Here is a 57,671-nt window from a genome sequence, read left to right as displayed (position 1 = left end):
CCGTGTCATTGACCCGAATCGTCCCGTTTTCTTTCAAGTCACTAAAAACCCGGTGACTGACGCCCTGCTGGTTCAAGAACCGCTTGAGACTCGTCACCGGTGCTGTTACCTGCCACGTTAATTCCATGCCATAAGTTCCCTTCTATTCAATCGCAAGGTCGACCATCCAATCGAGATCGTCATTGCGATTGTTCAGCCATTCCGGGTGAGCCGCTAAGTCTTCATTGATTTGCGCGATCCTCCCGGCAAACGGGAAGTGCAGCGTTAATTCTTCATTAACCCCACTAACAATGAGAAATGGTGTCCCCAAGTGGACCCGGCCCTGTTCGACCTGCCACGTGATCTTCTGAACGGGCCCTAAAAGTTCCCGCCCGTCATCGGCGAATCCAATGCGGATAATCCCCTGCTCCAACGGCGTTAGCCACAGAGCACTGGCACTTACTTCTGGCTTATCGATCATTCTCGTCACCCCTTATGTGCTGTTAGTTCTACTTACAAATTGACACCACTTGATTACTTGCGATGATCCTACCGCAGTAGGCGTGGGTAAAATTCTTCTAATCACGATATATTTTAACATAGGCGTAGAATCCACGGGAATTATTTCACCCTTTTCTGGCATAAGTCTAGCCGAGCCGTTATAATGAAACCAGTTGAAGGGGGAGAATATCATGATGATGTCGCACAATATCTTAACGGGGGCACTAATTCTATTAGCGGGCATTGCGCTGTTGGTCCTAATCATCTTTAAGTTATTTCCACAAACAAACCACAAGGCTGATGCTGACACCAAAACCTTACTGATCATTTTTACGATCGTTGGCATTGGGTTGTTAGGCATGGGTAGCTGGGTCTGCTTCATTTAATCTCAGTAAATAGTAATTAAAAAGTCACAAGGACTTGCGAGCAAAATCCGCAGGTCCTTGTGACTTTTTTGCTTAATAGTTAACTTATTCCGTGTAATCCTCAGAGGTCGCCAAAGTTTCGGTTTCTTTGGCACGCGTCCCCTGTTGTTCGATTTCTTCCAGCGTCCGTCCCTTAGTTTCTGGCACGCAGAACCGGACGAAGGCAACACCCAGAAGACAGATTACCCCAAAGATGGCAAAGACCGCCTCCTGAGACATTGCCGCCGTCATGACTGGGAATAACAGTCCCACTGCGAACGACCCAATCCAGTTAAAGGACGAGGCCAAACCGGAAGCCCGACCACGCACTGCCAACGGGAAGACTTCACCGATAAGGACCCAAGTCAATGGAGCCCACGTGAAGGAGTAAAACGCCACGTAGATGGACAGGAACACCACAATTAACATGGGGTTACTGTTGAGGTGAGTCACGTTCAGAAAGGCTGGCAGTAAGAAGGATAGACCCATCACTGCGCCACCTAAGATCAACAGTGCGCGCCGATTAAATTTATCGGCGATCCACAGAAAGACTAACGACCCGGTAACCAAAATGATCCCTTGAATAATTGGCCACATCAGCGCGTTGCTAGCGGCACTCCCGGTAGCTTGTTGCACGATCAATGGAATGTAGTAGAAGATGGCATTGGCACCCTGGAACTGTTGAAAGGCAGCGACACCAACCCCAGCAATGACTAAGTACCGGTACTTTCCGGAGAACAACGTTGCCCAAGAAGTGTTCTTGGCCGCAACGCTTTCCGTCTTGGCCGTGCTTTGAATCGTCTCAATTTCGTTGTCAATTTCATCGGCTGGGCGAATGTAGCTCAAGACCGTCCGCGCGGCGTCTAATTGGCCGTTCTTAATCAAGAAACGTGGTGATTCTGGTAACCGGAGAACCCCAGCAAAGAGAATAATTGCGGGAATTGCGGCGGAGCCCAGCATCAGCCGCCAAGCAAAAGCTTCTGGCAGCCCTTTCAAAAGAAAGTCAACAACGTAGGAGATCAACATCCCTGATACGATCATGGTCTGGTTGATTCCAGTCAGTCGGCCTCGTAGCCGAGCTGGAGACATTTCGGACATGTATGCTGGCACCAGAGCTGAAGCAGCCCCCACAGCCAAGCCGAGGAAGATCCGAACCCCAATCAGGTAGTACTCACCCAAGTTAGGAACCATGGCGGACATCAGTGACCCCAGCGCAAAGATCAGGGCTGAGAGCAGAATCATCTTCCGCCGACCAAGTTTGTCTGACAGCTGACCAGACAGCGCGCCACCAAAGATCGCCCCAAACATGACAGCCGAGGTAATCCAGCCAATTAACGTTGCGTTTGATAGACTCCAGTCCGTCTCGAGGAAGGGTAACGCCCCCGTCATAACCCCGATATCATAACCGAATAAGATGCCCCCAAAGGAGCCGAAAAAGTAGATGTAACCGCTTGAAATTTTCTTGTTGCCTTTCACTTTAAAAATACCTCCCAATGTCTCTGCGTGTTCTCTCTGTGCCAAATCGGGCTAAAGGTATATTGGTCCGATAAATCATAGTTATCGTTTCAACGTCAGGAAAACCAGTGTTTACCAGAAGCTAGGTAAAACGTTTTCACAAACGCAATACAAATATTTTAAAACAGTTATACGGATAAATCAATAGTATTTTCTCTTATGCGGATGATTTTTCAAAGCGCTTTCTTTAACAAATCCCGGTATGAAAGCAACCGCTTGCTTAAAAACTTTTTTCGAAAATTGATTTTTTCCACAAAAAAAGTGACTCATCGGAAACCCCCACCCATAAGGATGGAAGCGCTCTGATGAGTCACTTAATACCGGATTAGCGTTCAAAGGTATCTTTCACCCCATGAACCTGGTATAGTCGGTCTAATCCAAGTGCTTGACGACCCGGGCTGGATTGCCTGCAACGACCACGTTGTCCCCAAAGGACTTCGTGACCACGCTACCAGCACCGACGATGACGTTATTCCCTAACGTCACGCCAGGACAGATGATGGCACCACCACCGACCCAGACATCGTCTCCCATTGTCACTGGCTTACCAATGCCCATGGCACCATTACGCCGCAACTTAGGATCTGCCGGATGGTTTACGGAATAGATCTGCACCTTGGGTCCTAACAGGCAGTGCTTACCGATTCGAATGGGGGCAACATCAAGCATTACACAATCATAGTTGGCAAAGAAATCCTCATCCACGTAGATGTTATAACCGTAATCACACTTGAAACTCGCATGAACACTAACGTCCTTACCCGTGGAACCGAAGAGCTTCTTAATCAGTTTCTGGCTCTGTTCGGGATCACTTTCACCCAGGGCGTTGATTGCCTCGACCTGTTTACGAGCAGCACCCCGTTCTGCGACCAATTCGTCATTATACACGTCGAACAACTCGCCGGTGATCATTTTCTCTTTTTCTGATTTTCCCATATCCTCTTCCTCCTTGCACGTCCTGTTGAAACCACGACCCGATCTGATAATGCATAATAGCTAACAACACAGCTGAAACCAGCCGCCACAGCCCCGCAACGAATCAATCGTCCCTCTCAGTGCGCAATCAACGCCTCAAGACGTTGCTGAGAACGACGACTCACCATCTAGAGCCTGCCTGACCACATTTTCACTGTCTCACTTACCCATCTCACATCACAATCGTCGGCCGCTTGACTGGTTAAATAAAAATGGCCGGAGCTGCTCTCGGCAACCCCAACCATTTTTTCAGCCATTAATGACTATTTGATGAATGCCTTGTTCATGTTAACCATAGTAGCAAAGTCTTCCATTTGTTCTTCAGTCAGAGCGAATGAGAGCATGGTGTGGTGACCACCACCGGCTTGCATCCAAGCTAAGGCACCCTTTTCAAGGCCAACCTTTGGTGTCCAGAGTTGCTTAGCAACTGGCAACTTAGGAGTCTCAGCTTCTGGCTTGTGGGCAGCTACGGCGTAACTGATCATCTTGAAGCCGTCACGGAAGTCAGAGACAGTAACGTCAATGGCGTCACCTTCTGAACCAGTGAAGACAAGACGTGCAGGGTCAGCCTTACCACCAATGTCCAATGGGTGAACTTCAACACGAGGCTTGTCGGAAGCGATAGTTGGGTCAACTTCCAGCATGTGAGAGCCAAGAATAGCCTTGTGACCTTCACGTAAGTCAAGCGTGTAGTCTTCCATAAAGGCCGTCTTCTTACCGTGGGACATGATCTTCATGACACGGCCAAGAGCAGCGGTCTTCCAGTCACCTTCGGCACCGAATCCATAACCGTCACGAATTAACAATTGTGCGGCTAAACCAGGTAATTGTTCCATACCCCAGAGGTCTTCGAAGTTCGTGGTGAAGGCAGTGTAGCCACCCTTTTCCAAGAAGCTCTTGATTCCAAGGTATTGCTTCAATTGAACACGTACTGAGTGCTTGTACTTGTCAGCATCGTTGTCGCCTTGAACCATGGTGTACTTGCTTTCCAAGTCAGCGTATTCCTTGTCGATGTCAGCATCCTTAACCTTGTTGATTTCTTCAACTAAGTCACCGATACCGTAGTAGTCAACAGTCCAGCCCATTTGGATTTGTGCTTGTACTTTGTCACCTTCAGTAACGGCAACGTTACGCATGGTGTCTCCGAAACGAGCAACCTTAACCTTGAAGCTTTCGTTGTAAGCTACAGCAACATCTTCCCAAGAAGCAATCTTGTCTTGGACTTCATCGTCACCCCAGTAGCCGTAAACGATCTTGTTGTGTTTTTGTAAACGAGCATTGATGTAAGCATATTCACGGTCACCATGCGCACTTTGGTTCAAGTTCATGTAATCAAAGTCAATGTCAGCGTATGGAATCTTGTTTAAGTATTGCGTAGCCAAGTGAAGTAATGGCTTTTGCAACAATTCAGTCCCACGGATCCAGTTCTTGGCTGGAGAGAACGTGTGCATCCAGGTAATAACCCCGGCAACTTTATCGTTGTAGTTAACTTCCTTCATGAAGTTAGTGATGCTTTCGGCAGTCGTCATAACATCCTTGAAGACAACCTTGTAAGGTAATTTGCCGCTTGCGTTTAACTTGTCGGCAATGTCTTGGGCATCCTTGGCAACAGACTTCAATTGTTCTTCACCATAGAGATGTTGACTACCGGTAACAAACCAAAATTCATAATCAGGAACTGATAACATAATTTAAGCACTCCTTCTATATAATTGATTGTTATTCATGAAGCAATTGATACCAGATTATTCACGCGCCGCATGACTCTGCGACTTGGCATTGTTTTGCCCATAATAAGCGTTCTTACCGTGCTTACGGTAATAGTGCTTATCCAACAGATATTGTGGCAATTCCAGGTTCTTATGGGTTAATTGCATGGAGTGATAATCTTCTTCAGCAACCACTTCCAAAACTTTGGCGTTGTACACGGCCTTGGCTGGAGTAGGACCCCAAGCGAACGGACCATGTTGACTAACCAGAGCGGCTGGAATAGCTTCGTAATCCAAACCACGTTCCTTGAAGGTCTTGACAATGGTTTTACCCGTATTGCCTTCATAATCTTCTTCGATTTCTTCCTTGGTCAATGCATCGGCCGCTGGAACATCACCGTAGAACGTGTCGGCGTGTGTCGTGTTCATTGCTGGAACGTCTAAGTTGGCGCCAGCAAAGGATACGGCCCATGGAGAGTGCGTGTGCACAATCCCACCAATGTTTGGAAATGCGTTGTAAAGTACCGTATGCGTTGGTGTGTCGCTGGATGGGTTCATATCCCCTTCAACAACTTCACCTTGCAAGTTTACGACGACCAAGTCGCTAGGCTTTAACTTGTCGTAGTCAACCCCAGAAGGCTTGATGACGAACAGACCCTTTTCCCGGTCGATCCCGGAAACGTTACCCCAAGTGAAGGTAACCAGGCCAAGTTTTGGCAATTGCATGTTGGCTTCGTAAACCTCTTGCTTTAATTCCTCTAACATTCAATTAACTTCCTCTCTTAGTCGCTAATTGCATCGCCAGCGGCAGCTTCCACCGGCAAGCCACCTTGATACTTTTCGATGAACTTCTGGTATCCAGCAACCCCATCAGGTTCTGGACTCAAAGTCATGGATTCTGGGTTCGTGAACACTTCTTTATCCAAGAAGTCTTCCAATGATTCATCGGTATCGCGCTTAGCATATACAGCTAAGACCGCCATCCCCCATGGACCACCTTCGCCGGCAGTACTCATAACAGTGATTGGCACGTTCAACGCATTGGCCAATACTTGTTGACCAATAACAGGTGTCCGGAACAAACCACCTTGGGCAATCATAACATCGGTATGAACGTGTTCTTGATTGATCAAGATGTCCATCCCAATCTTCAATGGTGCAAAGGCAGCGTACAACTGAGTTTGCATGAAGTTTGGTAAGCTAAACTTGCTGTTTGGTGTCCGGACGAATAATGGACGACCAGCCTTGATCTTGGTGATGTTTTCACCTGATTGATAGCTGTAGTTGACCAATCCACCAGCATCTGGGTCTGCCTTAGCTGCTTCTAAGAAGAGCGTTTCGTACAGACGGTCTGGCTTCAATTCAACACCCAAACGGGCAGCAAATTCGTTGAAGACACTAGCCCAAGCATTAATATCTGAAGAACAGTTGTTAATGTGGACCATGGCAACTGGTGAGCCATCTGGGGTCATCACGATATCAATATCGCGGTAAACCTTAGTCAATGGCTTGTCCAAGACGTTCATGGAGAAGGATGAAGTCCCAACGGAGATATTCCCAGTCCGCTTCCGCACACTGTTCGTACCAACCATCCCGGTACCAGCATCCCCTTCAGGTGGTGCCATCACACTACCGGCTTCCAGGTTGCCATTAGCATCCAGGAGACTAGCCCCTTCAGCGGTCAAGTGACCGGCAACCTTACCAGCTGGTAAGATATCAGGCAAGATGTCTTCGATGTCCCAAGGGTATTGCTTAACGTTGTCGAGGTTGCTGAACTTGTCCAGCATCTTCTTGTCGTAAGAACCCGTCTTGTCATCGATTGGGAAGACACCAGAAGCATCCCCAACACCTAAGACCTTTTCGCCAGATAATTTCCAAGTTACGTAGCCGGCTAAACTGGTAATGAAGTTCACGTTGCGAACGTGGTCTTCACCATTCAGGATAGCTTGGTACAGATGAGCAATACTCCAACGTTGTGGAATGTTGAAATCGAACAACTTGGTCAATTCATCAGCGGATTGTTCCGTGATGTTGTTCCGCCAAGTCCGGAATGGTACCAACAATTTGCCACTCTTATCGAAGGCCAAGTAACCATGCATCATGGCACTAACCCCAACGGCACTGATCTTAGTCAAAGCACTGTGGTACTTGCTTTGTACATCGGCTGCCATTTGCGTGTAGCTTTGTTGAATCCCAGTCCAAACTTCGTCGATAGGATATGTCCAGACACCGTCTTCAAAGCGGTTTTCCCAAACATAACTGCCTGAGGCGATAGTATTGAAGTCATCAGTGACCAATACCGCTTTAATCCGGGTTGAACCTAACTCAATCCCTAAGGAAACCTCACCGGCCTCGATAGCGCGAGTCGTTTCAACTAAGTTCATTTAACTTACCTCCCAATAATTTTAAATCGAGAATTACTAGTCGTTGTTTGCAGCTTCTTTGTTCTTACCATGGTTAGTCCCACGAGCTTCGATTTCTTCAAGTGAGTGACCACGAGTTTCTGGAACACAGAAACGAATGAACAGAACACCGAATACACAGATGATACCGAAGATAGCGAACACAGCTTCTTGTGACATTGCAGCAGTCAAGATAGGGAAGATCAAACCAACAGCCCATGAACCGATCCAGTTAAATGATGAAGCTAAACCAGATGCACGGCCCCGAACAGCTAATGGGAAGATTTCACCAACGAGGACCCAGGTAAGTGGTGCCCAAGTGAATGAGTAGAATGCAACGTAGATTGACAGGAAGACAACGATCATCATTGGACTTGCATTAGGAACTAACTTGTTGATGATAGCTGGTAACAGGAATGACAGAGCCATAACCGTACCACCCATAGTCAACAACGTCCGACGATTGAACTTTTCAGCGATCACGATGTAGAGTAATGAACCAAGAACTAACAGAACACCTTGAATGATTGGCCACATCAGAGCAGAACTTGCGGCGTTACCAGTAGCCTTTTCAACGATCAATGGAATGTAGTAGAAGATCGCGTTGGCACCTTGGAATTGTTGGAAAGTCGCAACCCCAACACCGGCAATAACTAAGTAACGATACTTGCTGTTGAATAAAGTAGCCCATGAAGTCTTTTGTAAGTTACTCTTTTCAGTTTCAGCAGTCTTTTGAATGGATTCAACTTCTGGGTCAATTTCTTCTGGCTTACGTACGTATGAAAGAACAGTACGTGCTTCGTCGAGTTTACCAGTCTTGATTAAGAAACGTGGTGATTCTGGTAATTTCAGAACCCCGAAGAAGAGGATGAAGGCTGGCACTGAAGCCAAGCCTAACATTAAACGCCATGATAAGTTACCAGGCATGTCTTTTAAGAGAAAGTCGACAACGTAGGAAATTAACATCCCAGAAACAATCATGGTCTGGTTCATCCCAGAAAGGTTACCACGCAAACGCGCTGGTGCCATTTCTGACATGTAGGCTGGGACCAAGGCTGAGGCAGCACCAACGGCTAACCCCAAGAAGATCCGCATCCCGATTAAGTAGTAAGTCCCACCGTTAGGAGCAAACCCACAAAGGATTGATCCAACAGCGAAGATTAAGGATGACAACAAGATCATCCGCCGACGACCTAACTTATCGGCAAGTTGACCAGCAATTGCGGCACCGAAGATGGCACCGAACATAACTGATGAAGTAACCCAACCGATTAATGAAGCGTTAGTCAATGCCCAGTCGGTCTTCAAGAATGGTAAGGCACCGGTCATAACACCGATATCGTAACCGAACAGAATTCCACCGAACGATCCAAAGAAGAATATGAATTTACTTGAAACTTTCTTTTCCGCTTTCGCTTCCAAATTTCGTTCCTCCTAAGTTTAAAGGGGTCAAAGATAAAAACTAAATAATGGCTTTTCCCGCTTAACTATTGATAGAAATGAAGCAGTTCCACCTGGTGTTAATCACCCTTCTGGACTGGCCGGCCAGCCCTAAAATTCCGGTTAACTTTGTGAAGCGTTTTCATTTCTGAACAAACTTAGTGTATTATATTTATACGCATAAATCAACACCTATTTTTTATATGCGGATTAATATCTCGTGAAAACCCTTGCTATAACACGGGTTTGCGTCGTTTTATTTTTTTGAAAGCGTTTCCGAATACCGCTAAGTTAAGCCTTTTACTTCAACCGAACCCTTTCAATCAATTCGCGGTACAGGCCAGTTTATTGGGAAATGTTTTTTTAATCGGACAAGTTCCGTCTCCACATTTCCGATCCATTCAGTTGGTTGGTTAGTTATCGGGCGATTGCCACAATCCCCACAATTGGGTGCCCACTCCCCCTCAGTTGGTCGATTAACCCCACGTGCAAGTTCATTGATTGACAGCGGCACAACCAAAAAGGCTCACGGAAGTTTTCCGTAAGCCTTCAAAGTTATCTGTTTTGAGTTGTCATAGCGCCAATCACCGAGGTTGGTCCAAAATTCATCCTAACCTATCTAGTCCACGTGCTTCGGTGCCGCCGTGGATTGTCGAACAATTAAGTCGGGTTCATAGGTGATCGATTGCACCGGCTGCTTATTCAACAACTGGAGCATCATCCGCCCAGCATCTTCCCCCATGACATCCTTCACGTGATTGAGCGTGGTCAGACCGGGACTCATATACTGCGACATCTGATAGTTATCGAAGCCCACGATTGAAATGTCCTGTGGTACCCGCAGTCCCCGCGATTTAACGTAGGACATGACCGGGATAGCCAGTTGATCATTGTAACAGGCAATCGCAGTTGGTCGATCAGTACTATCTATATAAGAGGCCACCCGGCTAGTGATCCGTTCAAAGTCATCGCCGGACTGGTACATAATCAGATTGCTCTTATAGGAAATATCCGGATGCTCTTGGTAGGCCTGAACGAACCCATTCATCCGGTTAACCCCCTGGATATCATCAACTTGAAAGATGCCCAGAATGCTCTCGTGACCCATGCCTAACAAGTATTCCACGAGCTTCTTCTCAGTCTTAGCGTCCGCCGTATTGACGTACGGAAAGTCCAGCTGTGGATAAGCCGCGTTAATGAAGAGCACGGGAATCTGGTCATCCTTAATTTCCTGGTATAAATCCATATTGGGATTGGGCAAGGCACTCTGGGTCGGTTCGATGATTAGCCCGGCAACCTTGCTATTAAGCATGTTGATCAAGTGTTTACGCTCACGGTCATGGTTATTCCGCGTATTTCCCAGCAACATTGAATAGCCACTATCGGAAATAACCTCATCTAGTCCGTAAATGATCCGTGGGAAGATGTAGTCGGCAATATGGGTGGTGATGACCCCGATCATCTTACTATCGTTCTCAGTCGTCCAGTCCTTGTGCCAGTCCTGAACGAACATGCCGCCACCTTGAATCCGGTAGATGAAATGTTCGGTCTCTAAATCCCCCACGGCACGACGAATCGTGTACCGAGAAACCTTAAACTGTTCCATCAGTTCTGTTTCAGTTGGTAATTTTTCATCGATCGGATACTTCCCGGAAAGAATTGCTTCCTTCAGAGAGTCCTTGACTCTTTGGTATTTGTTTTCCATAGTTACTCTCCCATAGTTCGTATCCATGCCGGACGGTAGTGGCTCATGGTAACGTTTTTTACATTTTGCGCAAACACCACCAGCCGCCATGCAACGGCCCCAAATTTGTTCGCAATTTGTTTGATTAACACTAGCATAGCAAATTTCCCACTAAACCGCCAACTTTAGGTAGTTTTTATGCGGATAAATCTACTTTTTCTCTGGAATCACGTTGCCTTCAGCGTCCAGATGCTTCACGATTCGTGCAGGATTACCGGCAATGACGACGTTGTCTCCAAATGATTTGGTGACGACCGCGCCCCCACCAACGATAACATTATTGCCAATCGTCACGCCCGGCACAATCACGGCATTCCCACCGATCCAGCAGTTATTGCCGATGGTGACAGGCTTCCCGTAACCCAGCCAGGACGTCCGCGCCTCCAAGTTGTATGGATGGCCGGCCGTATAAATTTGAACTTTTGGTGCCAATAACACGTTATTGCCAATATTGATCTCACAAGTATCCAGCAAAATACAGTCAAAGTTGGCAAAGAAGTTATCCCCAACGTGAATATTGTAGCCGTAGTCGCAAGCAAATCTAGGTCGAATCTCAACATTCTTCCCAACCGATCCAAATAACTTCGTCACCAACGCCGTGACGCGATCCTTCTCACGGAAGGGAATCGTATCTAATTCTTCATATAAATCGCGGGCAGCAAAACGATCCGTAACCAGCTTTTCATCGTTGACATCATAGAGTTCCTCGTCCATCATTTTTTGAAATTCAGTTTTTGCCATCAGTGGTCAGTCCTTCACAGTAATTTATGAGAATAATAGTAGCACACCGTGTAAGCGATTACAATGCATTCATTCGCCAATTTGGAGCAATTTTATATTCATCCGGATAAATAATTAACTTAAAAAAGCGGCAATCCGGGAAAGATTGGCCGCCTAAATTTATTCGATTTATTTTTAAAGGTACTGTCCCGTTACCGAACGTGGGATCGTCCGCACGCCAGCCACTGATCCGGCATACAAGACCTCACCCCCATTAGTCCCACCATCCGGACCAATATCGATCAGCCAATCGGCACTGCGCATAACATCTAGGTTATGTTCAATCACAATCACTGTGTTTCCTTTGTCCACTAAATCATTGATGATTTGGACAATTGTCACGATGTCCGAAGGATGCAACCCCGTTGTGGGTTCGTCGAGGATGTAAATGTTTCCTCGCTTATTTAATTCCTTCGCAATTTTAAGTCGTTGTCCCTCGCCTCCGGACAACGTACTCAATGGTTGTCCCAATGCCAAGTATGCCAGTCCCACGGTCAAAACGTTTTTGAGCTTAGCAACGACCTTAGTCCCCGCAAAGAAAGCCGTGGCCTCCTCCACCGTCATCGCCATAATCTCTTCAATATTCTTTCCCTTGAACTGGTATGTCAGTACTTGCGGGTCAAATCGTCCACCGTGACACAGTGAACACGTGACCGTGGCGTTTTCCATAAAGGATAAATTCAGCTCCACGACCCCTTTGCCCCCACATTGCGGGCACGCACCCTTCGAATTGGCACTGAACAAGCTTTCGCTGACGCCGTTCTCCGCTGCCAACAATTTACGAATGTCATTAAGAACACCCATGTAAGTAGCCGGATTGGACCGACTGTTTGCGTGTAGCGCCCGTTGGTCAATCCGAATGGCCTCGGGATGTTCCTTGGCAAAGACCTGTTCAACCAAGGTACTCTTGCCAGAACCCGCCACCCCCGTCACCACCGTGAATAGCCCAACTGGGATTTTCAAAATAGCATCCTTAAGGTTGTGCCGACGACTCGGTTCACTCGTGATAAACTTTTCCGGCAACCTTGGCGCATCCTTGATGGCTAAGTGCCGATTCAGGTATTTTGCCGTTAACGTTTCGGACTTTAACAGCTCTGGATACGTGCCAGTAAAGGTGATCTGTCCGCCATGAATACCGGCCCGCGGGCCAACATCGACCACGTAGTCCGCCACCTGAATCACATCCGGATCATGCTCAACCACTAGGACCGTGTTACCCTTCTGGCGCAGCTTGATCAGGAGGTCGTTGAGGCGATGAACGTCTCTAGGATGCAAGCCCGTGCTGGGTTCATCCAAAATATACAGCAGGTTCGTCAGGCTATTAGCCAGATACTTGACCGTCTTGACCCGCTGTGACTCACCACCAGAAAGTGTCGTCGTCTCCCGCGTCAGACTGAGATAGTCGAGACCCACGTCGATCAATCCCTCGACCCGTTCCTGAATGCTGTCAATTAAGTTCGACATCCGGGCATCACTAAATTCGGCCAGGGTCGTCCGCAAATCCGTTAGCTGCATGGCGGTCAAGTCATAGAGATTATAGCCATTGATCTTTACGGCTAAAACTTCAGGATTGAATCGCGTTCCGTGACAATCTGGGCAAGGACTCATGGTCGCAAATTTCTCAATTTTCTTCCGGGCGCCCTCACTGATCCCTTTGCCGACCTTCAAGTTCTGCCGGTAAAACAGTCGTTCCAAACCTTCAAATTTCACATTAAAGACTGAATCCTTATAATTGACCCGCACTGACTGTTCCCCATTTAAGAGTTGCGCTAGCTTTTCAGGTGAAAATTCCTTAACCGGTTGATCCAAATCAAACCAACCGGTCGCCACCAACGTTTGAAACAAAAAGGTCTGCGGCCCATAACCGGGCAATAAGATGGCACCATCGTTGAGTGATTTCTCTGGATCTAAAATCGCATCGCGTTTGACCACGTAGGTCTTCCCAATCCCCTCACAGGTTGGACACATACCGGCCGGATCATTGAAGGAAAAGGCATTACTGGCCGTCCCATAATGTGGCGTGCCGAATCGTGAGAATAAGATTCGCAACAAGGGACTAATATCGCTGACCGTTCCTAGGGTTGAACGCGCATTTCCGCCCAGCGGCTTTTGATCGATCACGATGGCAGTCGAGAGGTTCCGTACCTCATCAACATCTGGTCGCCGATAATTCGGCAGAAAGGTTCGGGTAAAACTATCATATGTACTATTCAACTGACGTCCAGCCTCTTGCGCAATTGTATCGAAGACGATGGAAGACTTACCGGAACCAGAGACCCCAGTGAAGACGGTCAGGCGATTCTTAGGAATCTTGAGGCTAATATTTTTCAGGTTATTCTCACGGTCATTCACAATCTCAATGAAATCTGGATCAGACATGGCAGAACCCTCCTCTGCTAGACTTGAGCAACACAGCGCCTTTAAGAGTACCATACCCCCCTGAACGACCCAAGCATATAGACTCGCAAGTTCTGGGCTAGAATCGTCGTCTGCGGCTGCCGGTAGCGCCGCCGCTGTGGGGAACGGTAAAAGCCAAAAGCGGTCTTTTACCTCGACTTGAAACCTCGCCCCAACCGCGAGTTTCCAAGGTCGTCCCATGGCCGTAAACACGGGGAGAAACAATCGCCCGTGCTAAGCTAGTTCTAGCCCAAACATTATTTCAATCGACACGCTTTCCTCGTCTTCACACGACACCTATCATCCAACATCAGTACCTAAGACGCCAGTGAACCTGCAGGTATTAAAAAAGTGGCGTTCATCGCGTCACTTCGAGATCATTTATTTACCATCATGGGGCAGGCGCCACATTGACTAAAGTCATCAAACGTATTTAGCTGCAGGAGGTCAGGGATGGAGCCAGCCGTGAGAGTGATGTAGTCTGGCGTTTTTTGACAGACTACATCACTGGACGCTTTTGAGACACATGCTTCTCGTGGCTCAAAAGCGAGGTGAAAGACCGCTTCACAGGCTTTCGCCGGTCCTCACAGCAGCGGAATCGCTGACAGCCGTAAGCGTGCACATGAGCGACACGCTATGCCTTAGCCGCCTGGTCCTCACGAATAATCGTCATGAAGGCTTCGCCATACTTCTCCAGCTTGCTCTGTCCCACACCCTTGACCGACAAGAAAGCCTCGTCGTCTTGCGGAAGTACCTCGCACATACCATGTAACGACCGGTCCGAGAAGATGACGAACGGCGGCACGTGCTGATCTTCCGCCAGCTGATGCCGTAACTCCCGCAGTTTACCAAAGAGTTCATCATCCACCGGTGCCAGCCGCTTGGCCTTGCGTGCCATCTTCCGGAAAACCTGTGTCTCCCCTTTCAGCACGCTCGCACCCTCCTGGGTAATCGCTAGCGTGGGATACTGTCCGCCGACACTTTGCAAATAGCCCGCCGCCGTCAGAAAGTCAATCAGTTCACCGACGCTCTTCTGGCGTTGACCACTCATAATGCCATAGGTCGATAGCTCTTCCAAATGGTTGTCTCGCACGCGTTGATTGTGCGCTCCCGTTAAAACTTGCGCCACGATTCCCTTGCCAAACCGTGACCGCAGCCGAACGACACACGACAAGACCTTTTGCGCCGACACCGTAATATCTTGGGCTTCACGATCATCACGACAGTTACTACAACGGCCACACGGTTCTGAATCCTCCCCAAAGTAGGCGAGGATGAACTGTTGTAGGCAGCCCTGTGTATTAGCGTACTGACTCATCACCTGCAGCTTCTGGTATTCGCGTTGCTTATTGCTTTCGTCACGCTCAGATTGGTCAATGAAAAAGTGTTGAATCTGGAGGTCCTGAGCTCGATACAGTAGGATAGCCTCACTCGGCAACCCATCCCGACCGGCCCGGCCAGCCTCCTGATAGTAGGCTTCCAACGTTCCGGGTACCTGCGCGTGAATCACGAAACGCACATTACTCTTGTCGATACCCATTCCAAAGGCGTTAGTCGCAACCATCACCTGAATCCGATCGTAGAGGAAGTCCTCCTGATTTGCGCGTCGTTCGTCGTCGCTCAGACCCGCATGATAGGCGGCCGCCTTAACGTGGTGCCGGGTCAACAGCGTCGTCAACCGGGTAACTTCCTTGCGCGTGCTGGCATAGATGATCCCCGTCTCGCCCTGATTGACCTTCAAGTAGTCCAAAATAAACCGGTCGGTATCCTGATCCTTGACCACCGTTAAGTCCAGGTTGTCGCGGGCAAATCCGGTATTGACCTCATTCTGCGGGTCAATCTGTAACTGCTGACAAATATCGGCCGCCACTTGTTCGGTAGCCGTCGCCGTTAACGCCAATACCTGCGGTTGCGTTGGCAGTTGCTCAATGGCCGTACTCAATGCCAAGTAACTCGGCCGGAAGTCGTGTCCCCACTGTGAAATACAGTGCGCTTCGTCAACCGCCAACAAGTCCACTGGCAGTTGGCCCAGTGCCTGCAGAAATGCCGCCGAATCTAGCCGTTCGGGTGCCACATACAGCAATTTATAAGCGCCATTGTGTAGTCCGGCCAGGCGTTCTTGAATATCCGGCCAGTCCACCGAACTGTTGATAAATGTCGCGGGGATGCCACTATCATTTAACGCATCGACCTGATCCTTCATTAAGGAGATCAGTGGCGACACCACAACCGTAATCCCGTCGAACATCAGCGCAGGAATCTGGTAACACAGAGACTTCCCACCACCCGTGGGCATAATGGCCAGGCTGTTCTCCCCCGCCATGACGTGCTCGATGACCGCCTGTTGCCCGGGCCGAAAGTCATCGTACCCAAACGTGGTCTTTAAAATATGTTGCGCTGCCGCTAAGTCCATCAATGCTTACTCCTTCTTCTCAATGCTTCTATTCTACTGGCAAACGTCAACCGATACAACCGAACGGATACCCGAACAGCTTTTTTTCACAAAATACCCTGAAATAGTTGACAGCCAGCACATATTCGCTTATAGTAAATTAAATCGCACGCAACCGAATTGGAGGAACTACTCGTGGAAGACTCAGATATGACCCTGGCCAACCAACTCTGCTTTTCGGTGTACCACGCAAGCCGCCTTTTTATCAAGTTCTATCAGCAAGCACTCCAACCGTTTGCACTGACTTATCCCCAATACTTGGTACTTTTGGCGCTGTGGGAAGAGGATCGCCAACCCCTCCACGCATTGGGTGAACAATTAGACTTTGGCAGTAACACCCTGACCCCGCTCCTGAAAAGGATGGAGAATAAAGGGTGGTTGACTCGCCAACTTGGTTCTTCGGACCATCGTCAATTAATTATCCAACTCACGGAAAAAGGGAGAACTAGCAAGACCGCTATTTTTCAAGCGATCCGTCTGTGCGTCACCCAGCAGAATATTGATCCAGAACGCTACCAAAGCACCCTGAAACAGAATCATGAATTAATTGCGACTCTTGAAAAAATGCTAGATTAGCAGTTATTTATTTTCAGCAATCAGTCGTGCACGACTATTTATTGACACTTAGGAAAAGAGAAAGAGGTAACTTATTTTTATGATGCATTACGATGTCGCATTTATCGGCAGTGGCCACGCCAACTGGCACGCCGCCGTTGCTTTACGAAAAGCTGGCAAGTCAGTGGTCCTGATTGAAAAGGACCGCGTTGGTGGAACCAGTACCTTGGACGAAGCCACCGCGTTGACGGCACACCCTCAAGACCTGGCCAGTGATACTGACGACTTTACTTGGGCAGACGTGACAGCGTACCGGCAACACGTTAGCGACACCCAAACCCAACAACTGATGACCCTCTTCGCTAAATACGACATCACGCTCATTCACGGTACTGGTATCCTGATGGGTAAACACATGATTCAGATCGGTAGCCAACACATTTTCGCTGAAAATATCGTGCTGGGCACCGGCCAACACGCCGTACTACCTGCTATTATGGGTAAGGAATATCTTCACGACGGTCAAGACTTTCTGAGCCTGAAGCAACTACCCAACCACTTAACCATTATCGGTGCTGGGGTCCTTGCCCTTAAGTTTGCCTCTCTAGCGCAATATCTCGGCACCAAGGTTACCATCTTAACCCACGGTGCACGAGCAGCTAAGAACTTTGCGCCCCGCTACGTCACAAAATTATTAGTCCGCCTGCAACAAGCCGGCGTCGACATTCGGTTCCGCGAACCTGTCCATAGCGTCGATGAAACGGCAACGGGTTACGGTGTCACGACGGAAAGCGGTCTGACCATTGCCACCGACTACGTACTGGCGACAACGGGACATGAACCCAATACCCAGATGCTGGGTTTGGAAAATGCTGGCATTTACACTAGCGATAACGGGATCGTCGTGGACGATCATCTGCGTGCTACCAGCCACAACATCTACGCCAGTGGGGATGTCATCGCCAAAACCGTTGCCAAGACACCCGCAACGGCCACCTTTGAATCCAACTACATCGCCGCTCAAATTCTGGGCGATACCACGCCAATCAGTTACCCGGTTCTCCCCAACGTCCTGTCCGCCTGCCCTCGCATTGCGCGGGTCGGAATCAGCGCTGCCGAAGCCGCCGGTAATTCCGACTACCAGATCGCCCAGATTCCTTATGGCAAGCTTACTGGCACCAAAGGCCCCCACGAGGTTGCGGCCGAAATGACGGTCGTTTTGGATGCCGCCCATCACTTGGTCGGCGCTGATATCTTTGGCATGGCCGCTCCCACCCTGGCGAACGCGCTGACCATTGCCATCACGCAACGACTATCAGCCGATGAGTTTGCCGATCTGACGGCCACCTGCCCAACAGCCATTCAAAAAATTACGGCGCACCTCTTGCCATTGTTGGCATCTGCTACAACGGAAGACGTTGTTCAATTGGAAGCCTAGTTTCTTTCACACTTCACATCACTATTTATTGGGACCAGTCGTTACTGCGGCTGGCCCCTTTTCTAGTTACGCCAAATTAAATTAAAAAGTTTTATTTCAAAAAAATAATGAAGCGATTTTTACGTAGTTAATTAGAAAGGAATGATTCCCGTGACTAATTTCAAGCAAGTTTCCAACTATCTCCATTCGAGTATGCTAAACTCGGATTACTCAAGAAGGAGGCCATTTACTATGGCAACCAAAGACAAAATTCAAATCGACATTGATTCTGAGATTAGAAAGCGTGCGGAAACCAACTTACAGATGAACGGTATTTCCCTCACACATTTACTACAGACTATTATCACGAGTATTGCCGACAATCAGATATCTCCCTCACCAACAATCACCGAGGCTGATCTACTTGCTTTCATTGATGAGGTGCTTAACGCCTTAAATGGCAAAGAAGAACTTGAATCCTATACAACGCTAGATGCTTTAAACAAAGGCTTATCAAATTAGGTGGTCACTTACACCATTCACCCAACTCGAAAATTCAAGCAACAGTTCAAGAATGTTCAAAAGACACCGCGTTGGAACCGCGTCTTCAGTGGCACTGCACCACTAAGGTGAAAATCGTCCGGCCTGGGACATCGTCATATCTTGTCTACTATCGGGCACTCCAATACCAAGTTACTTCTGTCCTCATCGCTTACATGGAAAACAACAGCTTGCCAAACAAATCATGTTTCTACTCTCAAAGCAGCATATTTCCGTTAGCATCACGGAATGTCACTTGGATGGCAAAAATGGCGATCATCTCTTAATTTATACGATTTTGCCGGAAACTAACCAAGTCTTTTTAATTTCCATCGGCACACACGCCGAGCTTTTCTAACGAAACGGTGCATAACAATCTTTACATGATTCTCGTATTGGGACCAGTCGTTACTGCGGCTGGCCCCTTTCTACTGTTTCGCCACCGCTCCACTATCCCCCCTCAATCAACTGAGCTGAAACCGCTCCTCACCGACCAGCAAAAGGCTGAAATGAATATCACAAAAGCCCCCGAAGACTGACCAACCACTTCAACGCTCCTGCTATCAATGCTATAATGTTTTTTAAAAGGAGTGCTGTATTCATGACGAAGAGAATTAAAGGTTCATGTACCACGATTTTAGTAGGGAAAAAGGCTTCCTTAGACGGCTCCACCATCATTTCACGGAACGATGACGGCCACGAAGCCCTAGACCCAGAACGGTTCGTTGTGGTCAACCCTGATGACCAACCTCGCGATTACCAAGCGGTGATCAGCGGTGTGCAAATCAAGTTACCCGACAACCCACTGCGTTACACCTCAATTCCTAACTCCATCTTAACCAACGGTATCTGGCCAGCAGCCGGCATCAACAGTGAAAACATTGCGATGTCTGCCACCGAAACCATTACCACGAACTCCCGCGTGTTGGGGATCGACCCCTACGTTGACGGCGGAATCGGTGAAGAAGACCTGGTAACGTTGGTCTTGCCATACATTCACAGCGCTCGCGATGGTGTGAAGCGTTTAGGTAGCCTGCTGGAAGAATTCGGAACCTACGAACCAAACGGGATTGCCTTCTCCGACAACAACGAAATCTGGTGGTTAGAAACCATTGGTGGGCATCACTGGGCTGCTAAGCGGATTCCAGACGACGCCTACGTGGTTGCGCCTAACCGCATGAACATTGACGACTTTGACTTTAGTGCCGAAGATACCTTGGCTTCAGACGACTTGGAAGACTTGATCACCAAGTACAGCCTGAACCCCGACTTCGACCATGTTAACCTGCGTCACATCTTCGGCAGTGCTTCCATCAAGGACACGGTCTACAACAACCCCCGTGCTTGGTTTGGTCAGAAGTACTTCAATCCTGAAATCGAACAAGATCCTCAGGACCAAGACTTGCCATTCATCTGTCACGCCAACCGGAAGATCTCAATCGACGACGTAAAATTCGTTTTGAGCTCTCACTTTGAAAACACGAAGTACGATGTTTACGGCCACGGCTCTGAAGACGACAAGACGTTGTTCCGTCCAATCGGGATCAACCGGAACCACGATGTGCACATCTTACAAATCAGAAATAACGTGCCCGACAGTATCGCCGGGATCCACTGGTTAGCCTTTGGTGCCAACACGTTCAACACGGTTGTGCCATTCTACGCTAACGTTGATGACACGCCAGCTGCTTACAAAGACGCTGACGGGACGTTCAACATGAACCACATGTACTGGTTGAGCTGTACTACGGCACTACTGGGTGACACGGATTACAGTCTTTACGAAGACTTCCGTAACACCTTCGCCTTAGAAGCAATGTCTGCTTACCGGAAGATCCAACACGAAACGGATGCCGCTATTATTGACGGTGCCGACATCAAGATCCTGAAGGAAGCCAACGAAAAGCTTTCCGATGAATCCTTCACCCGTCAAACGAAGTTATTGGGTGACATGGTAACGTTTGGTTCCGAACACATGAAGTTACGGTATAACTTAAACGACTAATTCTCACTAACAAAAGATGACTGCTCAGAAGCTTAACATTAGCTCTTGAGCAGTCATCTTTTTATGCCAATTTTAGACGCTTCATGATTTCAATGACCACCTCAATTTTGACAAACATCGGATAAGTTTCCAGTATAGCTGGCACAGTGTCATAATCAGCATGTAAATATTCAACTCCTAATTGTTGATAGAATTCCAAGGCACCAGGTAATGCAGCAACTTGAATCCCAATAAGGCCAATGTTCAACTTGAATCTGGCAATTAGTACTTGTTCAAATATATCTAGGATCAACTTTGTACCATTCTTTTGATTCTGAAGACTTCGCTCCACACCTAGCCAAGTAATCTCAATAGCAGGATACGGGATTACCGCTTGGCTAAGCCACGATGAATCATCCAGTAAGTTTCGAAATATTTGTGCATCGTATGCGCTCTGAACCTCTACAATACTCGCGGACAATGCATAGAATCCAACAATCACCCTCTTATCTTTCGCTTCCAAGACGGTCGTTGAAGTTTTCCCTAACTGATCGGCCCAAGCAGCCCGTTCTCTTAAAAAACGATTAACAGTTGGCTCGCCACAGTCAAATTTGACCAATGATTCTTGCGAACTTATCTTTGAAATATGGGTTCTATACATCGGGTGTCTCTAATGCCTTCTTAAATGCAATAACTGCGCGTTCAATATGAGCCTTCTCCGTATCAGTCGGTTCATTTCCCGTAGGCAACAAGATTTTCATAACCTTGTCGTACTCTTTCCGATCCTTAACTTTAATAACTTGTTTCAGCTTGCCACCCTCAACCATTGTCATTTTGTGTCCTCCCGTTGGCTATACACCTGCCTTGACCATTTTCTTCCGTTTCTCACCATTCCAGTCAGTATAACTGCTTCACCCCATAGGTGTATAGTCCCTTTCACAAACTTTACAAAGTAAGAGCGAGCCACCAGCATAAAACGCCGGTAGCTCGCCCTTTTGATATGGGAGATTGTAAAATATAACCGAACACTTGTAGACAAAAAAGCCCATAGAGGCCTTTAATAGAATTACCACAACACTATCAAAGGAGAACCTCTATGAGTAAGTCTACTTTATCATTTCAAGAACGAGCTGTCATCCAAGATTGGCATGATTCCGCAAAATCACTGCGATCAATTGCGCGACACCTTAATCGGAGCGTCTCGACCATCTCTTATGAACTACATCGTTTACGGGACCAGCCATACTCTGCTACGGCGGCTCAGAATCAAACAACTTCGCGTCGCACTCAGCGGGGAAGAAAAACCAACTTGACCGCAAATCTCAATGATTTTATTACTGAGGGGATTCGTGTACGGCATCTCTCTTTTGCACAAATTGCACAATTAACCGGTGAGGCTAAGCGAAACTTCTATAATTGGTTAGCTCAGGGCCGCTTAGAAATCACCTCTGAGGAGTTGCCTGATAGAGCTATTCGTTACCAGCGTAGCCATGAAACTCGCGGTAAGGCTGCTTGTGGTCGATCAATTGAAGAGCGAACTAACAACGGTCGCAAGACGATTGGTCAGTTCGAGGCGGACACTGTTCTATCCGGGAAAAAGAAAGGTCAAGCTTTGGCCACAGTGGTTGACCGCGCCTCACGTTTAACCATCACTCGCCGTTTATCTGGACGCGATAGTGGTGCGATGAAAGCTGTATTAGTGGATATTGCTAGCTTGTTGGGAGATAACTTTAAAACCGTTACGGTCGATCATGGTAAGGAATTCGCCAAATATCAAGAATTCGAAGACGAAACGGGCAAGCTTATGTACTTTGCGCATGCCTATTCTCCTCATGAACGTGGAACTAATGAGCAACGAAACAAAATATTACGGCGTTTTGTTCCTAAAGGGCGGCCCATCGAAGATATTACTGATGAAGAACTGGTCGATATCAATTGGAAAATGAACACCATGCCATTAGAATGCTTGAATTGGCGTACACCATTAGAGGTCTTCTGGGAACAGATGAGGTTCTAATAAGTGTTCGGATAATTCTTGCAATCTCCCATATAACTTAGAATTTCAGTTCGTAATCAAATTTCAATTTCTTATAGTAATCCTGTTCGATGAAGTCCGTTGGCCGGACCGCACCATCCTTCATGTCAAAGTAGGCCACTCCCGCCATCTTGAGCATTTTATAGACGAACTGGGAACAGAACATGATGTTGGGCTTAGCGGAATGCTTGGACACCAGCCCCAGCATGTTGTAGGCACTTCCCTCACGATTGATCTCATCGATCTTGTCGATCACGAACTCCTTTTGTGCCGCGGTCACCGGCAAACTGTAGACCAGCAGAGACGCGCCCGCCTTCTGATGGAAGAACTCCAGCGTTTCGGCATTCATCCCCGGTGGGTAAACGTTGTCGCCCCCGTTGTAACTGATGATGGTCTCCAGATCGCGGTCAAAGGCCAGTGACACGTGGTTGAACTGCTTACGGGTAAATACCGAGATCATCTCGCTAGCGGCACTCCCCGTATTGGACACAGCCAGATACAAGTTGGTATCACCCAGGGTGGCATCCGCCGCATCAAAGTAAGCATTCGTGAGCGTCCCGTGGTTGATGTACCGCACCGAACTATGACGGGGTAAGTCTTCCAGAATCGTCTTCACGTGTGCAACCGAAACCTTGTCCTTGGCCTCGGCCGCCGTGTTCATGAGGTCACTCAGCTTGTCGGCACTCTGCCGCAGCTCATCGAAGCTGACCGTTGCCGCCTCTTCGACCGTCGGCAAATAGAAAACCGTCTGATTGTTGGTCGTGACGAACCGTTCGACCCATAACGGAACGAGAATAATAATAACGCCTAAAATTTTAGCCGGAAAGTACACGGGCGACCATCCCCGCATGGGAAAGACCACCACCGAAATGAAGATAATCTGCAGGGCCAGCAGGAGCCCATAAGCAGCGGTTAGTCCCAACTTCGCCGGTCGAGGAAACTGGGCGAGCCAGGTCCGCACGACCATCACTGCCGCCAAATAAATGTAGACGATAATCAGGATAGGTTGATTGGCAAATAGGTACAAGCTGATGAGCAGGAGCCACCCCAGCCCGCGAATTCTAATTGATTGAAAATAGTTGATGACGTCGTTCATGACAACCCTCTTTCACGTAAAAGGCGAACGCCAGTATCGGTGGCAGTCACCAGTTGGTCAAGTCACTTAACTTGAAAATAGTAGATTTAGTATACCATATTCCATGTTATAACACCGGCAGTATCGGCAGCGCCGCCTCCATTAGCACGGAAACAATTATTGGCTTAAACCAATTCTTCTCACGAACTGGCAGAAAAATGCGACTGGATTGCGAAAAATTACATTAGTAGTAAGTAGAGGTCAAAAAAGCAGCTACCAAAGTTACTGGTAACTGCTCACGATAACTTACTTTTAAAATAATCCGCGCTTACTTCACCGTCTTGGCAACTGCAGCGTGAACGGCATCTTTCTCGGCTTCTACCAAGTCAACTCGGCTCTCGATGACCTTAGTGTCCATCTTGATTTCCCGGGTTAAGCCTGGGGTATTGACCTTTGGTGTGAAGAAGGCCTTGAATTCAGCTAAACGGGCTGGCGTGTGGAAGATACCAGCGGTAACGGTGATGTACGTGGTGAATTCCATGTCACCACCGACCGTATCTTCCAGCCATTGCCAGTCGTTTCTGATCCAGTCCCAAGCGGCTTGTTGTCCCTTGTCGTTGCCCAGAACACCGCGGTACCAAGCCCGCAAGTCCTGTGGCTTGATGGTTTCAGCATCTTCAAACAACGTGATTAATTTGGCAATCTGCTTGGCGTCTGGCGTCGTTGGCAGTGCAGCAGATAAGTCTGCCTTGTAGCCGGCATCGCTGGATGACCGGTAGTCGTTCAACAATTGATCAAACAACTGGTCACTGCCGAAATGCTTGATTTCGTTGGCTAAAATGAAGACCCGGATTGCGGCTGGCAACGTTCCTGGGTTGTCCTGGTGGGCAACGAAGACCGCGTGAGCCGCAGCAATCGATTCAGCATTCTTGGCGTATAAGGTAGCGTTCAAGACGTATGGCCGCGTTAATTGGTCATCGTTAGATTCGCCGGCCTTAGGCGTCCAGCCTAACCGAGCAACTTGACTGGCACTCAGCTTATCGAATAAGGCTTGTAACTGCTGTTCTTCGGTAGAATCTGGCGTCACAAACTTCTTCAGGTTGCTGGCAACCCCGTATAAGACATCGTTGACAACCGTGGAATGGCTGGCAGCGAAACGGTCCAGTAATGGCACAATTGCCGCGTAGGAAATTTGGCGACCTTCGGCTAATAACCGCAAGTCTTGTAGCAATTGTAACTGAGTGATGGCATCCAAGGAATCCAGGTTAGCGAGGATGTCTTGTAACAAGGTGTCATCGTACTTCACGATAAAGTGAGAATTGTTGCCCACGTTCAAACGGAACGGTTCGCCACTGGCCTTGCGTAGAGCGGCGTAGTCCCCTAAGGTGGCAGATTGGTCGGCGAAGATGGCTGGAGCGGCACTGTAGTTACTGTTCAACGGTACCTGCCATTGACGACCGGCATCCTTACCCTCACCCACGAAGAATTGCTGCTGGGTAATGGTTAATTTGCCATCGACCACTGCGGCGGAAACGACCGGATAACCGGGTTGTTCCAACCAAGAGTTCATGATGGCACCGACGTTCATACCGGAAGCGTCACCCAGTGCGGCCCAGAGGTCAGCCCCGGTAGCGTTACCGTAATGGTGAGCGGCGAAGTAGGCCTTCAAGCCTTGACGCAAGGCATTGTCACCGATCAAGGCACGGACCATGACGAGCATCCGGGCACCCTTGGCGTAAACGATGGCACTGTCGAATAAGGCATCGATTTCGGCGGGGTCTTCAACTTGCACGTGAACGGACTGCACGCCATCGGTGGCATCCCGTTGGAGCGCCATTGGGGCCTCAGTCGTCTGGAAGACTTCCCAGATGTGCCAGTCGGGTTCGATGGCGTTGATAGCAACGTATTCCATCATGTTGGCAAAACTTTCGTTCAACCAGAGGTCATCCCACCACTTCATGGTAACCAGGTCACCGAACCATTGGTGCGCGAGTTCGTGAGCGATAACCGTTGCGACCCGTTGCTTGGTTTCAAATGAGGTGTTGTCGGGATCTAACAATAAGTAGGCTTCACGATACGTGACCAGACCCCAGTTTTCCATGGCACCGGCTGAGAAGTCGGGTAAGGCCATTTGCCAAGAGTGTGGGAGTGGATATGGCGTCTGGTAGAAGTCTTCGTAGAATTCGATGGAGCGCTTGGCAATATCTAAGGCGAAGTCGAGTTCCTTGGCTTGGTGCGCCTTGGTGGCAAAAACACCGACTTGCACCCCGCTCTTAGTGGTCGTCAGCTTGCTCTGCATTTCCCCGAAAGCAAAGGCGATCAGGTATGTGGACATACGGACTGTGGTGTCGAAGTAGTGGACGCCGTTTTCGGTCTTGGTCTCAGGCATGTTGCTGATGATGGTTTCACCGTCGTGTTCGTCGAACTTGATGGCCAGGTCAAAGGTTGCCTTGGCTTCGGGTTCGTCGACACAGGGGAAGGCTTGGCGGGCAGCAGTCGTTTCAAATTGCGTCCCGATGATCAGCTTCTTCTCGCCATCGACGTCGTAGTAAGATGGGTAGATGCCCATCATGCTGTCGGTCAGAGGTGCGGTGAAGTCGATGGTCAGCGTGGTCTCGCCGGTCTTACCCAGGTCGATATGGATGCCCTCGGTCTCGTCATCGAAGGTAAATGGCACATCTTGACCGTCGGCTTTGACGGCGCTGATGGTCATAAACTTCTGGTGGATGGCGATGCCGGTCTCCTTGGCGTCACCGGTAATGGTGGACGTCCCAGAGATGGTCTTTGTGGCACGGTCAATGTCTAAGTAAACGTTGTAATGCGTTGGTTGGAATAATTCGTAAAAATGTGTGGATTTTGCCATGATTTCCTCCTGAATTATTAGAATATCCTCATTATACACTTTTGGCTGGTGGGAACCACGTGAGGTGTTACGCAGAATGAAAAATAAGACCGTTTATAACTGGCAGTCCGACCTGTCTTCTCATTTTCGATTAATTTAACGGGACCTAAAAAGCACCGCCCGTCATCCCTAAGGACAACCAGACGGTGCCAAATCCGATTCAATTTAAAACGCTCACTTAGTGTTCCCGCTTCTTCCAACCAGCTAACCCGACTAGGCTTCCCAACAGTGCCAATCCAACAAGAGCTAAACTGCTCCCCCGTTGTTCGTTGGTCTGTGGCAATTCGGTCTTGCTTTGAGCCAACTTAACAGGTGCCTTCTGTGACTGTACGCGCTTGGTAGGCGTGGTTAGCTGTTGCACCTTAGCGCCTTGACCACCGGCCGTAACAACGGCTGCTTGGCCACCCTTGGCCTTAGGCGTTGTTGCGACCTTATCAGGTGTCTTAGCCTTCTTAGCTGGTGTCTTAGGCGTCGTTGCTGGTTCCTTACCAGGCTTGACGATGTCGGCACCGCCACCGTTATCACCGCCGCCACCGGTTGTGGCATCCGCCGCATAGGTCACAACAACGGCCACATCGGCACTATCCGGCGTAACTGCCTGTGCCGTGGCTTGTGTCAAATCCTTGGCTGGATCAGTCGTTGAAGCGACGTGCATCCCAGCTACAGTTGGATTCTTAACAGCAGCGAATGCTAATTGGTCACCGTCCTTGTAAACAGCCCAATTGGTATCGGTTGGCTGACCGGTAACATCCAATTCTGGCGTGCCAGTGGCAGCCGGATTGCTGTAGGTCACAGCGTCTTGGGTGACTTGATCAGTTACCGTAGCAAAGGTCATAGTCTTCGTTACCGGAGCGGCGACCTGCTTTTGTTGCTGATCCTGGTACGCAATCTTTTCAGTAACGGCCTTTTCAGTCGTCTTAAAGTCGTGAGCTAACGTAATCGTAAAGTCGAGATTGGTGTCGGCATCTTTGCCAAAGACAATTGCGCTGGTCCCATCGGCATTCTTAGTGGTATCGCTGACCAGCTTGTAGCCTTTAGCCACGGCTGGATCAATCACTGAAGCGGAGTCAAAGGTACTGGTACTCCCAATGGCGCCCCGCAGTTCGGGATTAGTCGTGTAGTCTAACGTCTGAACAGTCTTGCCAGTAGTGGCATCCTTGATGGTAACGGTCGCGCGCTTGGCGTTGGCGTAAACCATGCGAATGGCTTGTTTAGCCCCGACAAATGGAATGTCGGTGGATTGACTGATATCGGTCCAGGTCGTGCCATCCACGCTGGTCTCAGCACCGGTGTACACGTAATCTGGGAAGTCCTTCTGGTAACTGTTCAGGGCGACCTGAGCAGCTGACGTCCCGCTGTAGCTGTCGGTAACTGACGTCCCATCTTCATTGGTGATTGGCGTGAAGTTCCCCGCGGCATCCTTAGTCCCATAATCAACGGAGACATCCCATGGTAAAACGTCCTTGTAGAACAGGATTGTCCAGGTCTTATGCGCATCCGTCAAAGTCGTGGTCCAGCTTGTCTGACGCGTTGCTTTGCCATTGTCCGCCGCCCAATCAGAGTACAGACCCGTACCATCTAGAATCAAGCCAGAGAAGGTGTATCCTTTGGCAATTTGCTGGTTCAGGAAGGTCATGACCGTGGCATTGGCTTGCACGTTGACATCGGAACCCACATCACCCGAGATCAGTGTTGCGGGGGCCAAGTTGAGTTGTTGCCCATTGGCTTGAAGGAGTTGAATGTTGACATTTAAATCACTGACATCTTCAGCCATATCGTACGGTTGAATGATGTACCCACCGAAGCTACTGTTTGGATCAGACCAAGTTGTGGATAGGCTACCATAGTCTGTGTCCGTTCCAGTAAGTAAGTTGTACCAGTTCAAGGTATTACTGTTGATGTTCCCAGCATCGGCACTGGATGGGAACAGGGACGGATATTTCGCATTGTTAGCATTATCAAAGCCTGTAACCGGCAAGTTAGCTGCCGACAGGTTTTTGATGATAAAGGATGGTGTCGTGTAACTCAATGTCCCATCAGCCGTAACGTTCTGACCCTTTGCAAGCGCCGTGCTAACGGTGATTGGGGCCAACAAAACATGTTGTTCTTGTAACTCGGTGCCCGTCTTGATGTCCAGGCTCTTGTCCGTCGCTAGTGGTGAGATATCGGTAATTTGATTATAGGACATCCGAACAGTTGTCAACTGATCCTTATTACTCAGCGCAGAAATATCATTCACAGAGAAAAACGACACGTTAACACTCTGCAACTTGTTTAAGTTGCTTAACGCCCGAATATCCCATAAATTCCCAGATTGATAACCATTGCCAAACGTATTGACACTGACTAAAAGATTAGGGTAAAGATACAGGCTTTGAAGATTCGTCGCGTTCTGAAGCCCTTCCAGTGTGGTCATCGACATCAACGCATAATAGTAAGTTGAAGCCTGGTTACTACTGTTGGCCGCTTGCAGGTTTTGATCCGCGGAAAGACTCGTCACCGTTGCGAGATCGGCCTTCGTAAAGTTATTTCGGAAGTCATCAATCGTTGCGAACTGCTTAGTAAAATTGCTTTGCCAAATGAAGTATTGTAAACCAGAATCGGGCAGCCATTCGTCAATGTAGAGTGGATGCGTGCCATCGCTGTACTTTAATGGGGAGTTCATATCCATTCCCTTAGCATCTTGCGCGATATTGTTGGCGTATGTCTCGCCTACCCAAGTCCCAGACCCCTGTGCTTGATACTTCGCGTTATAACCGTCGACAACGCGTAAGTCGGAACTAACCCCATTAGCGTCAGTGTGATCATAAGTATATTGAAGCCGCTGGGTCTTGCTGACGTTGAACACTGGCTGACCCGTAACCTTATCTGTCAAGTTATCCGGATTTTGAACTGTGATCCCGGTTTTCACGTTAGTTGGCGCTGGTGTGACATCTAAGCTTTCTACTTCTGGTGTAACCTGCTTATCTCCAGTGGTGTCATCCGCTGGATCCTGAGTCGAACTCTCAACATCATGCTGATGTTCTTGTGGCTCTTGTGGCTCTTGTGACTCTTTTGAATCCTTGATTCCGTCATTAGAATTCTCCGCAGGTGCCTGTGGCGGTGTCGGTTTTTGTGGCTGATTCTGTTCTTGCTGCTCACCAGCTCCGGCAGCAGGTGTACCGCTGGCCGACTGATTAGCTGCCGTCTTCAAAGCAACTTCCGGAGCGCCACTTGCTGGCTGACCCTGTTCAACACTTTCTGTTCCTGGCTCGTCAGCTGCTTGCGCCGTCTGCGTCGCTTGTGGTCCCGCAATAATACCGACTGCCATACTGGTAACCGTGATACCAGCCACAAGCCAGCCCTTATGTGACTTGTACATCTTATAATGTGTTTTCCGTTCGAAATCCTTCATGATTGGTCCCCCTCATTAACTATGACCAAAAATCAGATACTTTGATGCCGAACTTATACCGCATATCATTCTATAAGCTCTATTTACTATCCATTATAGTCAGGTTGTGAGGAATAATCAACGGCATAAAATTTTGTGGCACATAAATGTTTTTGAAGGTGTCCAAAAGCATTGGTGTAACAGTGTTTCTCATAATTATATTTTTAAATAAGGACCGTTAAATCACATGATAAATAAATCACGTTTCACGTTTAGTTGTGTGCTATTTAAACTTTTTACCGGGATGTGCAATGATTGTTTACAAAACTAACATCATTCTCAGATTGAAGGACCACGAACGCCATAATTACCGCAAAATTAGATGAACAATTAAAGATTTACTCCCCTATTTTCAACCATCAGTAGTACAAAAAAAGGGCCCAACTCGTCAACGAATTGAACCCCCTCCAAGTCTCCATCAACACTCATTGATGAAGAACTATTATTTATATGCGTTGAAATATCTAAAATTAGTGGAACACACGCGCAATCCCAGCCACGTTAGAACGTTGGCCGTTCTTGATCGGTTGGACCATGATCCGTGGTGGCCAACTTTCGATGACCTTGCCCTTACCTAAGTAAATGGCAACGTGCCAAATCGTGTGGGTGCCTGGTTGGTAATAGAAGACCAAGTCCCCACGCTTCTTGTGACTGTAGGCGACGTGTTGGAACTTCTTGCTAGCCCACAGGTTGCGAGAATTCCACTCGTTACCGGGGTAAGCATGATGGATGGCACTGATTGGTTTAGTGTTGATACCACCAGCATATAGTGACTGCATAACCAAACCAGAACAGTCCGTGCCGTAAACTGGCTTAGATGAAGAGCCGACTAAGTAAGGATTGCCCTTGTACTTGTAGGCTTGCTTAATCATCGCTTCAATGTGGGCTGAACGGCCATTCCAGGCGTGAGCACCCAATGGGGCTACGTATGAATCAATACTCTTCCAGCTGGACTTAGAGAAGCCTAACTTAACCCACGTCTTTTCATTGACGTTCCCAGTCGCCTTCAGATGGTGCTTACGCTGAAAGTTTTTGACAGCGTAGTAGGCTGCAGAATTATATTTGTTATAACCATTGGCGGTACCCAAACGCCGCATGATTTTCCAAGTCTTAATCCCCTCATAACCCCGTTTGACCGTATACCCTACCTTACCGTAAGGCTTGATCTGCTTGTAATTGACTTGATAATACTTCTTCGGGTTTTGGTAGCCCTTCGTCTTGGCAACGCATGCCTTGTTGGCAGTAACGTACTTGCCAGTGTTGGTCTTCAGAACGGGCGCGTGCCCTTTAACCGTTACCACCTTGGAAATCTTGGCGTAGTGGCCCTTATGAACTGTTGCCACGTGGTGTTTCTTAGCAGCGTCCTTGTAGTAGGCAACCGTCTTCTTGACCCGGATAATGCCCGGGTTATTGGTGTAGTAACTGGTCTTAGCTTGTGCGGAGGTAGTCATACCAACGCTGCTTAGACCGGCAATGACGAGTAATGTAGATAGCCATTGTTTCTTCATTATACTTTGCTCCTTTGTGAATTTATTAAATATAAACTTGATTAATAGCTCAAAGCCCGATAGGCATCATGTTTCCGGTGATTGTGCAGGCTAGCTATGGTCATGCTTGTTTTCCGCTTGGTCCATGGGTCATTGTAGTAGGCCCGCGTCTTGCTGTAGCCAGAAAGCGTGACAGCGTGGTTCACAAAGCCATCGACACCAGCGACCCAGATAACGACGGGATGGCCGTGATTGATTTTGGTCTTCATCTTGTTAAACGAAGCCCCGGTCATATCTGTAGCTGAGCCGAGATGATGTCTGACAGTCTTCATGAGGCCCTTGGGATAGATCCACCAACCAGTCTTCGAATAGGGACTCCCAACGAAGCCCTTGTTGGGGTTTGAACTCCGCGGCATCTCTTTGGCCAGCGACATCTTGGTGACTTTCGCCCCAGCGTATTGGAGCATCATTGCGGTAGCCGTGATTTCACAGCCAGTCGGAAGTTGGGGACGTTGCGCAATCAAAGGGATGTTGAGCCACCGGTAGGATTTGACGGTCCCGTTGCGGTGAATCCACCCCGTTCGCGTATGCTTATACGTAAATTTCAGCCAAGTCCCATCGCCCATCTTTTCTTCGCGGGTAATGTGGACCTTTTTCTTCGCGTAGTACCGACCAGTCGAAATGGCCTTCATATTCTGGGCCGAAGACTTGGCGCCTCCCGTTCGGTACACCTTGTAGTTATGCTTTCGGTTGGTCCCGATTTTGGTGTAGTAGTTCACTTTTTGCCTACCGATGACTTTGCGGTAAGTCACTCGTGGCTTTGGCTTGGCCTTGGGCTTAGTTGTTGAACTCGACGCCGTTGACGAGCTGGAAGAAGAGCCAGCTGATTCAGATGAAGTGGATTCTTCCTTGGCTGCGGTAGTCTGGGTCGTTGATGATGAAGCCAGCGACGTAGCCGTTGCCGCGTTGGCCACATCGCTGGTCGTCGTCCCCAGGAAGAGGCTCAGCCCAACGACGGCCAGACCCGCGATCAGTCGTTTCATATAAATTTCACCTCGATATGTCTTAAGTTATTTAGCAACTGCTTTAAAGCTATTTAACATGGACCGTCTTAGTCGGTGTTACTCGTGAAAAATGGCCGTGCGAATAATAGCCAACGGTAGCACTGACCCTCTTAGCTTTGGATGCGTAAATTTTCTTATTGAAACGGTGCGAACCTTTTAGCTTTGCATAACGGGTGCCCTTATACGTCTTGATCTGAGCATAGTTTGCTTATCCAGTTAAATTTCATTGTTGGTTTCTCCTAAAAAAGTTGTCGTCATTAGTCAACGAATGACTAATTCTTAGCTCTGTAATAGTAAGGCTTGTGCGCAAATGCCTTAGTCTTCGAAATCTTCAAGCGATTATGACTAAACGTTTTGATGTAATAGCGAACATGCTTGCCATTGCTGGTAACGCTTTTGATTTGATAAAGGTGCGCGCTAAGCTTGCGAGATGGCACCCGCCACATCAGTAGAAAAGTGATTTTTCCGCTTTTTTCTGCGGGCCAGTTAGGTTTTCGAATTTCGTTGTACACGACGTTTTGGGCGATGTTGAGCTCATTGTAATGGTGCTTAACCGTTTTCGTACGAAACAGGCCTCTAACCTTTTTGGGGGTTCCAAATTGCCATTTGACTGATGCTGATGCTTTCACTGGTGATCCCAGTAAGCCAGCCCCCATAACAACTAGTGTGATCGCAAGAATCATTGCATAAAATCTTTTTTTCATAAGTTTGGTTCTCCTTCAGTAATTAATTTTTAGTATTCGAATCGCCGGTATATGTCCCATCTTCGCTATAATTGAATGAATAATTTTCTGGCTTCAACGTTACTAAGTACCGGCCGACCCCAACGATGGTGAAGAATAGAGCCAGTACCCATAAGAACACATGGCCGAAAAATTTAAACATCATCTTCATTCCTGCCGCATCACTCTTAATGGCATTTTTAGTTTCGCCGAAGGAATGATCGTTGTTTCTAAAATTGGAATTGACCAGTCGAACAGCGCGAAACTGAGCTTTTCTGTAGTCAGCCGCTTGCATCTCAGAGTAGTTATCGAAAATCCCCTTCGCCTGTCGACCGTGCTCCCACTCGTATATCACAAGGAACCCGTTCGCAATCGGATAAAAGATTGCGGCTTGAATGCCGAAGAAGATAAAGTAACCCGGAAGTTGACCACCCAGAAAGGCTTGCTTACCGAAGTAAAACCATGCGATGGCAGTCCCAATTGCAATCGCGTACCGTGTTGCCCAAAACCGCATGTTCAGAGCGAAAAACTCTTGCTTGAAAATATCTAAAACTTTTTTAATCATGAAGCTCCTCCTCATTGATAATTTGTCACTTACGCAAATATAAGTGGCTTTACAGTATAATATACAACAAATAGGTACTATTTTCCTTATTTTCTAAATAAAAAGGTCTTTTTTTCTCTGTTAATGGTGCAAAGACTCCATTATGGTTAGCCTTAACGCCACGATAGGAGAGAAGCCAACTATGCAAAATGCAATTAGTAAACTGGTGAGTCAGAAACGACGAGCATTAGATTTGACCATTGAAAAACTAGCTGAAAGAGCTGGTGTTTCTGTTAGCCTGATCTCGCGAATAGAGCGCGGAGAATTCGAGAATATAAGTCTCAAGAAGTTACAGTCCATTGCATCGGCTCTCAACCTAAAACTAAGTGACTTTTTCACAGATGATTCTTTAACTGGCATCCACACTTTAGAATTAATTGCCTATCTAAAGTCCCTGCCAGAGAATCAACGCGAGATTGTCTCAGAAAGTATCTTGAAAATTTTAAAACTATAATTGGTACTTCTTTACAATTAGGTTCGCAATTTCGGCCAGCGTGTACTGACTTGCATAGGTCTGATACTCGGCCACCAGATCAATATCGCCAGTCGGTAACTTAATTTCAAAAATACGAAATCTTCTGTAATCAATCCGGTGGTCCGCCCCCCGATCAATTAAAAACTTCAAATCTTGCAGTAGCTGTAATCGACTCAATAATGGATTCTCTACTTTTTCCATACGCCATTCACCCCTAAAAAAATAAGCTAGCCTCAACCGAATTGGTTAAAGCTAGCTTAACGCCGCTGCTAAATAAAAAACAGACTTGTATGTAGGTGAAAATTAATTTGTAGGTGTGGCATTAAATTTGTTTTAGTAAATCAATTTTAACATGCGTGTCAAGTTCTAATGCAACTATAAGAAATTAAGGAGAGCTGCCAGCCAATTTCTCGGCTAGTAGCTCTCTTTGGTGTCAAACTTAGATCTCGGCATGCAAAAGATTCCCCCATCATTGTCAAATGAAATAATATAGTTCATCTGACAATGATGGGGGAATCGTAATAATTCAGTGCCGACTGATGGGCCTGTTTTATAAGACTAGTTATACCATTTTATGGAGATAGCTTACTTAGCGCGAGTCATGAAAAGGTCCCCGCCATTTTGCCAGCCATAGTCTAGCTCCTTGCCGTGACGACTCAAGAAGTTCCAATGTGTAAAGAGCGTATGGCCTGTCAATTGGGTCAAGCCATGACTACTTTTGATGGTCTTTATGGTATGTACCTTGTGATCATAGTGTCCACCATCTGTAGGCAAAGTTCCATTCAACTGCCACTTAACGGTTTTATTGTAAACTCTGACCCTCATCCTAGGTAACCATAAAGTCTTCTTGCTGTGGTGCTTGCTATTGTATTGGGCCTTAGACACCCAGGTTCCCCGAAGATTTTTAGGAATCGTCTTTGAGCTCGCATTAGCCGAAACTGTGAATAATGGGAGAACCAAGCCCAACACCATGAGTGTCAACAAAAGTTTTCTAAATTTCATAACCCCACGCTCCAAATATGTATTTTTGTACATTCCCAGGATAGCACCATCATAAAAATAGCCACCCATTGTTCATCGGAAATATCTGCTAACTGTAAGAATTCAGTCCCGTAATCTGAGGGAATCAAGTGGCAAATCCTTTAGGGGAACGTGTGAACATATTCAATATGTGGATTATTTATCGACCAAGAGTTCTTCCACAAAGGTCACTAACATCTTTCTGCCCACTTTTTCTTGAGCCGTGACTAATTCCCAATCTCTGATACAACGATGCTCATTAATAAGCTTAGGTCTTTCTAGCTCATCTTAGATTCAGTGTACTTACGATCGCCAGACGATGTTGTTGACGGACCTTCTGTGCCTTAACTTACACTAAATTTCAGCACCTCCATAAGAAATAAAAGGGCTAATTACGGTTGTGCTACTCATGCGCCAGTAGAATACTATTGCAATCAACGTATACCCGGCCCCAAAAATTTCAAGCGATTGACAATCTATTAAGAACAGCATTGGCACTCCCTGATTAACTGAGCAAGTTTTGAACACAACTGGGTAGCTAATCAAGCAAGTCTGAGTTTATTGCTATTTCATCGTTCTCGACATTTCTTTGATCCTTAAGCAATGAATAGTAACTGGTCAACCGACCTAATTCCCTTTAAATTGAACTAAATGAACGGCGCAACTTCAAAACAATCCAGTAATTGAAAATTTTTCGACCGAAAGTTCTAGAATGCCTTCTCGTTCATTTACAGTAATATAGTAACAGCTCTTGCAATTCAAAACAGATGACTCAAAATGTATTTCAAGTTTAAACTGCTGTCTATCTTATGAGAGGCATCTTCAACTAAGCAATCATCTAAAAACACTATGTTTTACAAAAATCCGTGTAATCCGTGAACATTGTTTACTTGACTAACTGTCTGTCCATCTGTTGGATTATAAAAATTAATAACTTTCTCACAGGCATCGGTCACATCATCTTCATAAACAATTTCTCGAATATATAAATAAAGTGCTGCATTTCTTATTCTACCATCGTAAAGATAATCAGCCCTTGTAGCTCCGTCATGCAGCTTAAAATCAATGTAGTTATGAAGATGAAACTTCTGTGTATAATCTCCATTATTATAAATATCCGCGAGGACCAACCAATCTCGTCGGTGATTTATTTTCTTTCCATTACGTATTAGGTTCCCAGATTGTACCTTTTGATCTTCGCCCCCTTCTTCAATTTGAAAGATCATCTTCGAAGATTCAGTATCATTACACACACGTTTCGGATCAGGATTCCATTCAGATTTTACACAATCGAGTAAATCTAAAACAGCTCCGTAATTCGCACGCCCCGTTTTGTCAAGTCTTATCAACATTATCAATCCTTTCTATCGTAAAACTAGTTACCACATTAACAATAACACTATTCAAATTAAGCGCAAAAAAACAACTACCGAATAAAAAGGTAGCTGTCTCATTTGAATTATTACATTTACACCGTTGCAGAATGGGACTGAAAATCTACTCCCACTCTATTGTCGAAGGTGGCTTACTCGTCACATCATACAGGATACGGTTCACGTGATCCACTTCGTTTACGATACGGACAGAGATTTCCTGTAGAACGTCCCATGGAATGCGCGCGAAGTCGGCGGTCATCCCGTCGATCGACGTTACGGCTCGGATTCCTACAGCATAGTCGTAGGTCCGACCGTCACCCATGACACCGACACTCTTGATGTTTGGTAAGACCGTAAAGTATTGCCAAATATCGCGGTCGAGGCCAGCCTTCTTGATCTCCTCACGCAGAATCAAGTCACTATCGCGGACGATTTGTAACTTCTCTGGCGTGATTTCGCCAAGGACCCGAATCCCTAAACCAGGACCTGGGAACGGTTGACGCCAAACCAAAGCACTTGGCATCCCCAGCTTTTCACCCAACTCACGGGCTTCATCCTTGAACAATGAACGTAATGGTTCGATCAGCTGGAAGTGCATGTCTTCCGGCAAACCACCCACGTTATGGTGAGACTTGATGGTCTGCGCCGTATCGGTCCCACTCTCAATCACGTCGGTATACAACGTCCCTTGTGCCAGAAAGTCGATACCATCGAGCTTTTGGGCTTCGTCGTTAAAGACTTGAATGAACTCGTTACCGATAATCTTGCGCTTCTTTTCGGGTTCAGTGACGCCGGCCAGCTTGCCGAGGAAGCGGTCCTGAGCATCAACTTTAACGATGTTCAGACCGAACTTCCCTTCCAGACTGTCCATAACTTGCTTGGCTTCACCCTTCCGCAACAGGCCGTGATCCACGAAGATACTGGTCAGTTGCGACCCAATAGCTTTGTGCAAGAGCACACCAACGACGGAGGAATCGACCCCACCGGATAGGCCTAACAAGACACGCTTGTCACCGACCGTCTCACGGATGTGTTCGATTTGCAGATCAATGAAATCATCCATCGACCAGTTAGCTTCTGCGCCGCAGACATCGAAGGCAAAGTGCTTCAGAATGTCATTACCGTATGTCGAGTTACGCACTTCCGCGTGGAATTGAATTCCATAGAAGTTCCGGTCAACGTCTTGCATGGCAGAGATCGGGCAGTTTTCGCTCGTTGCGACACGTTCGAAACCATCGGGCACTTGGGTCACCAAGTCACCGTGGCTCATCCACACCGTCTGCGTCTTCGGCGTATCCTTGAATAGCTTCGCGTCATCGCTCAGTACAGTGATGTCCGCCCGGCCGTATTCACGGTTGTCAGCAGATTCAACCTTCCCACCAGTCAAGCTGTGGGCCATCAGTTGCATCCCGTAACAGATTCCCAGAATCGGAATCCCTAACTCGAAGATCTCAGGGTCAACGTTAAACGCACTGCTGTCGTACACGCTGTTTGGTCCCCCGGAGAAGATAATCCCCTTGGGGCCCCAAGCCTTGATTTCGGCCGCACTCATCGTGTGCGCCTTTAATTCAGAGTAAACGCCCATGTCACGAATCCGGCGCGTAATCAATTGATTATATTGACTTCCGAAGTCCAAGACGATAATCTTATCGAATTTGGACATATCAACGTTTGCCAAGCCATTCACCCTTTCTTCTTTTCAACATTGGTACTATCATACCGATTTCTGAAACGCGGGTCAATCTAAATCCAACAGAAATCAGGGAGAATTGTTTCACCCGTCAATCGGTTATGACGCCTAAGTAGTCGCTACCACCGATTTCCCCGCAAATTTAATCGTAAATGAAAGTACGTCTGCCGGTCCAGCTTCCGGCGCTCAACCGCCACAAAGCCATACTGGGCTGCCAACTTGGCGAGAGAACTGCCCGGCCGCACGTCCATCCCCATGGCGTTAGCGCCACTGAGCTTGGCCCGGTGAATCGCGTCCCCCATCAGCCACTCGGCAAACCACCAACCCTGATAGGTCTTACCCTGGTAACGACCGCGAACCGTCAGCATATCCAGATACCACTCGTCCGGACGCGCCCGCGGCGTCACTACCACCTGCTGAGGTGGTGCAACCTGTAGTCGTTCAAACAACGCCGTCCACTGATTATCCAACGTGCTCTCGACCGCCGCCAGGTAGCCATAGGCCACACCGACCGCGACACCCTGATTCTGATACACCCGGGCCTGCGGGTAGCCGTAGCGAAACATCGGCTGATGATAGCCGACAAATAAGAGCTGGGAAAGTTGCTCCTTGCTCAGACGCCGTAGCCGCCGCAGTTGCCGCCGCTCCAACTCGTGAAGCACCAGCATCGCAACGGAATCGGCGTCCACAATGGTTGCGTCTCGTAGCATCGCGTTTCCTCCTAATATTTCCGGAGTAACAACCGATCCACCCGGTGATGGAACGTCTTGTGAATAATCATATCCGCTCGGTTACGCGTGGGCAGAATGTATTCCTCCAGATTCTTCAAGTCAATGTCGTGCCACACCTGCTTGGCCTTGGCAATGGCCTGGTCATGCCCGCCAATCGCATACGGATAATAGTAGTTGGTTGGATCCTGAAAGGCCGTGTTCAGCAACAGGTCGAACCGTTCCAGGAACCAGTCCTCAATCAGTCCCGGATCAGCGTCCACGTACAGAGAGAAGTCGGTAAAATCGCTCACATAAATCTGTTCATTGGTCGGTAATTGCAGGGTATTAATTCCCTCCACGATCAACACATCGGGATGAACGATATACTCGGCCTGCCCGGGTACGATATCATAAATTTTATGCGAGTAGACTGGCGCCTTGATCAGTGACTGACCGGCCTTCACGCTGTTTAAGAAGCGAATTAGCCCAGCCATGTCATAACTTTCCGGGAACCCCTTACGCGCCATGAGATTGCGTTTCTTCAGCTCCTCATTACTGTAAAGGAACCCGTCGGTCGTAATCAGCTGAATGCGCTGTCCTTGAAAGTAGTGATTCAACAAAACTTCCAGCAACCGGGCCGTGGTACTCTTGCCGACTGCCACACTCCCGGCAATGCCGATGATAAAGGGCACCCGGTGCGCCGGCCGTTGGAGAAAGCGGGCCTTGTCCTGCTGAAGCTGCTGGTAATGATCGAACTCTAACCGCAACAAATGTACCAACGGAATATAAATATCCTGAACGTCTTGCAGAGAAATCCGGTCGTTAAAGGCCTTAACTTGTCGCAAGCTCTCCTGAGTCAGCGGCAACGTCGCATCGTCGGAAAACGCCCGCCACTGAGCACGGGTAAACGCATTGTAATTGATGGGATCTGACATGGGGACACCTCAACTTTTTCAGAAATAATTAGCCCCATTATACCGCAGATAGCGGCGGATTCCTCGTGGTTCGCTGAGAAAGTTTAACGCCAATTTCACCGACCAACTTTGCCCCTCAACAACCACTCCCAACCATAGAAAATGACGAAAGAAAAAGGCCAAACCCATCACTGAGCTTGACCTCGATTATTATCAAATTGCTAAATCAAAACTGTTCATGCGACCAACCGATCGCTATGAAATGGTCGACCACCATGTGAGCCGTGCGGGTGGTGAAAAACGCACTTAGCCGTAGCCTGTCAGGGATGGCGCCAGCCATGACAGCGACGTTAGACCGGGCGTTTGTTTCTTCCCGGCCTTACATCGCAGGACGTACTTGAAGACTCGCGGTTCTGGCGAGGCCTCAAGTCGAGGCGAGAGACCACTCCATAGGCTCTCACCGGTCCCACAGCAGGTGGAATTCCTGACAGGCGGAGGCGACTGTTTTTACCACCCGGTAAGGCGTAATACACACGCAGTTAGACCATTTCATACTCATCGGTTGGGACGTCGCTCAGGAGTGGGGAAACCTCGCCCACCGCCACCAAGCTCAGCCGATGCATCGCCCGCGAGCAAATGGTGTAGAGCAACTGACGCTCATCATCCGCTCCAAAGCGACTGGCCGACGCTTGCCATACAATGACAGCATCGAATTCCAGCCCCTTGGCCAGGAACGATGGCACTACGATCAAGCCCGGTGCCAGTCGTTGATTTTCCGACTGGATCAGAGTGACCGCTACGCCTTGGTCCCGCAACTTTTCAGTCAAGTCCCGGCAATCTGCCAGGTCCTTACCAATAATCGCAGTCGTTTCGTCCTCAGCGTCGTTCTGCTTGACCAGATCAATGACCCGTTGTAACCCATCTGCTTCATCCGCAGCGACCGTGACCGTTGGTAATTCACCCTCACGATCAAAGGCCGTGACTGCTTCACCATTTTTCAAGATATGCTTGGTGAAGTCCGTCACCTGCTGCGTCGACCGGTACGACTGCGTTAACTGGACGACCTTAGTCTTGTCCGGGTCAAACATCGTACTGAGTTCCTGCAGCAACGTACGGCTATTTTCCTTGGTAAAGATGGCCTGGTTCAAATCCCCCAGCATGGTGAAACGGGCGCGAGGAAAACTGAACTTCAGGAATGCAAGTTGAAAGGCATTGTAGTCTTGAATTTCATCCAGGAAGACGTAACGCATGTCGCGCTCGCCGGACTTCCCGGTCATCTTATCGTAGAGGTACAGGTACGGCGTGGTATCAACCAACTGCATGCTGTGATCACGCAACTTGGCCACAGACTCTTCCACACTGGCCTGCCAATCCGCCATGCTGATGTGATAATCACTCAGCTCAATGCGGTTCGGCACGTCCCGTAGCATGTGCACGTACTGGTTATTGATACTCAGGAATCGGGCCCGCACGATGGCCTTACGAATCGGGCTAAACGCCTGCATGACAACCTTTCGCGCTAAGAATTGGAATTCCTTATCTGCGGATTCAAACTCCCGTGGTTCATCCCCATACAACGCATTCAGATGTTCACGGTCGAGGTCCTGAATCGTCTCCTCAACCCACTTGGTCTTCATTTCGCTGGAGATCCGCCGGTTGAGAATCCGAATCAAGGCTTCCTTCGTTGCCTGGAGCCGGTTGGCCAGGTGATAGTTACGGTTAAAGCTGTAGTAAATTTCTTGGATTTTTTCTTTCGGGATAAAGACTTTCCCGTTGAATTTAATATTTCTGAAGACCATATCGGTACTTTCCAAATGATCGGCGTAACCGGTCACGGCATCGAAGAACTCCAGACTCCCCTTCAGGCGACTGATGCGCTCCTGAGCTGGGGTGTTGGTTTCACCGAACCGTTGGGCCAGCGTTTCCACGTCGATCTTCGGTAAGCGACGACCAGCGTACTGGTAGTACGTCATCTGGACCATGTTGTGCTCACCGAGTTCTGGCAAGACCTGGTCGATGTAGTCGTTGAACAGTTGGTTCGGCGAGAACAGCATGACTTGGCCGGCCGTCAAATGGCCCCGGTAGCGGTACAACAGGTAGGCGACCCGTTGCAGAATCGCCGCCGTTTTCCCAGACCCCGCGGCCCCCTGCACGAACAGCAGGTCGGAGCCGGTGTCTCGGATGATTCGGTTTTGTTCCTTCTGAATGGTCGTGACAATACTCTTCATCTTGGTATCAGAGTGTTCGCTCAGTGCGGACAGCAGCATCTGGTCGGTCACCGTTTGGTCGGTGTCGTAGAGCGTGATGATCGTGCCGTCCTCAATCTGAAATTGCCGCTTGAGTTGGACGTCCACAGTCTGTTCCCCATCGGGCGTCTGGTAGCTGACGTCACCCAACTCGCCATCGTAGTAGATGCTGGAAATGGGTGCCCGCCAGTCGTAGATCAGAAAATGGTCGGGTGAATCGGAAAACGATCCCAGGCCAATGTAGATGGTTTCTGGCTTGGACTTGGCCCCCTCTTGGAAATCAATACGGGCAAAGTAAGCCTTCTTCTCCAACCGCTTCAGTGTCGACAGTTCAGTCGTGGCATGTTGCCAGCTGTTCTGACGTTCAGCCAACATCTGTTGTTGCTGACGCACGGATAGCGCCGTTTCCAAAATTCCTTCATAACTGTCTGTCTTGATTCGTAAGTCGTTGACGAAGTTCTTGCGAATCCCCGCCTCGTCATCCTCGGCAGAATCGATCCGCTTCTTGGATTCAGTCTGCGCGACCTTGATCTTCGCGACCACTACATCTAAATGTTCTTGCTCATGAGCCTTAATTGAATCTGGCAAGCCAATCCCTCCTCGAATTAACCGGGCAACCTAGTCGTGAAATACCTAATCATCATCTCTTAACGCCGCCTATGTAGACCGTCAGGGTCAATGGCTGACGGGCCTCACTTTGCAGGCCCCTCATTTTCACCGATACCGCTTACGCTCCCCCGGATTCAGCGCCGCTAAGGCTAATAATTCGACTTTCAATTCTACACTTAATCCCCCTATAAATAAAGGAATGTGACTGCTTAATGTCGGCTAGTTTCGTCCAACTTTGTTATAATTGAGGAGATATTTTTTCGGGGGTGACATTATGGACCAAGTTTCCTTATTAATTATTCTGACCGCCGCGTTAATCACGCCGCTAGTCATGGCGAAATTCAAGCTCACCGTGCTACCGACCGCCGTGGTGGAGATCCTAGTCGGCATCATGCTGGGACCGAGTCTTTTCAATATCGTTCACACCAACGATACGTTAACTTTATTATCAAACACCGGGGTCATCTTCCTGATGTTTCTCAGTGGGATGGAGATCGACTTCAGCCTCTTCAACCGCCGCAAACAACCACAGACGCCACTGGCCGCCAAAGTTGCTGGCAGTGCGCCCAAGTATTCACCGGTCTTCATCGCCGTCACGAGCTACGTCGCCGTGGCCGCTAGTGCGCTGCTACTTGGCTTCATCTGCAAGTGGACCGGGCTCTTCAAGGATCCTTGGTTAGCCGCAATTATCTTCATGACGATTTCTCTAGGGATTGTCATCGCGACGCTGAAGGAAAAGGAACTGCTGAGTAAGCCCTTTGGCCAGACCATCCTGTTGATTGCCGCATTGGGGGAAATTATTCCCCTGTTCGCCCTGACCATCTATGCCTCCATCTTCGGTAAGGGGGGCAAGTCTCTCTGGCTATTGCTCCTCGTCTTCCTGGCTGCCGGCATCCTGTTCCGTCGATTCAAGCCGTTCTTCACCTTCTTCGAAAGGATCAACAAGTCCACGACCCAACTGGATATTCGGCTAGCCTTCTTCCTGATCTTTAGCATGGTGGTCATCGCCGAATCCGTGGGGGCCGAGGGAATTTTGGGTGCTTTCGTTGCTGGGATCGTCATGAAACTTCTACAACCCCAAGAAGACACTCGGACCCGGTTGGACGGTATCGGTTATGGGTTCTTTATTCCGATGTTCTTCATGATGAGTGGGGTCGAACTGAACCTACGGACGCTACTCTCCGACTCCGCCACACTGCTCCTGATTCCCGCCTTTCTCATCGCCTACCTACTTGCCAAAGCCGCGGTCTACTTCATTCTGCGGCTACGGTTCAAGCGCGGTAACGCCTTTGCCGGAATGGCGATCACGTCAGCCACGATCACCATGGTTCTGGCCGTCTTACAAGTTGCCAAAACGATGAAGGTCGTTACCAGCCAACAATCTGGTGCCTTCCTGTTGGCCGCTATTTTGACCTGTGTACTGGGACCCCTGCTATTTAACACCGGCTACACCGCTGAAGCTGAAGACTTGAAAAAGTCAACCGTCCACTTCATTGGGACCAACCTCCTAACGGTGCCGGTCGCCCAACAATTGGCGGACAGCTGGTATGACATCAGCATGTACACCGATAAACAAGCCAACTACAAGACCTACAATTCCGAGGTCAACGTGTCCCTGCTGGATTCACTCGACACCGACTACGTCACGGACCAAAATGTCTTTGACGCGGATATCGTCGTGCTGGGTCATTTTAATGCCAATAAAAATTACGAGCTCGCCAAGGCAGCCAAGGCTTACGGCGTCAACCGGGTCATCGTGCGCTTCGAGGATCGCAACGTTCTCGATGAACGAGAGGACGAGCTGACCGATCTGGGAATCGAGGTCTACAACACGCCAAACGTCAACATCGCCATGCTCCGGAGCCTGATTGAAGCACCAACAACCCTACGAATGATGACGGCCTCATCCTCTGCCGTCTACGAAGTGGCGCTACGCAACCGCCGCTACACCGACCAGCAGATTCGCAACCTGGACTTTGTGGGTGACATCACTATCAGTCAAATCTTCCGTAACGGTCACTTTATCCGGCCGACTGGCAGTACCATGTTGAAGTTCAACGACCGGATTATCTTTACGAGTACGCCGGAAAAGGCTCGTGAAATTCGGCGCGAACTAGGCATTCTCAATTAAAACTGTTACAATGATACCCGCCGATTACTGTTGGTTGTGTCGCCTTCGGCTGCCAGGGGTTCCGCCTGCTATGGGGTCGCTTCCAGCCAAAGACCGGGCTTCCAGCTTGACTTGAAGCCGCGCCCAAAAACAGCGTGTCTCCAAGGTCAACCCGTGCTGTAAACTGACCAAAAAAGTCAGTTAACACCACCGACACAGCTGGCTACACCCCTGGCCTCCTACGGCTTGGCAACACAAGTAATCGCGACTTAGCATTTACCGATTGAATTCTAACTGCTCACAATTGGTAATATCCGTTTGGACTCGTCTATTTCATCCATAAACTGGCTAATTATGCCTGTAGAGCGATGCCACCCAGTATTTAATTAAAATTGAATTCAAATCTTGGCACTTCGACAAGATTTGAATTCAATCGTTAGTTTAGCCGGAGGAAGTCAGAAACGTAGCCGGCCGTGCTTATGGTGTTAGGACGGGCGCTCGGTTTTTCCCGTTCTTACACCATGGGACGAGCTTGGAAACTCGTGGTCCTTGCGAGGTTTCAAGTCGAGGTTCAAGACCGCTCTTTGGCTTGAACCGGTCCCCACAGCAGGCGGAGTTCCTGACAGCCGCAGGCGGCAATTTCCACTAAATTAATCACAGACACAAGTCACATTTAATTTTAAAGGAGCGAATGACATGGCGACAGTTGAACTTTATTTGGTCCGTCACGGCCAAACCTTTCTGAACAAGTATTTCCGTATTCAGGGGTGGATCGATGCCCCGTTGACCGACAAGGGTCTGGCCGATGCCAAACGCGCTGGTGAACGGCTAGCCGATATTCCTTTTGCGGCAGCCTACGCCAGCGATATGTCGCGGGCACAACGCACCGCAGACATCATCCTTGCCGCTAATTCACTCGACCAGAGCGCCCTTCAGACTGAACCCGCTTTCCGTGAAGAAAGCTTCGGATTCTTCGAGGGGATGGACGAAGGCGAAACCTGGCACACGGTCGGCAGTCCCAAAGGATTTCACACCTTCGACGACATGATTGCCGGTCTGACGATTGAGAAGACCAAGGACATGTTCCACGCCCAAGACCCTTACGGCGATGCCGAGGACAACGCCGCCTTCTGGGCCCGCCTCCAACCCGGCTTCGACCGCGTGGTGGCTGCGGCTAACGATGGCGATAAAATCATGATTGCCACACACAGCACGACCATCCGGAGCACTGTCTCCAAGTTCTCCGACATCGACATCTCAATTCCCGTCGACAACGGCAGTATCACCAAGTTGACCGTCACCGATGGCCAGTATCACGTCGACTACTACAACAATTCTGAGGGACCTGTGCTTTAGGTTCCCCGCTTGCAAATAAAATCACTGAACGCCAAACCACTCGCTGGTTTGGCGTTTTTTTTGGCGTAATGGCAGTTGCGGCGAGACACTATTCAGGGACCCATTCTCTGCAGTCTCGATGCTCGTGAACCCGCCAGTTAACGCTGGTTACAACGCCAATCTAGGTTTGGCTAACCGAACAACTAGCCGTCATAATGATTAAGTTCCGATAAAGTTCGCGTCTTCCGTGCGACTAAATCTGTAAAAATTACATTAGTAGTAGTGTAGGGACTATTTCTAATAGCACTCCTATACGATTCAGTGTTCAGATCCGGCAACGCATAAAGACAAAACTAGCTTAGCCGAAGGAGGTCAGTGATGGCGCCAGCCGTGACGACGGTGTTAGCCCGGGCGCTCGTTTCTTCCCGGGCTTACACCGTGGGACGCGTTTGGAAACTCACCGTATTTTGGTGAGGTTTCAAACCGAGCCGGAAGCCCGTCCTTTGGCTGAAGGCGGTCCCCACAGCGGCAGAATCACTGACAGCCGCAGGCGACCAGTTTTGCCCTTTGAAGTTGCAAAAAGGCCCAAGAGCTGGATTGCTCTTGGACCCTTTGTAAGGCGTTCTTTGTGGTTATGTTGCCGAAACGTGTTCCGCGAGGCAGCCGGTTCCGCTTAACCCCACTAAGCCAGAAATCCAGAATCGGGATTTCCATCTTAGCGACGTTAATGCTCGCCGACTCCCGCCTCGCTCCACACTCTACTCCTTAATCAATGACGCTTCCTGGGCACGTTGCTTGTACATGAAGACTTCATCTTCCGCAGCGCGGACCCAGTGGCGTGGTGCGATTTCTACCAAGTGACGTTCCTTACCGTCATTTTCTTGGCTACCGTCGTAAGCAATCTCTTCCCGGGTCCGTTCAAACTCTGGATCGGGTACTGGGACGGCTGACAACAGACTCTTGGTGTAGTCGTGTAATGGATGGGCGTAGATTTCGTCGGCATCGGCGATTTCTAGCATCCGGCCATAGTGCATGACCCCGATACGATCGGAGATGTACTTGACCATGGAGAGGTCATGGGCGATGAACAGGTACGTTAAGCCCTGTTCCCGTTGTAGCTTCTTCATTAAGTTAACGACTTGTGCTTGAATCGACACGTCCAAAGCGGAGATGGGTTCATCGGCGATCACAAACTTGGGGTTCACGGCCAACGCCCGCGCAATCCCGATCCGTTGCCGTTGCCCACCAGAGAATTCGTGGGGGTACCGACTGGAGTGGTCCTTGTTCAGACCCACCGTTTCCAATAAGTCTTCGACCTGCTTGGTCCGGTCGGCGTCGTCCTTGGCGAGGTGGTTGATATCAATCCCCTCGGCCACGATGTCCTTGACCTTCATCCGTGGATTCAGTGAGGCATAGGGATCTTGGAAGATCATCTGCATCTCTTGGCGGAAGTCATGTTGGTCCTTCTTACTCGTAAAGGAATCGACGTTCTTACCGTCAAACAGAATTTCACCGGATGTTGGTTCATACAGGTGAATGATGGCCCGACCAGTGGTGGTCTTACCTGAACCAGATTCACCCACTAATCCAAAGGTCTCACCCTTGTAGATATCGAATGAAATGTCATCAACGGCACGCACTTCATCGGCTTTACCCACGTTGAAGTACTGCTTGAGGTGCTTGACCTCGAGGATTTTTTCGGCATTTTCGTAGTCCATTATTGCTGTTCCTCCTCTTCTTCAACTGGTGTGGTTGACTGTTGGGTCTTCAACCAAGCCTTCTGCATCGTCGCGTACTTCTCTTGCCGTTCAACGATCTGTGCTGGTGGCGTCACCTTGGGTGCATCCGGATGGAGCAACCAAGTCGCCGCATAGTGCGTATCGGAAACCTTGAAGAACGGTGGCTCCTGTTCCGTATCGATCTTCAATGCGTAAGCGTTCCGAGCCGCAAAGGCATCCCCAGTTGGTGGATCCAGCAAGTCCGGTGGCGTCCCAGGAATCGATGGTAAGGAATCCCCACTCGAATCCAACGTTGGCATCGAGCTCAACAGTCCCCACGTGTACGGGTGCTTAGGATTGTAGAAGACTTCATCGACGGTGCCGTATTCTACGATCTTACCCGCGTACATGACGGCGACCCGGTCGGCCATCCCGGCAACCACCCCTAAATCATGGGTGATAAAGATGATCGACGTTGAAATCTTGTCTTGTAGTTCCTTCATCAAATGCAGGATCTGTGACTGAATGGTTACATCCAAAGCAGTCGTTGGTTCATCGGCAATCAGGATCTCGGGGTAGTTGATCAACGCAATCGCAATCACGATCCGTTGCCGCATCCCACCAGAGAATTGGTGAGGATAGTCGTTGATCCGGTTTTCAGCATCCGTGATCCCGACTAACTTCATCATTTCCAAGGCTTGCGCCAAGGCTTTTTCCTTCTTCATGCCCTTGTGGACCATTAAGGGTTCAGCAATCTGCCGCCCAATCTTCATGGTTGGGTCCAACGAAGTCATTGGATCCTGGAAGATTTCGGCGATGTCTTGGCCCCGAATGGCTTGCATTTCCTTCTCGCTCTTCTTCAATAGGTCTTGCCCCTTGTAGACGATCGAGCCACTGGTAATATCGGCGTTTGACGCATTCAGACCCATGATGGTCCGCGTCGTAACGGATTTCCCAGAACCAGATTCCCCAACAATGGCAAGTGTTTCACCTTTCCGTAAATCAAAGCTAACGTTCCGAATGGCCTTAACGTCACCGGCATAGGTCTTGAAGTTAACTTGTAGATTCCGGACCTCTAAAATGTCTTTTTCGTTATCCATGACGTCACCTCACCTACTCTTTCGTCCGCGGATCAAATGCATCCCGCAACCCATCACCCAAAAGGTTAAAGGCTAACATGATGATACATAGGATCAGTGCTGGCCACCACATCTGATAAGGCAGGAACTGGAAGTTCTTTTGCCCATCATTTAACAGTGTCCCTAACGAAGCTTGCGGGGATGAAATCCCGATCCCAATATAGGACAGCGTGGCTTCGAAGAAGATGGCACTAGGAATGGTAAACATCGTGTTAATGATGATGACACTCGACAGGTTAGGCAGCAGATGCTTGAAGGCAATCTTGAACGAGCTTTCACCCAACGTTCTCGCCGCTAAGATGTACTCTTGCTCCTTGATTTCCAGCGTCTGCGCTCGGACCAGCCGGGCCATGTTCACCCACGAGGTTAACGCGATGGCGATAATGATCGACGCCATCCCGGGTTTCAGAATCAAAATCAACAGGACGATAACGACCAGGTTAGGAATGGACAGGATGATTTCAATGACCCGTTGCATGAAGGTATCAACCCGTCCCCCTTTCCAACCGGAGAATAACCCGTAGGTCACCCCAATTGTCAAGTCAAACAGTGTCGCAACTAACGCAATGATCAGGGAGATCCGTGTCCCGTACAGAACCCGGGAGAACAAGTCCCGCCCTAAGTAGTCGGTCCCCATGATGTAATGCACACCAGTGGCACCAGCTTGCTTGTAAGCATCGACCCGTTCACCGGCCTGAACCAGCGTTCCGTTGAACCCGTTGATCCCAATTCCAGGAATCTTTGAGGGTAAGTTTGCGTATGATGGATTCACGGCATTTGGATTGTGCGGTGAAACGAAGATGGAGCCGAAAGCTAGTAAGAAGATGATTCCTAAGAGAATCAGAGACACCCAGGCGCCCCGGTTCTTCTTTAACCGCCGCCAAGCATCCTGTGTAAAGGTCAGTGACGGTGCCGCAATCTTTTCACTATCTAAAGCCGCACGGTCATCGGCCGTGATGGGCTTAAAGCTATCTTCTGGGAGTTTTACTGTATCTGCCATTTATTTACCTCCTAGTTAGCCTTTCCTGTAAGCCGAATCCGTGGATCAACGATTCCGTAAAGGATATCAGTGACTAACAGAACGACACACAACATGAATGAATAGATGATGGTTAAGCCCATGATGGTTGGGTAATCGTTGGTCAAGACGGACTTGACGAACTGTTCCCCAATCCCGGGGATGGAGAAGATGTTTTCAACAACCATCGACCCGGTCATGATGTTAACCGCTAAAGGACCCACAATCGTGATCAGCGGGATCAAACTGTTCCGCAGTGCATGGTGGTAAATAACCCCCATCCGACTCAGGCCTTTAGCCTTGGCTAACTCAATGTAATCCGAACTCAACACATCGACCATTTCCGTCCGCACGAACCGCGCCGACTCGGCTAACGGCGTCGCGCCTAACGCTAAGGTTGGCAATACCGTGTAGATAAAACCTCCCCATTCGGCGATTGGGAACCAGCCTAACTTCAACCCCAAGTAGTACTGTAACAGTACGGCCAGAACGAAGGAAGGAATTGAGATCCCTAAGATGGAAACAACAGTCGTCGTGGTGTCGACCCACGTATTTTGCTTCATCGCACCGAAAGCACCGATGATGATTCCGACAATGACACCCACAATCATGGCTTGCAGCCCAATCTGTAAGGATGGTCCAATCCGGCTAGAGAGCAGGTAGGACACGGGTTGGTCACTGAACTGGAATGAAGTCCCGAAGTTACCTTTGACGGCCCCTGCTAGGTACAACAGGTACTGCTGCCAAACCGGCTTATCCAACCCATATTGCTGGTAAATCAATGCAATCTGGCTCTTGGACAACTTGGCTTGGTTCGTCAGTGGCGTCCCGGGTAACAACTTCATCAGGAAGAAGGTGACGGTAATAACGATGAATAAGGTCAGGATCAGATAGAAGATCCGCTTTGCTAGGTACTTTGCCATTTGTTTACCTCTCAATCAGTAGACTTATTCGTTACCGTTAAGTTGTTAAGCTTAACAAGAATTATATGAAAACAACAAGACGATAAATGATTGCTATATATCGAAAAGTAAGGACTAACTGCTTCGTTAATCCTTACTCCCCGATTAAAACTATAACGTTCTCTTACGCGTAATGACTAATATTAGATTCGATTATTTGGCAATGTATGCCTTACTGAAGTCCCAGTTAGCGCCGGTTGGGAAGTAGGTAACGCCCTTGACCTTAGACTTGACCAGTTGTGATTTCCCTTGTTGGTACAGTGGGATGATCCCTTGGTCCTTCATCAACGTCTTTTGAGCATCAACTAAGTCCGTCCAACGAGCGGCTTCGTTGTTTGCATCCTTACCATCAGCAGCGGCAATGTCCTTGTTGTATTCGGCATTGTTCCACTTCCCACGGTTGTAGGAGTTGGTCTTCGTGAACATTTCCAAGAAGGAGATAGCGTCAGGGTAATCAGCACCCCAGCCAGAAACAACGGCTTGGAATTGTCCATTTTCAGAACGTGCTAAACGCGTCTTGAATGGCAGGCTTTGGTTGGTAACCTTGATGTTACCCAACTTAGACCATTGACTTTGAACGAATTCCAACGTGTTCTTACCAGCTGGCGTATCGTCGGCCATCAGCGTCAAGTTGTAGCTTGAACGACCGGTTTCCTTCAGTGCCTGCTTCCATAACGTCTTCGCCTTAGCTAAGTCATGGTTAGTAGCTTCTGGCACGTATGAAGCGGTGTTGAAGTCCTTACCCTTGTAAGACATCAGACCAGTTGAGACCAGACCCTTCGTTTGCGTTGAGCCATCGGCTAAGACCTTGTTGACGAATTGCTTCCGGTTGATTGCCAAGGACAATGCTTGACGCGCCTTCTTGTTCTTCATCATACTGTCTTTCCGTTGGTTCATTTCAATGTAGAAGGTTGAAGCCCCTTTACGTTCAACGTATTGCTTGTCATTCTTGTAGTTCTTAGGTTGTTGACCACTCAGGTAAGTTGCATCCAGCTTGCCACTCTGGTATTGACTCAAAGCAGTTTGTGGATCCTTCATCGTCTTGAAGTTAATCTTCTTCAGTTTAACATTCTTTGCGTTCCAGTACTTAGTGTTTTTACTCAACGACCAGTTATCAGACGTCCCGGTCCAGTAAGTTAACTTGAATGGCCCGTTGTAGACGTTGCTCTTGGCGTTCGTGGCAAACTTCTTACCGTACTTATCAACGACTGCTTTACTTTGTGGGAAGAACATGGGACTCGCAACTAATGATGGGAAGTAGCTCGTTGCTTGCGTCAACGTGACAACCACTTTGTAATTGCCTTCCGCCTTGATCCCTAAGCTAGAAACTGGCTTCTTGCTAGTCATGATTTCGTTGGCGTTCTTCACAGGTGCGTACATGTAAGCATATTGTGAAGCGGTCTTAGGATTAACGGTGCGTTGCCAGGCATAAACGAAATCTTTTGCCGTAACTTTGGTCCCGTTACTCCAGTTAGACTTCCGTAAGTTGAAGGTATACGTCTTACCGTCTTTAGAAACCTTATAGCTCTTGGCAACCCCAGGGTGAACCTTACTGTTCTTACCGAACCGTAACAGACCTTCATTGGTGTTGTTTAAAGTTTCTCCAGAAACCACGTCAGTTGCTGTCGCGGAATCCATTGATGGTAAAGCTGAATTTTCCATCCAATTTAACGTTTGTTTGCTAGCCTCGCTAGAACTGCTTGACGATGACCCACACGCTGCGAGCAATACTGCCGCGAACGTAGCCACCGTCCCGAGTTTGACTGCCGAATTGATTTTCATTGATATCCAACCCCTCTATGTGTTGTTAGTGAAATAAATTGACATCCTCAAATTTGATGTTTCCAATTGTATATTAGAAAACAATTAAAATCAATGGTAAAAACTAATAAAATTTAAATATGCAGTTATAAACGCCGTTGGGCTGGGATTCGTTGTGCAAAAATAAAATTTTTGAGTATAATTTTTCTCATTTTAGCGATAGCCTCGAGATAACGCTTACATAAATATTTACCTATTATACATTCATTTTGATTGGTCACCGTACCAACCAATCTTCACACCTCCCCGATAGACCTCGTCCGACAGCAATCACTAAGTCCAGGTGTCACCGCCATGTCAGGTAACAGCTGATACGTCGGCGTTACAGTCAACCGTTAAGTCAGGAAAGCCAAGAACATAATTGGCTATTTTAATGGTCAAGACGCACCGCCCTTCCTGCCTATTCGCGGCTGATGGTCCGAGTTCACCTGCTATTAATTTATGAATATTATTCAATTTATGGAGGAACTCGAATTATGAGAAGATTGCCACTGCTTTTGATCAAAAATGAAATCGACCCTGAACGAACGCAAAAGCCACCGTAAATCGCTTTAAAATCCCCCAGACGACGATAGACCGGCTCTATCTACCACATGGACGCTAATCCTATGCAAACGCACCAGCAGGCTCCCAGGACGGTATATCTCTTTGAAGCAGAAAAAGAGTTCTCCAAAGCCAATTAAGCTTCGGAGAACTCTCGATAATATTATAGGATACAAGCAGATACAGTGGCGACTGCATAGCTAACGTCGTGTAGCCGGAGGTGGCCAGGGATGGCGCCAGCCGTGACAACGGTGTTAGACCGGGCGCTTGATTCTTCCCGGCCTTATACCGTGGGACGTGTTTGGAAACTCACTGTACTTTGGTGAGGTTTCAAACCGAGCCGGAAGCCAGCTTTTTGGCTGCGGGCGGTCCCCACAGCGGCAGAATCCCTGGCAACCGTAGGCGATCAAACGCTATTTAGCAATGTAGGCCCGACTGTAATCCCAGTTGGCGCCGACTGGGAAGTAGACGACACCCTTGACCTTAGACTTCACTAATTGTGGCATCCCGGTCTGGTAGAACGGAATGATCCCTTGGTCCTTCAACAGGACCTTCTGGGCATCCACGAGGTTCTGCCACCGAGCACTTGGCTTGTTGGCATTGGTAATGGTGGCATCGTTGATCAGCTTGTCGTAAGCCTTAGAAGACCATCTCCCGTTGTTGTACGTGTTCCCCGTGGTAAAGAGGGACAGGTCGGTGATTGGATCCGGGAAATCAGCACTCCAGCCACTGACAACGGCTTCGAATTGGCCATTTTGGGACCGGGACAACCGCGTCTTGTAAGGAATGTTAGAGTTCGTCACCTTGAAGTGATCCAACTTACCCCATTGACTTTGGATATACTCAGTTGCGGATTTACCAGCTGGCGTATCGTCACCCATTAAGGTCAGTGAGTAACTGGTCCGGCCAGTTTCCTTCAAAGCTTGGTTCCATAACTTCTGAGCCTTAGCCAAGTTGTAATCCGTTGCTGATGGCACGGTTGCTTCCTTGGCAAAGTCCTTGCCGTCGCGGATGGCTAACCCGGTAGAAACAATTCCAGTTGCTGATGTCGAACCATCTTGCAATACCTTATTTACGTATTGCTTACGGTTGATAACCATGGACAGGGCTTGACGGGCCTTCGTGTTCTTCAGCATCGTATCCTTCCGTTGGTTGAGTTCGACGTAGTTGATCCGAGAACTCTTCCGGGAATGGAATTCTTTGTTATTCTTGTAGTTCTTTGGTTGTTGGCCACTCAGTGAAATGATGTCCAACTTACCACTCTGGTATTGACTCAACGCCGTCTGTGGATCCTTCACGGCACTGTACTTCACGTGCTGTAACTTCACGACCTTAGCGTTCCAGTACTTCTTGTTCTTAGTCAGCGTCCAGGTATCAGAAGTCCCAGACCATGATGTCAGCTTGAACGGCCCATTGTAAACGTTGGTCTTGGCGTTGCTAGCGTACTTGCTACCGTATTTATCAACGGCACCCTTATTCACAGGGTAGAAACATTGTTGCGCAACCAGCGTTGGGAAGTAACTTACTGGGTGAGCCAGCGTGACGACTAACTTGTAGTCTCCATCCTTCGCAACCCCCAGAGCAGCTGGCGCCTTCTTGCCATTCATCACCGCATTCGCATTCTTAATGTCGGCGTAGAGGTAAGCGTACTGTGAACTGGTCTTCGGCGCAACGGTCCGCCGCCATGCGTAGACGAAGTCCTGAGCAGTCAGCTTCTCACCGTTACTCCATTGTGATTTCCGGAGGTTAAACGTGTAAGTCAATCCGTCCTTAGATTTGGTATAACTCTTCGCCAACCCGGGCAGCGTTTTACTATTCTTACCGAATCGCAATAGGCCCTCACCCGTGTTGTTCAGTGTCTCACCGGAAATGATGTCGGTGGCCTTGGCGTTATCCATTGACGCTAACGCGGAGGTCTCCATAACGTGAACCGTTTGATTCTTGGCCTTATTATCGTTGGAGCTGGTACCACACGCCGCTAACGAAATCGTCGCTAACGCCGCCACCGCCCCTAACTTGGCAATTGACTTAACCTTCATATAAATTCCGACCCCTTCACAAATTATCCTCAAGTGACATGACGTTGAGTAACATACTAGATTATAAAACGATGAGAATCAATAGCGAATTTTAATCTTAAGCTTTGGAAATAGCGACAAATGCCGCAAACATTGGGTTACTGCCATCTGAAAAATATTTCAATAGGCACCATTTAGGACTGATAATGCACCTAGTAAGACCGCCACTACCCGTACTCATCCCCCAAAAGCTTCCCAGTGAACATCAAAAAGAGCTCCCAGAAGTCAGTTACAACCTCTGAGAGTTCCCGATAAAATTTAACAAATATAACCACATCACCGGCGAGCGACAACTAATCTGTGTAGCATAAGCCGGAGGATGCCAGAATGGAGCCAGCTGTGTCGATGCTGTTAGCCCGGGCGCTAGGTTCTTCCCGGGGTTACAGCATGGGACGAGCTTTGAGCTACGCCCGAACCTGGCGTGGCTCAAAGTCGAGGTGAAAGACCGCTTCTCAGGCTTTCACCGGTCCCCACAGCAGGCGGAATTCTGGCAGCCGCAGGCGACACAGACTCACAGATTATTTGTTAGCGATGTAAGCTTTGCTGAAGTCCCAGTTAGAGCTGACAGGGAAGTAAACCACACCCTTGACCTTGGACTTAACCAATTGTGGCTTACCACTTTGCGAAACAGGGATGATCCCTTGATCCTTCAACAGAACCTTTTGGGCATCAACCATGTTCTGCCAACGAGCGGCTGGCTTGTTAGCGTTCGTCGTCGTGGCATCATTGATCAGCTTGTCGTAAGTCTTGTTCGACCACTTACCATTGTTGTAAGTGTTGTCGGACGTGAAGAGTGACAAGTCGGTGATTGGGTCTGGGAAGTCGGCTCCCCAGAGGGTAACGACGGCATCAAATTGACCAGAGGCAGACCGGGATAACCGGGTCTTGTATGGCAAGTTTGAGTTGGTAACCTTGAAGTTAGAGAGCTTGGACCATTGACTCTGAACATATTCAGTCGTGCTCTTGCCTTCGGCGGTGTCATCAGCCATCAAGGTCAATGCGTAGCTCTTCCGGCCAGTTTCCTTCAACGCTTGCTTCCAAAGCTTTTGCGCCTTAGCAACGTTGTGTTCAGTGGCGGCAGGAATCGTGCCTTCCTTGGCAAAGTCCTTGCCGTTACGGATAGCTAAACCACTGGTAACGATCCCAGTAGCGACCTTAGAACCATCGTCCATGACCTTGTTGACAAATTGTTTCCGGTTCAAGACCAGAGACAAGGCTTGACGGGCCTTCTTGTTACGCATCATGGAATCTTTCTTTTCGTTCAATTCAATGTAAGTGACCCGAGAACTGTTTCGAGCATGGTAATCCTTGTCGTTCTTGTAGTTCTTAGGTTGTTGACCGCTCAAGTAGATGGCATCCAGCTTACCACTCTGGTATTGGCTCAGAGCGGTTTGCGGGTCTTTAACGGCGCTGAACTTGATTTTGTCCAACTTCACGTTCTTAGCATCCCAGTACTTGCTGTTCTTAGAAAGCGTCCAGTTGTCTGACGTCCCCGTCCAGTAAGTCAGCTTGAACGGTCCGTTGTAGACGTTATCCTTGGCATTCGTGGCGTACTTCTTACCGTACTTCGTCACGGCCGTCTTGTTTTGTGGGAAGAAAGCCGTCTGAGCGACTAACGTTGGGAAATAGCTGACTGGGTGAACCAGGGTGACCTTAACCTTGTAGTCGCCAACAGCCTTGATCCCTAACGTGGAAACGGCCTTCTTGCCCTTCATGATGGCGTTGGCGTTCAGTACATCAGCGTATAAGTAGGCGTATTGTGACCCCGTCTTCGGGTTGACAGTGCGTTGC

General features: G+C 48.5%; 43 protein-coding genes (2 of these 43 only partly in view). 9 read left to right on the top strand and 34 right to left on the bottom strand.

Annotated elements, in window-relative coordinates:
* Positions 1-127: the beginning of an RluA family pseudouridine synthase gene (locus tag ACEPSU_RS04375; RefSeq protein ID WP_395322946.1), read on the bottom strand. 773 nt of this gene lie to the left of the window's left edge; 127 of the gene's 900 nt are visible here — the first part of the coding sequence; the start codon lies at positions 125-127; its stop codon lies beyond the left edge, outside the window.
* A gap of 15 nt (positions 128-142) precedes the next feature.
* A complete protein-coding gene (locus ACEPSU_RS04370) occupies positions 143-460 on the bottom strand; it encodes a hypothetical protein (protein WP_020089601.1) in 318 nt (105 codons plus the stop codon).
* A 211-nt stretch (positions 461-671) separates the two neighbouring features.
* Here ACEPSU_RS04370 and ACEPSU_RS04365 point away from each other — a divergent pair, with 211 nt between their 5' ends.
* Entirely contained in the window at positions 672-866 is a 195-nt protein-coding gene (locus ACEPSU_RS04365) for a hypothetical protein (RefSeq protein ID WP_260339852.1), read from the top strand.
* An 84-nt stretch (positions 867-950) separates the two neighbouring features.
* Here ACEPSU_RS04365 and ACEPSU_RS04360 read toward each other — a convergent pair whose 3' ends face one another.
* From ACEPSU_RS04360 to recQ, 10 genes are all read right to left on the bottom strand, one after another.
* Positions 951-2,360: a sugar porter family MFS transporter gene (locus tag ACEPSU_RS04360; RefSeq protein ID WP_395322944.1), complete on the bottom strand. Its 1,410-nt coding sequence runs from the start codon at positions 2,358-2,360 to the stop codon at positions 951-953.
* A 411-nt stretch (positions 2,361-2,771) separates the two neighbouring features.
* Positions 2,772-3,335, bottom strand: a complete 564-nt coding sequence (locus ACEPSU_RS04355; RefSeq protein ID WP_020089604.1) for a sugar O-acetyltransferase — start codon at positions 3,333-3,335, stop codon at positions 2,772-2,774.
* A gap of 302 nt (positions 3,336-3,637) precedes the next feature.
* Positions 3,638-5,062: an L-arabinose isomerase gene (araA, locus tag ACEPSU_RS04350; protein ID WP_395322943.1), complete on the bottom strand. Its 1,425-nt coding sequence runs from the start codon at positions 5,060-5,062 to the stop codon at positions 3,638-3,640.
* 57 nt (positions 5,063-5,119) lie between these two features.
* The gene (locus tag ACEPSU_RS04345; protein ID WP_395322942.1) at positions 5,120-5,848 is read right to left on the bottom strand and encodes an L-ribulose-5-phosphate 4-epimerase; all 729 of its coding nucleotides are present in this window, start codon (positions 5,846-5,848) and stop codon (positions 5,120-5,122) included.
* A 17-nt stretch (positions 5,849-5,865) separates the two neighbouring features.
* Entirely contained in the window at positions 5,866-7,467 is a 1,602-nt protein-coding gene (locus ACEPSU_RS04340; protein WP_395322941.1) for a xylulokinase, read from the bottom strand.
* A 36-nt stretch (positions 7,468-7,503) separates the two neighbouring features.
* Positions 7,504-8,907 (bottom strand): sugar porter family MFS transporter, encoded by a 1,404-nt coding sequence (locus ACEPSU_RS04335; protein ID WP_395322940.1) that lies wholly within the window; start codon positions 8,905-8,907, stop codon positions 7,504-7,506.
* A 637-nt stretch (positions 8,908-9,544) separates the two neighbouring features.
* Entirely contained in the window at positions 9,545-10,630 is a 1,086-nt protein-coding gene (locus tag ACEPSU_RS04330; RefSeq protein ID WP_020089609.1) for a GntR family transcriptional regulator, read from the bottom strand.
* Positions 10,631-10,819: 189 nt separating this feature from the next.
* Positions 10,820-11,410 carry a sugar O-acetyltransferase gene (locus ACEPSU_RS04325; RefSeq protein WP_395322939.1) on the bottom strand — a complete coding sequence of 197 codons (591 nt, stop codon included), beginning with the start codon at positions 11,408-11,410 and terminating at the stop codon, positions 10,820-10,822.
* Between the two features lie 174 nt (positions 11,411-11,584).
* On the bottom strand, positions 11,585-13,828 hold the full coding sequence (locus tag ACEPSU_RS04320) for an ATP-binding cassette domain-containing protein (RefSeq protein WP_395323565.1): 2,244 nt from the start codon (positions 13,826-13,828) through the stop codon (positions 11,585-11,587).
* A 652-nt stretch (positions 13,829-14,480) separates the two neighbouring features.
* Positions 14,481-16,259, bottom strand: a complete 1,779-nt coding sequence (gene recQ, locus ACEPSU_RS04315) for a DNA helicase RecQ (protein ID WP_395322936.1) — start codon at positions 16,257-16,259, stop codon at positions 14,481-14,483.
* Positions 16,260-16,433: 174 nt separating this feature from the next.
* Between recQ and ACEPSU_RS04310 the strand changes: the two genes are divergently transcribed.
* The 4 genes from ACEPSU_RS04310 to ACEPSU_RS04295 all read left to right on the top strand — a co-directional run bounded on the left by ACEPSU_RS04310 (position 16,434) and on the right by ACEPSU_RS04295 (position 20,815).
* Positions 16,434-16,874: a MarR family winged helix-turn-helix transcriptional regulator gene (locus ACEPSU_RS04310; protein ID WP_260339844.1), complete on the top strand. Its 441-nt coding sequence runs from the start codon at positions 16,434-16,436 to the stop codon at positions 16,872-16,874.
* A gap of 79 nt (positions 16,875-16,953) precedes the next feature.
* Positions 16,954-18,291 carry an FAD-dependent oxidoreductase gene (locus ACEPSU_RS04305; RefSeq protein ID WP_395323563.1) on the top strand — a complete coding sequence of 446 codons (1,338 nt, stop codon included), beginning with the start codon at positions 16,954-16,956 and terminating at the stop codon, positions 18,289-18,291.
* Positions 18,292-18,522: 231 nt separating this feature from the next.
* Entirely contained in the window at positions 18,523-18,792 is a 270-nt protein-coding gene (locus tag ACEPSU_RS04300; protein ID WP_395322934.1) for a hypothetical protein, read from the top strand.
* Positions 18,793-19,411: 619 nt separating this feature from the next.
* Complete coding sequence (locus tag ACEPSU_RS04295) at positions 19,412-20,815, top strand: C69 family dipeptidase (protein ID WP_395322933.1); 1,404 nt, start codon at positions 19,412-19,414, stop codon at positions 20,813-20,815.
* Positions 20,816-20,876: 61 nt separating this feature from the next.
* On the opposite strand, the gene ACEPSU_RS04290 is transcribed toward ACEPSU_RS04295, so the two are convergent.
* A complete protein-coding gene (locus ACEPSU_RS04290; RefSeq protein WP_395361612.1) occupies positions 20,877-21,413 on the bottom strand; it encodes a hypothetical protein in 537 nt (178 codons plus the stop codon).
* Positions 21,414-21,447: 34 nt separating this feature from the next.
* Positions 21,448-21,627: a hypothetical protein gene (locus ACEPSU_RS04285; protein WP_020089618.1), complete on the bottom strand. Its 180-nt coding sequence runs from the start codon at positions 21,625-21,627 to the stop codon at positions 21,448-21,450.
* Between the two features lie 263 nt (positions 21,628-21,890).
* Here ACEPSU_RS04285 and ACEPSU_RS04280 point away from each other — a divergent pair, with 263 nt between their 5' ends.
* Complete coding sequence (locus ACEPSU_RS04280; RefSeq protein WP_056944246.1) at positions 21,891-22,811, top strand: IS30 family transposase; 921 nt, start codon at positions 21,891-21,893, stop codon at positions 22,809-22,811.
* Between the two features lie 37 nt (positions 22,812-22,848).
* Here the strand turns inward: ACEPSU_RS04280 and ACEPSU_RS04275 are convergent, their stop codons facing one another.
* From ACEPSU_RS04275 to ACEPSU_RS04245, 7 genes are all read right to left on the bottom strand, one after another.
* Positions 22,849-23,925: a hypothetical protein gene (locus ACEPSU_RS04275; protein ID WP_395322931.1), complete on the bottom strand. Its 1,077-nt coding sequence runs from the start codon at positions 23,923-23,925 to the stop codon at positions 22,849-22,851.
* A 307-nt stretch (positions 23,926-24,232) separates the two neighbouring features.
* A complete protein-coding gene (locus ACEPSU_RS04270) occupies positions 24,233-26,767 on the bottom strand; it encodes a M1 family metallopeptidase (RefSeq protein ID WP_395322930.1) in 2,535 nt (844 codons plus the stop codon).
* A gap of 217 nt (positions 26,768-26,984) precedes the next feature.
* Entirely contained in the window at positions 26,985-30,200 is a 3,216-nt protein-coding gene (locus ACEPSU_RS04265) for a mucin-binding protein (RefSeq protein ID WP_395322929.1), read from the bottom strand.
* 509 nt (positions 30,201-30,709) lie between these two features.
* The gene (locus ACEPSU_RS04260; RefSeq protein ID WP_395322928.1) at positions 30,710-31,747 is read right to left on the bottom strand and encodes a DUF5776 domain-containing protein; all 1,038 of its coding nucleotides are present in this window, start codon (positions 31,745-31,747) and stop codon (positions 30,710-30,712) included.
* 41 nt (positions 31,748-31,788) lie between these two features.
* Positions 31,789-32,769, bottom strand: coding sequence for a C39 family peptidase (locus tag ACEPSU_RS04255; protein WP_395322927.1), 981 nt, complete (start codon positions 32,767-32,769; stop codon positions 31,789-31,791).
* A 293-nt stretch (positions 32,770-33,062) separates the two neighbouring features.
* Positions 33,063-33,494 carry a hypothetical protein gene (locus ACEPSU_RS04250; protein WP_395322926.1) on the bottom strand — a complete coding sequence of 144 codons (432 nt, stop codon included), beginning with the start codon at positions 33,492-33,494 and terminating at the stop codon, positions 33,063-33,065.
* Between the two features lie 22 nt (positions 33,495-33,516).
* Complete coding sequence (locus tag ACEPSU_RS04245) at positions 33,517-34,077, bottom strand: hypothetical protein (protein ID WP_395322925.1); 561 nt, start codon at positions 34,075-34,077, stop codon at positions 33,517-33,519.
* Between the two features lie 181 nt (positions 34,078-34,258).
* Between ACEPSU_RS04245 and ACEPSU_RS04240 the strand changes: the two genes are divergently transcribed.
* Positions 34,259-34,570 (top strand): helix-turn-helix domain-containing protein, encoded by a 312-nt coding sequence (locus ACEPSU_RS04240; protein WP_020089631.1) that lies wholly within the window; start codon positions 34,259-34,261, stop codon positions 34,568-34,570.
* Here ACEPSU_RS04240 and ACEPSU_RS04235 read toward each other — a convergent pair.
* The 6 genes from ACEPSU_RS04235 to helD all read right to left on the bottom strand — a co-directional run bounded on the left by ACEPSU_RS04235 (position 34,565) and on the right by helD (position 43,135).
* Complete coding sequence (locus ACEPSU_RS04235) at positions 34,565-34,792, bottom strand: hypothetical protein (protein ID WP_395322924.1); 228 nt, start codon at positions 34,790-34,792, stop codon at positions 34,565-34,567. The genes ACEPSU_RS04240 and ACEPSU_RS04235 overlap by 6 nt on opposite strands.
* A 1,673-nt stretch (positions 34,793-36,465) precedes the next feature.
* Positions 36,466-36,960: a hypothetical protein gene (locus ACEPSU_RS04230; RefSeq protein ID WP_395361610.1), complete on the bottom strand. Its 495-nt coding sequence runs from the start codon at positions 36,958-36,960 to the stop codon at positions 36,466-36,468.
* 148 nt (positions 36,961-37,108) lie between these two features.
* Entirely contained in the window at positions 37,109-38,650 is a 1,542-nt protein-coding gene (guaA, locus tag ACEPSU_RS04225; RefSeq protein WP_395323137.1) for a glutamine-hydrolyzing GMP synthase, read from the bottom strand.
* A gap of 146 nt (positions 38,651-38,796) precedes the next feature.
* Positions 38,797-39,387, bottom strand: a complete 591-nt coding sequence (locus ACEPSU_RS04220) for a hypothetical protein (RefSeq protein WP_395322922.1) — start codon at positions 39,385-39,387, stop codon at positions 38,797-38,799.
* Between the two features lie 11 nt (positions 39,388-39,398).
* Positions 39,399-40,322, bottom strand: a complete 924-nt coding sequence (gene coaA, locus ACEPSU_RS04215; protein ID WP_020089031.1) for a type I pantothenate kinase — start codon at positions 40,320-40,322, stop codon at positions 39,399-39,401.
* A gap of 518 nt (positions 40,323-40,840) precedes the next feature.
* On the bottom strand, positions 40,841-43,135 hold the full coding sequence (gene helD, locus ACEPSU_RS04210) for an RNA polymerase recycling motor HelD (RefSeq protein WP_395322921.1): 2,295 nt from the start codon (positions 43,133-43,135) through the stop codon (positions 40,841-40,843).
* Positions 43,136-43,430: 295 nt separating this feature from the next.
* Here helD and ACEPSU_RS04205 point away from each other — a divergent pair, with 295 nt between their 5' ends.
* Positions 43,431-45,287, top strand: a complete 1,857-nt coding sequence (locus ACEPSU_RS04205; protein ID WP_395322920.1) for a cation:proton antiporter — start codon at positions 43,431-43,433, stop codon at positions 45,285-45,287.
* 675 nt (positions 45,288-45,962) lie between these two features.
* Positions 45,963-46,622 carry a histidine phosphatase family protein gene (locus ACEPSU_RS04200; protein ID WP_395322919.1) on the top strand — a complete coding sequence of 220 codons (660 nt, stop codon included), beginning with the start codon at positions 45,963-45,965 and terminating at the stop codon, positions 46,620-46,622.
* A 737-nt stretch (positions 46,623-47,359) separates the two neighbouring features.
* Here the strand turns inward: ACEPSU_RS04200 and ACEPSU_RS04195 are convergent.
* From ACEPSU_RS04195 to ACEPSU_RS04165, 7 genes are all read right to left on the bottom strand, one after another.
* Positions 47,360-48,319: an ABC transporter ATP-binding protein gene (locus ACEPSU_RS04195; RefSeq protein ID WP_020089035.1), complete on the bottom strand. Its 960-nt coding sequence runs from the start codon at positions 48,317-48,319 to the stop codon at positions 47,360-47,362.
* On the bottom strand, positions 48,319-49,419 hold the full coding sequence (locus tag ACEPSU_RS04190) for an ABC transporter ATP-binding protein (RefSeq protein WP_020089036.1): 1,101 nt from the start codon (positions 49,417-49,419) through the stop codon (positions 48,319-48,321). The genes ACEPSU_RS04195 and ACEPSU_RS04190 overlap by 1 nt, the downstream gene beginning before the upstream one ends.
* 13 nt (positions 49,420-49,432) lie before the next feature.
* The gene (locus tag ACEPSU_RS04185) at positions 49,433-50,458 is read right to left on the bottom strand and encodes an ABC transporter permease (RefSeq protein WP_020089037.1); all 1,026 of its coding nucleotides are present in this window, start codon (positions 50,456-50,458) and stop codon (positions 49,433-49,435) included.
* Between the two features lie 11 nt (positions 50,459-50,469).
* Positions 50,470-51,399: an oligopeptide ABC transporter permease gene (opp3b, locus tag ACEPSU_RS04180; RefSeq protein WP_020089038.1), complete on the bottom strand. Its 930-nt coding sequence runs from the start codon at positions 51,397-51,399 to the stop codon at positions 50,470-50,472.
* Between the two features lie 192 nt (positions 51,400-51,591).
* On the bottom strand, positions 51,592-53,220 hold the full coding sequence (locus ACEPSU_RS04175; RefSeq protein ID WP_020089039.1) for a peptide ABC transporter substrate-binding protein: 1,629 nt from the start codon (positions 53,218-53,220) through the stop codon (positions 51,592-51,594).
* A gap of 995 nt (positions 53,221-54,215) precedes the next feature.
* Positions 54,216-55,841, bottom strand: a complete 1,626-nt coding sequence (locus tag ACEPSU_RS04170) for a peptide ABC transporter substrate-binding protein (protein WP_395322918.1) — start codon at positions 55,839-55,841, stop codon at positions 54,216-54,218.
* A 557-nt stretch (positions 55,842-56,398) separates the two neighbouring features.
* On the bottom strand, positions 56,399-57,671 hold the 3' portion of the coding sequence (locus ACEPSU_RS04165) for a peptide ABC transporter substrate-binding protein (protein ID WP_395345296.1). 359 nt of this gene lie beyond the right edge of the window; the window shows 1,273 of its 1,632 coding nt (coding positions 360-1,632); its start codon lies beyond the right edge, outside the window; its stop codon occupies positions 56,399-56,401.

Source organism: Levilactobacillus parabrevis, from assembly GCF_044051715.1.
In the GTDB taxonomy this organism is placed as follows: Bacteria; Bacillota; Bacilli; order Lactobacillales; family Lactobacillaceae; genus Levilactobacillus; species Levilactobacillus parabrevis.
Note: the sequence above shows the minus strand (reverse complement) of the source record. Positions and strands in the feature narration are given on the sequence as shown.

Bases quoted from the DNA above. Each gene is read 5' to 3' on its own strand.
- ACEPSU_RS04370 (WP_020089601.1), bottom strand. From the start codon at position 460: ATGATCGATAAGCCAGAAGTAAGTGCCAGTGCTCTGTGGCTAACGCCG.
- ACEPSU_RS04365 (WP_260339852.1), top strand. From the start codon at position 672: ATGATGATGTCGCACAATATCTTAACGGGGGCACTAATTCTATTAGCG.
- ACEPSU_RS04355 (WP_020089604.1), bottom strand. From the start codon at position 3,335: ATGGGAAAATCAGAAAAAGAGAAAATGATCACCGGCGAGTTGTTCGAC.
- araA (WP_395322943.1), bottom strand. From the start codon at position 5,062: ATGTTATCAGTTCCTGATTATGAATTTTGGTTTGTTACCGGTAGTCAA.
- ACEPSU_RS04345 (WP_395322942.1), bottom strand. From the start codon at position 5,848: ATGTTAGAGGAATTAAAGCAAGAGGTTTACGAAGCCAACATGCAATTG.
- ACEPSU_RS04340 (WP_395322941.1), bottom strand. From the start codon at position 7,467: ATGAACTTAGTTGAAACGACTCGCGCTATCGAGGCCGGTGAGGTTTCC.
- ACEPSU_RS04330 (WP_020089609.1), bottom strand. From the start codon at position 10,630: ATGGAAAACAAATACCAAAGAGTCAAGGACTCTCTGAAGGAAGCAATT.
- ACEPSU_RS04325 (WP_395322939.1), bottom strand. From the start codon at position 11,410: ATGGCAAAAACTGAATTTCAAAAAATGATGGACGAGGAACTCTATGAT.
- ACEPSU_RS04320 (WP_395323565.1), bottom strand. From the start codon at position 13,828: ATGTCTGATCCAGATTTCATTGAGATTGTGAATGACCGTGAGAATAAC.
- recQ (WP_395322936.1), bottom strand. From the start codon at position 16,259: ATGGACTTAGCGGCAGCGCAACATATTTTAAAGACCACGTTTGGGTAC.
- ACEPSU_RS04305 (WP_395323563.1), top strand. From the start codon at position 16,954: ATGATGCATTACGATGTCGCATTTATCGGCAGTGGCCACGCCAACTGG.
- ACEPSU_RS04300 (WP_395322934.1), top strand. From the start codon at position 18,523: ATGGCAACCAAAGACAAAATTCAAATCGACATTGATTCTGAGATTAGA.
- ACEPSU_RS04295 (WP_395322933.1), top strand. From the start codon at position 19,412: ATGACGAAGAGAATTAAAGGTTCATGTACCACGATTTTAGTAGGGAAA.
- ACEPSU_RS04285 (WP_020089618.1), bottom strand. From the start codon at position 21,627: ATGACAATGGTTGAGGGTGGCAAGCTGAAACAAGTTATTAAAGTTAAG.
- ACEPSU_RS04280 (WP_056944246.1), top strand. From the start codon at position 21,891: ATGAGTAAGTCTACTTTATCATTTCAAGAACGAGCTGTCATCCAAGAT.
- ACEPSU_RS04275 (WP_395322931.1), bottom strand. From the start codon at position 23,925: ATGAACGACGTCATCAACTATTTTCAATCAATTAGAATTCGCGGGCTG.
- ACEPSU_RS04270 (WP_395322930.1), bottom strand. From the start codon at position 26,767: ATGGCAAAATCCACACATTTTTACGAATTATTCCAACCAACGCATTAC.
- ACEPSU_RS04265 (WP_395322929.1), bottom strand. From the start codon at position 30,200: ATGAAGGATTTCGAACGGAAAACACATTATAAGATGTACAAGTCACAT.
- ACEPSU_RS04260 (WP_395322928.1), bottom strand. From the start codon at position 31,747: ATGAAGAAACAATGGCTATCTACATTACTCGTCATTGCCGGTCTAAGC.
- ACEPSU_RS04255 (WP_395322927.1), bottom strand. From the start codon at position 32,769: ATGAAACGACTGATCGCGGGTCTGGCCGTCGTTGGGCTGAGCCTCTTC.
- ACEPSU_RS04250 (WP_395322926.1), bottom strand. From the start codon at position 33,494: ATGAAAAAAAGATTTTATGCAATGATTCTTGCGATCACACTAGTTGTT.
- ACEPSU_RS04245 (WP_395322925.1), bottom strand. From the start codon at position 34,077: ATGATTAAAAAAGTTTTAGATATTTTCAAGCAAGAGTTTTTCGCTCTG.
- ACEPSU_RS04240 (WP_020089631.1), top strand. From the start codon at position 34,259: ATGCAAAATGCAATTAGTAAACTGGTGAGTCAGAAACGACGAGCATTA.
- ACEPSU_RS04235 (WP_395322924.1), bottom strand. From the start codon at position 34,792: ATGGAAAAAGTAGAGAATCCATTATTGAGTCGATTACAGCTACTGCAA.
- guaA (WP_395323137.1), bottom strand. From the start codon at position 38,650: ATGTCCAAATTCGATAAGATTATCGTCTTGGACTTCGGAAGTCAATAT.
- ACEPSU_RS04220 (WP_395322922.1), bottom strand. From the start codon at position 39,387: ATGCTACGAGACGCAACCATTGTGGACGCCGATTCCGTTGCGATGCTG.
- coaA (WP_020089031.1), bottom strand. From the start codon at position 40,322: ATGTCAGATCCCATCAATTACAATGCGTTTACCCGTGCTCAGTGGCGG.
- ACEPSU_RS04205 (WP_395322920.1), top strand. From the start codon at position 43,431: ATGGACCAAGTTTCCTTATTAATTATTCTGACCGCCGCGTTAATCACG.
- ACEPSU_RS04200 (WP_395322919.1), top strand. From the start codon at position 45,963: ATGGCGACAGTTGAACTTTATTTGGTCCGTCACGGCCAAACCTTTCTG.
- ACEPSU_RS04195 (WP_020089035.1), bottom strand. From the start codon at position 48,319: ATGGACTACGAAAATGCCGAAAAAATCCTCGAGGTCAAGCACCTCAAG.
- ACEPSU_RS04190 (WP_020089036.1), bottom strand. From the start codon at position 49,419: ATGGATAACGAAAAAGACATTTTAGAGGTCCGGAATCTACAAGTTAAC.
- ACEPSU_RS04185 (WP_020089037.1), bottom strand. From the start codon at position 50,458: ATGGCAGATACAGTAAAACTCCCAGAAGATAGCTTTAAGCCCATCACG.
- opp3b (WP_020089038.1), bottom strand. From the start codon at position 51,399: ATGGCAAAGTACCTAGCAAAGCGGATCTTCTATCTGATCCTGACCTTA.
- ACEPSU_RS04175 (WP_020089039.1), bottom strand. From the start codon at position 53,220: ATGAAAATCAATTCGGCAGTCAAACTCGGGACGGTGGCTACGTTCGCG.
- ACEPSU_RS04170 (WP_395322918.1), bottom strand. From the start codon at position 55,841: ATGAAGGTTAAGTCAATTGCCAAGTTAGGGGCGGTGGCGGCGTTAGCG.